General features: G+C 59.0%; 53 protein-coding genes and 1 pseudogene. 37 read left to right on the top strand and 17 right to left on the bottom strand.

From position 1 onward, the window contains the following. Window positions 1–250: 250 nt before the first annotated feature. Window positions 251–529 (bottom strand): annotated as a pseudogene (locus tag GOB81_RS12370) (HU family DNA-binding protein); the annotation flags it as partial. An 88-nt stretch (window positions 530–617) separates the two neighbouring features. Here GOB81_RS12370 and GOB81_RS12375 point away from each other — a divergent pair. Next, window positions 618–1,688, top strand: a complete 1,071-nt coding sequence (locus GOB81_RS12375) for a DUF7146 domain-containing protein (RefSeq protein WP_173570747.1) — start codon at window positions 618–620, stop codon at window positions 1,686–1,688. Between the two features lie 321 nt (window positions 1,689–2,009). Beyond that, window positions 2,010–2,945, top strand: a complete 936-nt coding sequence (locus GOB81_RS12380; protein WP_173570748.1) for a DUF2493 domain-containing protein — start codon at window positions 2,010–2,012, stop codon at window positions 2,943–2,945. Window positions 2,946–2,970: 25 nt separating this feature from the next. Here the strand turns inward: GOB81_RS12380 and GOB81_RS12385 are convergent, their stop codons facing one another. Further along, window positions 2,971–4,716: an oleate hydratase gene (locus tag GOB81_RS12385; RefSeq protein ID WP_173570749.1), complete on the bottom strand. Its 1,746-nt coding sequence runs from the start codon at window positions 4,714–4,716 to the stop codon at window positions 2,971–2,973. Window positions 4,717–5,046: 330 nt separating this feature from the next. Here GOB81_RS12385 and GOB81_RS12390 point away from each other — a divergent pair, with 330 nt between their 5' ends. The 13 genes from GOB81_RS12390 to GOB81_RS12450 all read left to right on the top strand — a co-directional run bounded on the left by GOB81_RS12390 (window position 5,047) and on the right by GOB81_RS12450 (window position 13,120). Next, entirely contained in the window at window positions 5,047–5,265 is a 219-nt protein-coding gene (locus GOB81_RS12390; protein WP_173570750.1) for a hypothetical protein, read from the top strand. Window positions 5,266–5,283: 18 nt separating this feature from the next. Continuing rightward, on the top strand, window positions 5,284–5,526 hold the full coding sequence (locus GOB81_RS12395) for a hypothetical protein (protein ID WP_338421360.1): 243 nt from the start codon (window positions 5,284–5,286) through the stop codon (window positions 5,524–5,526). 18 nt (window positions 5,527–5,544) lie between these two features. Further along, a complete protein-coding gene (locus GOB81_RS12400) occupies window positions 5,545–5,868 on the top strand; it encodes a DUF736 domain-containing protein (protein ID WP_173570751.1) in 324 nt (107 codons plus the stop codon). A 330-nt stretch (window positions 5,869–6,198) separates the two neighbouring features. Continuing rightward, window positions 6,199–6,336, top strand: coding sequence for a hypothetical protein (locus GOB81_RS12405; RefSeq protein WP_173570752.1), 138 nt, complete (start codon window positions 6,199–6,201; stop codon window positions 6,334–6,336). Window positions 6,337–6,667: 331 nt separating this feature from the next. Continuing rightward, the gene (locus tag GOB81_RS12410; protein ID WP_173570753.1) at window positions 6,668–6,931 is read left to right on the top strand and encodes a transcriptional regulator domain-containing protein; all 264 of its coding nucleotides are present in this window, start codon (window positions 6,668–6,670) and stop codon (window positions 6,929–6,931) included. A 76-nt stretch (window positions 6,932–7,007) separates the two neighbouring features. Further along, window positions 7,008–7,478, top strand: a complete 471-nt coding sequence (locus tag GOB81_RS12415; protein ID WP_173570754.1) for a DUF2285 domain-containing protein — start codon at window positions 7,008–7,010, stop codon at window positions 7,476–7,478. Between the two features lie 174 nt (window positions 7,479–7,652). Next, entirely contained in the window at window positions 7,653–7,928 is a 276-nt protein-coding gene (locus GOB81_RS12420; protein WP_173570755.1) for a helix-turn-helix transcriptional regulator, read from the top strand. Further along, complete coding sequence (locus tag GOB81_RS12425) at window positions 7,925–8,728, top strand: replication initiator protein A (RefSeq protein WP_173570756.1); 804 nt, start codon at window positions 7,925–7,927, stop codon at window positions 8,726–8,728. The genes GOB81_RS12420 and GOB81_RS12425 overlap by 4 nt, the downstream gene beginning before the upstream one ends. 346 nt (window positions 8,729–9,074) lie before the next feature. Continuing rightward, window positions 9,075–9,551 (top strand): DUF2840 domain-containing protein, encoded by a 477-nt coding sequence (locus GOB81_RS12430; RefSeq protein WP_173570757.1) that lies wholly within the window; start codon window positions 9,075–9,077, stop codon window positions 9,549–9,551. Continuing rightward, entirely contained in the window at window positions 9,548–10,105 is a 558-nt protein-coding gene (locus tag GOB81_RS12435) for a S26 family signal peptidase (protein WP_173570758.1), read from the top strand. Before GOB81_RS12430 ends, GOB81_RS12435 begins: the two co-directional genes overlap by 4 nt. Window position 10,106: 1 nt before the next feature. Further along, on the top strand, window positions 10,107–10,448 hold the full coding sequence (locus tag GOB81_RS12440) for a DUF736 domain-containing protein (protein ID WP_173570759.1): 342 nt from the start codon (window positions 10,107–10,109) through the stop codon (window positions 10,446–10,448). After that, the gene (locus GOB81_RS12445) at window positions 10,445–11,149 is read left to right on the top strand and encodes a lytic transglycosylase domain-containing protein (protein ID WP_242010246.1); all 705 of its coding nucleotides are present in this window, start codon (window positions 10,445–10,447) and stop codon (window positions 11,147–11,149) included. The genes GOB81_RS12440 and GOB81_RS12445 overlap by 4 nt, the downstream gene beginning before the upstream one ends. Window positions 11,150–11,377: 228 nt before the next feature. Next, on the top strand, window positions 11,378–13,120 hold the full coding sequence (locus GOB81_RS12450) for a relaxase/mobilization nuclease domain-containing protein (protein WP_173570817.1): 1,743 nt from the start codon (window positions 11,378–11,380) through the stop codon (window positions 13,118–13,120). Window positions 13,121–13,153: 33 nt separating this feature from the next. Here the strand turns inward: GOB81_RS12450 and GOB81_RS12455 are convergent, their stop codons facing one another. The 7 genes from GOB81_RS12455 to GOB81_RS12485 all read right to left on the bottom strand — a co-directional run bounded on the left by GOB81_RS12455 (window position 13,154) and on the right by GOB81_RS12485 (window position 20,610). Then, on the bottom strand, window positions 13,154–16,411 hold the full coding sequence (locus tag GOB81_RS12455) for an efflux RND transporter permease subunit (protein WP_173570760.1): 3,258 nt from the start codon (window positions 16,409–16,411) through the stop codon (window positions 13,154–13,156). Window positions 16,412–16,499: 88 nt separating this feature from the next. Continuing rightward, window positions 16,500–17,012: a Fur family transcriptional regulator gene (locus tag GOB81_RS12460; protein ID WP_173570761.1), complete on the bottom strand. Its 513-nt coding sequence runs from the start codon at window positions 17,010–17,012 to the stop codon at window positions 16,500–16,502. Window positions 17,013–17,056: 44 nt separating this feature from the next. After that, window positions 17,057–17,836, bottom strand: a complete 780-nt coding sequence (locus tag GOB81_RS12465) for an energy transducer TonB family protein (protein ID WP_173570818.1) — start codon at window positions 17,834–17,836, stop codon at window positions 17,057–17,059. A gap of 80 nt (window positions 17,837–17,916) precedes the next feature. Then, window positions 17,917–18,384, bottom strand: a complete 468-nt coding sequence (gene exbD, locus GOB81_RS12470) for a TonB system transport protein ExbD (protein ID WP_173570762.1) — start codon at window positions 18,382–18,384, stop codon at window positions 17,917–17,919. A 5-nt stretch (window positions 18,385–18,389) separates the two neighbouring features. Next, window positions 18,390–19,127, bottom strand: coding sequence for a tonB-system energizer ExbB (gene exbB / locus GOB81_RS12475; RefSeq protein WP_173570763.1), 738 nt, complete (start codon window positions 19,125–19,127; stop codon window positions 18,390–18,392). Continuing rightward, window positions 19,124–19,375: a hypothetical protein gene (locus tag GOB81_RS12480; protein ID WP_173570764.1), complete on the bottom strand. Its 252-nt coding sequence runs from the start codon at window positions 19,373–19,375 to the stop codon at window positions 19,124–19,126. The genes exbB and GOB81_RS12480 overlap by 4 nt, the downstream gene beginning before the upstream one ends. Further along, the gene (locus tag GOB81_RS12485; protein WP_173570765.1) at window positions 19,372–20,610 is read right to left on the bottom strand and encodes a PepSY-associated TM helix domain-containing protein; all 1,239 of its coding nucleotides are present in this window, start codon (window positions 20,608–20,610) and stop codon (window positions 19,372–19,374) included. Before GOB81_RS12485 ends, GOB81_RS12480 begins: the two co-directional genes overlap by 4 nt. 453 nt (window positions 20,611–21,063) lie before the next feature. Here GOB81_RS12485 and GOB81_RS12490 point away from each other — a divergent pair, with 453 nt between their 5' ends. The 3 genes from GOB81_RS12490 to GOB81_RS12500 all read left to right on the top strand — a co-directional run bounded on the left by GOB81_RS12490 (window position 21,064) and on the right by GOB81_RS12500 (window position 25,605). Beyond that, a complete protein-coding gene (locus GOB81_RS12490; RefSeq protein ID WP_242010247.1) occupies window positions 21,064–21,570 on the top strand; it encodes an RNA polymerase sigma factor in 507 nt (168 codons plus the stop codon). 151 nt (window positions 21,571–21,721) lie between these two features. Then, window positions 21,722–22,690 (top strand): FecR domain-containing protein, encoded by a 969-nt coding sequence (locus tag GOB81_RS12495; protein ID WP_173570766.1) that lies wholly within the window; start codon window positions 21,722–21,724, stop codon window positions 22,688–22,690. 404 nt (window positions 22,691–23,094) lie between these two features. Then, the gene (locus GOB81_RS12500; RefSeq protein ID WP_242010249.1) at window positions 23,095–25,605 is read left to right on the top strand and encodes a TonB-dependent siderophore receptor; all 2,511 of its coding nucleotides are present in this window, start codon (window positions 23,095–23,097) and stop codon (window positions 25,603–25,605) included. Between the two features lie 251 nt (window positions 25,606–25,856). Here GOB81_RS12500 and GOB81_RS12505 read toward each other — a convergent pair whose 3' ends face one another. Further along, window positions 25,857–26,759 (bottom strand): LysR family transcriptional regulator, encoded by a 903-nt coding sequence (locus tag GOB81_RS12505; RefSeq protein WP_173570768.1) that lies wholly within the window; start codon window positions 26,757–26,759, stop codon window positions 25,857–25,859. Between the two features lie 254 nt (window positions 26,760–27,013). Here GOB81_RS12505 and GOB81_RS12510 point away from each other — a divergent pair, with 254 nt between their 5' ends. The 12 genes from GOB81_RS12510 to GOB81_RS12565 all read left to right on the top strand — a co-directional run bounded on the left by GOB81_RS12510 (window position 27,014) and on the right by GOB81_RS12565 (window position 39,028). Continuing rightward, the gene (locus GOB81_RS12510) at window positions 27,014–29,014 is read left to right on the top strand and encodes a conjugal transfer protein TraG (protein ID WP_173570769.1); all 2,001 of its coding nucleotides are present in this window, start codon (window positions 27,014–27,016) and stop codon (window positions 29,012–29,014) included. Continuing rightward, a complete protein-coding gene (locus GOB81_RS12515) occupies window positions 29,011–29,430 on the top strand; it encodes a ribbon-helix-helix domain-containing protein (RefSeq protein WP_173570770.1) in 420 nt (139 codons plus the stop codon). Before GOB81_RS12510 ends, GOB81_RS12515 begins: the two co-directional genes overlap by 4 nt. Window positions 29,431–29,741: 311 nt before the next feature. Continuing rightward, a complete protein-coding gene (gene trbB, locus GOB81_RS12520) occupies window positions 29,742–30,698 on the top strand; it encodes a P-type conjugative transfer ATPase TrbB (RefSeq protein WP_173570820.1) in 957 nt (318 codons plus the stop codon). Further along, window positions 30,695–31,048 carry a TrbC/VirB2 family protein gene (locus tag GOB81_RS12525; RefSeq protein WP_173570771.1) on the top strand — a complete coding sequence of 118 codons (354 nt, stop codon included), beginning with the start codon at window positions 30,695–30,697 and terminating at the stop codon, window positions 31,046–31,048. Before trbB ends, GOB81_RS12525 begins: the two co-directional genes overlap by 4 nt. Continuing rightward, window positions 31,048–31,329, top strand: a complete 282-nt coding sequence (locus GOB81_RS12530; RefSeq protein ID WP_173570772.1) for a VirB3 family type IV secretion system protein — start codon at window positions 31,048–31,050, stop codon at window positions 31,327–31,329. The genes GOB81_RS12525 and GOB81_RS12530 overlap by 1 nt, the downstream gene beginning before the upstream one ends. 13 nt (window positions 31,330–31,342) lie before the next feature. Continuing rightward, the gene (gene trbE, locus GOB81_RS12535) at window positions 31,343–33,799 is read left to right on the top strand and encodes a conjugal transfer protein TrbE (RefSeq protein ID WP_173570773.1); all 2,457 of its coding nucleotides are present in this window, start codon (window positions 31,343–31,345) and stop codon (window positions 33,797–33,799) included. Further along, the gene (gene trbJ / locus GOB81_RS12540; RefSeq protein WP_242010250.1) at window positions 33,796–34,530 is read left to right on the top strand and encodes a P-type conjugative transfer protein TrbJ; all 735 of its coding nucleotides are present in this window, start codon (window positions 33,796–33,798) and stop codon (window positions 34,528–34,530) included. Before trbE ends, trbJ begins: the two co-directional genes overlap by 4 nt. A 5-nt stretch (window positions 34,531–34,535) precedes the next feature. Continuing rightward, window positions 34,536–35,891 carry a P-type conjugative transfer protein TrbL gene (trbL, locus tag GOB81_RS12545; RefSeq protein WP_173570775.1) on the top strand — a complete coding sequence of 452 codons (1,356 nt, stop codon included), beginning with the start codon at window positions 34,536–34,538 and terminating at the stop codon, window positions 35,889–35,891. 5 nt (window positions 35,892–35,896) lie between these two features. Next, entirely contained in the window at window positions 35,897–36,580 is a 684-nt protein-coding gene (trbF, locus tag GOB81_RS12550; protein WP_173570821.1) for a conjugal transfer protein TrbF, read from the top strand. After that, window positions 36,577–37,575, top strand: coding sequence for a P-type conjugative transfer protein TrbG (trbG, locus tag GOB81_RS12555; protein WP_173570776.1), 999 nt, complete (start codon window positions 36,577–36,579; stop codon window positions 37,573–37,575). Before trbF ends, trbG begins: the two co-directional genes overlap by 4 nt. Beyond that, window positions 37,572–38,759 carry a TrbI/VirB10 family protein gene (locus tag GOB81_RS12560; RefSeq protein ID WP_338421361.1) on the top strand — a complete coding sequence of 396 codons (1,188 nt, stop codon included), beginning with the start codon at window positions 37,572–37,574 and terminating at the stop codon, window positions 38,757–38,759. Before trbG ends, GOB81_RS12560 begins: the two co-directional genes overlap by 4 nt. Then, on the top strand, window positions 38,756–39,028 hold the full coding sequence (locus GOB81_RS12565) for a DUF2274 domain-containing protein (protein ID WP_173570777.1): 273 nt from the start codon (window positions 38,756–38,758) through the stop codon (window positions 39,026–39,028). The genes GOB81_RS12560 and GOB81_RS12565 overlap by 4 nt, the downstream gene beginning before the upstream one ends. A gap of 49 nt (window positions 39,029–39,077) precedes the next feature. Here GOB81_RS12565 and GOB81_RS12570 read toward each other — a convergent pair whose 3' ends face one another. From GOB81_RS12570 to GOB81_RS12580, 3 genes are all read right to left on the bottom strand, one after another. Further along, window positions 39,078–39,332 (bottom strand): type II toxin-antitoxin system ParD family antitoxin, encoded by a 255-nt coding sequence (locus tag GOB81_RS12570; protein ID WP_173570778.1) that lies wholly within the window; start codon window positions 39,330–39,332, stop codon window positions 39,078–39,080. A gap of 72 nt (window positions 39,333–39,404) precedes the next feature. Continuing rightward, window positions 39,405–40,481, bottom strand: coding sequence for a helix-turn-helix domain-containing protein (locus GOB81_RS12575; RefSeq protein WP_198912113.1), 1,077 nt, complete (start codon window positions 40,479–40,481; stop codon window positions 39,405–39,407). Beyond that, window positions 40,481–41,131: a hypothetical protein gene (locus GOB81_RS12580; protein ID WP_173570779.1), complete on the bottom strand. Its 651-nt coding sequence runs from the start codon at window positions 41,129–41,131 to the stop codon at window positions 40,481–40,483. The genes GOB81_RS12575 and GOB81_RS12580 overlap by 1 nt, the downstream gene beginning before the upstream one ends. Before the next feature lie 545 nt (window positions 41,132–41,676). On the opposite strand from GOB81_RS12580, the gene GOB81_RS12585 reads away from it, so the two are divergent. Further along, the gene (locus tag GOB81_RS12585) at window positions 41,677–42,243 is read left to right on the top strand and encodes a hypothetical protein (RefSeq protein ID WP_198912114.1); all 567 of its coding nucleotides are present in this window, start codon (window positions 41,677–41,679) and stop codon (window positions 42,241–42,243) included. Between the two features lie 164 nt (window positions 42,244–42,407). Further along, window positions 42,408–43,061 carry a hypothetical protein gene (locus GOB81_RS12590; protein WP_173570780.1) on the top strand — a complete coding sequence of 218 codons (654 nt, stop codon included), beginning with the start codon at window positions 42,408–42,410 and terminating at the stop codon, window positions 43,059–43,061. 132 nt (window positions 43,062–43,193) lie between these two features. On the opposite strand, the gene GOB81_RS12595 is transcribed toward GOB81_RS12590, so the two are convergent. Next, window positions 43,194–44,354: a site-specific integrase gene (locus GOB81_RS12595; RefSeq protein WP_173570781.1), complete on the bottom strand. Its 1,161-nt coding sequence runs from the start codon at window positions 44,352–44,354 to the stop codon at window positions 43,194–43,196. A 450-nt stretch (window positions 44,355–44,804) separates the two neighbouring features. Between GOB81_RS12595 and GOB81_RS12600 the strand changes: the two genes are divergently transcribed. From GOB81_RS12600 to GOB81_RS12610, 3 genes are all read left to right on the top strand, one after another. Beyond that, on the top strand, window positions 44,805–45,020 hold the full coding sequence (locus GOB81_RS12600; RefSeq protein ID WP_173570782.1) for a hypothetical protein: 216 nt from the start codon (window positions 44,805–44,807) through the stop codon (window positions 45,018–45,020). Window positions 45,021–45,152: 132 nt separating this feature from the next. Continuing rightward, window positions 45,153–46,082, top strand: a complete 930-nt coding sequence (locus tag GOB81_RS12605; protein ID WP_173570783.1) for a HamA C-terminal domain-containing protein — start codon at window positions 45,153–45,155, stop codon at window positions 46,080–46,082. Next, window positions 46,082–48,190: a DEAD/DEAH box helicase gene (locus tag GOB81_RS12610; protein ID WP_194299907.1), complete on the top strand. Its 2,109-nt coding sequence runs from the start codon at window positions 46,082–46,084 to the stop codon at window positions 48,188–48,190. Before GOB81_RS12605 ends, GOB81_RS12610 begins: the two co-directional genes overlap by 1 nt. 325 nt (window positions 48,191–48,515) lie before the next feature. Here the strand turns inward: GOB81_RS12610 and GOB81_RS12615 are convergent, their stop codons facing one another. Further along, entirely contained in the window at window positions 48,516–49,838 is a 1,323-nt protein-coding gene (locus GOB81_RS12615; RefSeq protein WP_198912115.1) for an HD domain-containing protein, read from the bottom strand. A 123-nt stretch (window positions 49,839–49,961) separates the two neighbouring features. Continuing rightward, complete coding sequence (locus tag GOB81_RS12620; protein ID WP_242010251.1) at window positions 49,962–51,512, bottom strand: B12-binding domain-containing radical SAM protein; 1,551 nt, start codon at window positions 51,510–51,512, stop codon at window positions 49,962–49,964. On the opposite strand from GOB81_RS12620, the gene tmk reads away from it, so the two are divergent. Continuing rightward, window positions 51,441–52,052 carry a dTMP kinase gene (tmk, locus tag GOB81_RS12625; protein ID WP_173570786.1) on the top strand — a complete coding sequence of 204 codons (612 nt, stop codon included), beginning with the start codon at window positions 51,441–51,443 and terminating at the stop codon, window positions 52,050–52,052. The two genes, GOB81_RS12620 and tmk, sit on opposite strands and share 72 nt — an antisense overlap. 69 nt (window positions 52,053–52,121) lie before the next feature. Further along, complete coding sequence (locus tag GOB81_RS12630) at window positions 52,122–54,860, top strand: tetratricopeptide repeat protein (RefSeq protein ID WP_173570787.1); 2,739 nt, start codon at window positions 52,122–52,124, stop codon at window positions 54,858–54,860. A gap of 335 nt (window positions 54,861–55,195) precedes the next feature. On the opposite strand, the gene GOB81_RS12635 is transcribed toward GOB81_RS12630, so the two are convergent. Then, entirely contained in the window at window positions 55,196–56,794 is a 1,599-nt protein-coding gene (locus tag GOB81_RS12635; RefSeq protein WP_173570788.1) for a 3'-5' exonuclease, read from the bottom strand. Window positions 56,795–57,290 lie beyond the last annotated feature (496 nt).

Here is a 57,290-nt window from a genome sequence, read left to right on the forward strand (position 1 = left end):
AACCGGAAACCACGAACATCATCGAGACCGTCCTGAACGAGGAAGGACGCAAGCCCGAGAGCGTGTTCGATTTCGTACAGGGCATCACCGCGCTGGCGCGCACGAAAACTAATCAGGACACGCGGCTGGATCTGGAAGGCAGGGCACGCAAACTGATGGAGAAAGCCGGATGAGCGCGCCGGTGATGAACAACAGGCATCATGGAGAAGGGGCGGCGGACGAGGTCCGCCGCCTTCTGCCTGTCGGCAGGTCAGTCGTTCAGGCTGTCTTTCAGGGCCTTGGCCGGTGTGAAGGCCAGCTTGCGCGAGGCCGCGATCTGGATGGTCGCACCCGTCGCCGGGTTGCGGCCTTCACGGGCGGCGACTTCTTTCACCTTGAACTTGCCGAAATTCGGCAGGGTGATTTCATCGCCAGCTTTCGCGGCGGCGGTCATGGCCTCGATCAGCGCGTCCAGCACCTTGCGGGTGTCGGTCTTGCTGGCCTCGGTGGTGGTGGCGATATGATCGACCAGATCGGCAATCTTCATGGTGGCACCTTCTTTATTGTTCGGGCCGGAACCCGCTGGTTCTGCGGTTACGGGGGAATCATGGCGGCATCAAGCCCGCCGGGAGGGTGCAATGACGGGACAGCAAGCCTGGAACGCCAGTGATTTGGCTCGCAGGCTGGCCGAGAACGCCGAGGCGGTCTGTCGCCATTACCTCTCGGCCGGTCGGCGGCATGGCAATTACTGGCTGGTCGGCGACGTCCAGAACACACCGGGACGGTCACTCTATGTGCGTCTGCATGGTGGCCCTGACGGGCGAGGCTGCGCAGGCAAGTGGACGGACGGGGCGACGGGGCAGCACGGCGACCTGCTCGACATCATTCGTGAAAGCCTCGGACTGCTGGATTTCCGCGACGTCGCTGATGAGGCGCGTAGCTTTCTGGCCCTGCCGCAGCCTGAACCTGACCGGGCGGCGGATCGCCTGCGAACGGCCCCGTCGCACCGACCCGAGACGGGAGGCAGCAGCACGGACGCCGCCCGCCGCCTGTGGGATGCCAGTCGACCCTTGTCCGGTGTCGCGGGTATCTACCTGCGGGGACGCGATCTGACGCGCTCTTCCCCTTTGGCCGCTCTGCGTTTCCACCCGGAGTGCTATTATCGCGCCGATGCCGACAGCCTGAACGAGACCTGGCCCGCGATGATCGCTGCTGTCACCGATGTCGAAGGTCGCGTGACCGGCGTGCATCGCACCTGGCTGGCGCGCGACGGACGTGGCAAGGCGCCTGTCGAAATGCCCCGTCGGGCGATGGGCGACCTGCTCGGCAACGCTGTGCGTTTTGGCACGATCAACGACGTGCTGGCGGCAGGCGAGGGGATCGAAACGGTGCTCTCGCTCCGGGAGGTCATGCCCGATCTGGCGCTGGCGGCCTGCCTGTCCTCGGCGCATCTCGCCGCCATGGCATTTTCGCCCACGCTGCGCCGTCTCTATGTGCTGCGCGATGACGATCTCGCCGGGGACCATGCGGTGACGACCCTGCTGGCCCGGACGCAGGAGGCTGGGATCGAATGCCTCGTGCTGTCACCCCATCTGGCGGATTTCAACGATGATCTCCGCACTCTTGGGCGTGGAGCGATGCGGGCGATCCTGCATCCCCAGCTTGCCCCGCAGGATGTGGCGCGGTTTCTGCAACCCGTCGCGCACTGAGGCGGGCCGGGAAGGGGGTGTGAGGGTCATCTTTTTTCCGGTGTGGCGCGGGGTTGTCCCGTTTCCGGATGGGGCGCGCCCGCCGCCTTTCCTGGAGGGGAGCGGGCGTCAGCCAGGCCGGGCCTGCAATGGCGGAGCCGGCTATTTTCCGCCGCGCGGGACTGCGTCCGCGCTTTGCATCGCGAAGCAAAATAGCCGTCTTCCTGCCATCCTCCACTGCGTTCCGGCCGCGCGATGCGCGGTTCCGGCCCGGCCTTCGTCTGCCGCTATCCGCCCCCGGAAAGGCCGCGAGGGGCGCGGCCGAGACCGGAGGACAGACCCATGACCCGTACACAGGACGATTTCGAACCCGCACACGCCGCATCGTCCACCGCCTATGTGCTGGCGGAACTCCAGCTTTACGGCCACCGTCCCTTTGAGGACGAGCCGGACCCGAAGCCCTTGCCCGATGCCACCCAGATGGGGGGCGCGGTCGCCGATATCTTCGATGCCCTGTCCGCTACGTTGACCGACACGCGGCTGGAGCCCGATCTCGAACCACTGCTCTGGTCCACAGTCAATGTCTTTCACCGCATGGTCGGGCAGGTGGAGCGCGATCTCGACCGCAACGAGGCGGCGCAGAAGCGCAGTCAGCAGGAGCAGGATGGCAGCGAGATCCGTTCGGTGGAACTGGAGCGCCTCATCGCCGAGGGCCTGACCCTGCTGGAGCGACGTAATGCTTACGAGATTTTTCGTGATCTTGCCTGCGAACAGTTCGAACGCCTCACCATGTCACCGTGGCGGCCGCGCTCCGGTTCTCTGGTCAGCCGAAGCACCCTGACGGCCTCCATGATCGACAGCCGCGATTTCCTTAATGCCCGCCGGAAGGCTGAGACTGAACTGCTGGTGCCTGCCGGCCCGAAAATCGTGGTCACGGGCGGTCTCGATTACGAGGACCACCATCTGATCTGGAACCGTCTCGACAAGGTGCGGGACAAGCATCCCGAAATGGTGCTGCTGCATGGTGGTTCGCCCAAGGGTGCGGAATTCATTGCTTCCCGCTGGGCTGATCATCGCGAGGTCGCGCAGATCGCCTTCAAGCCGGACTGGAACCGGCATGGCAAGGCCGCCCCGTTCCGGCGCAATGACGCCCTGCTGAAAGTTCTGCCCGTCGGTGTCATGGTATTTCCAGGATCGGGCATCCAGGACAATCTCGCCGACAAGGCAAAGCAGATGGGCATTCCGGTCTGGAGGTTCCGCAAGGAGCCAGGCGTTTGAGCGCCATGACCTTGCGCTGATTTCTTCAGATCAGCCCGTAACGCTCCAGCAGGTTATCCACTTCCGTTCCGTCCGTCAGATGACGCAGCAGCCCGGACGCTGGCACTTTCTTTCCGTCCCGCAATTCTGCCGCCGCCTGCAACAGCATCCGGACATCATAGACGCTGCCAAACACCTCCGGCACGGCGCGATCGACGTTGAGCAGCGTATAGACGGCCTCCATCGCCGTGCGGACCGAATACTCCGTCGTGAACACCGTATCGCGGGGCGTCTCGGCGAACTGGCCGAGAAAGGCAAGGTTGACGCTGCCATCGGGCACCACCTTCGGGCGGTCACCTGCCGAACGCGTCATGAACTGGGCTGTGATGAACGGCATCATGCAGGGGCGCGTGATGGCGCCTGTCGCTGCCATGTCGTCAATCTGATCCGCAGGCACGCCCATGTGGAACAGCCATTCCTGCGTGATCTCCTCGCCCGTGCAGTCCTGCATGGGCTTCTTCACGTAGTTGCCCGGCACATCGCTGAACAGACCGTACAACCACACCACCATCTGCTCTGCCGGCTGGCCCTTGAAGTGCGGCTGGCGGCTGACAACCCAGCTCATCAGCCAGGCGGAATCCTGAATGGTGATCGGTCCACCCGTCACCGTGCGACCGGAGAACGGATCACGCCCGGTGACCTTATGCACAAGATCGGGAATGCGCGCGCTCAACGTGGTGAGGGTCGCGGACTCCCAGCGGGATTTCGTCGTGTCACCGCAGAACACATCAGGCCGTCCGAAAGCCGGATCCTGCTCCGCGATGTTGCGCCACAACTGCCAGATACTTCCTTCCGCGATCGTCGTATCGATCGGCGCGGGTGTGTGATGATCGCCCCAGCGGGAGTTTTCCACCATGGAGCCATTGGTGACGAAAACCAGATCGTTCGTGCTGACGTCGATACCGCCCGGCCGCCCGTTTTCCAGCCAGTCGATGCGGCTTGCGACTTTCTTTCCCTCCAACGTATCGACGCGTACGTTGGTCACCTGCACACCATGCCGAAACACGACGCCCTGATCGGCAAGCCATGTCGCCAGCGGCTTGCTCAGCGATTCCTGCTGATTATATTTCGTGAATTTCAGCGTATGCAGATCCTTCAACCCGAGGATCTGATGCACGAAGCGAGCCAGATAACGCTTCATCTCGATTGCGCTGTGCCATGTCTCGAAGGCGAACATCGAGCGCCAGAACAGCCAGAAATTCGATTCCATGAAGTCATGGGAGAGGACATCGCTGATCGTCTTGCCGTCGAGTGTGTCTTCCTCCGCCAAAATAAGCGCAATGATCTCGTGCCGCGCCTTGCCCGTCAGTTTCAGCAGATCGCGGCCCGGCAAAGGCTGCCCATGTCCGCACATCGCCCGAACCGGACTGCTGCTGGGATCGACCCGATTGAGGCGATAGAACTCGTCGAGCACCGAGGCGTCTGGCACTTCCAGAGAGGGAATCGAACGATACAGATCCCACAGGCACTGGAACTGCTCTTCCATTTCCCGGCCACCACGGATCAGCCAGCCGGTCTCCGCATTGCCTGCACCATCCAGCGCGCCACCGTTGAGATCGGAGGCTTCGAGGATGGTGATGCGCGAAGGCGTCATCCGCGCGTCGCGGATCAGGAAGGCCGCGGCCGCCATGCCGCCCAGACCGCCGCCGACAATCCATGCCGAGCGGGAGTCGATCCCGACCGGTTTTTCGGGGCATACGAAGGCTTCGAAATTGCTGTGGGCGTATCTCATGACGCGTTGCTTCTTTCAGGGTCTGGTGCGGTCCGGTCGATCTGGCGAATGGAGAATCCTGCGACCATACGCTGCTCCATGACGATTATTGTCGTTGATATGCGTCAACTTCACGAAAACGACACGAAGGTGAGGGCACTCAGTCCAACGCTGAAACCCGCTCTTATGGATACTGGCTTTTCAGCCCCGAAAGACCCCACCCGGTGAGCCGGAGTGGAGGAACGATGGGGTGCTCAGTCCCCGTGACGCCCCGAGCGCTGAAGCGGAATGATGGGACGATGTAGCCCTCCTCATTGGTGGAACCGGACAGGATAGGGATGGGAGCCGGGAATGCCGGATCGGTGCATCAATGCAGAGCATCACCCTCACGGTGCGCTTTCTATCCCTCCCATGTTCCTACGTAACCGACTGACGGCATGCGGTGAGGGGCGTCGTGTGGGCTGGCGGATATCGACGGGCACACAGGATTATGGAGTGCGGATGTGCGGGGAGAACGGTTTCCGCCTCATCGACCGGCCCACCATGTGGAACAGGGAGTGTCAGCCGTAATGTCTCCGGGGGCTGACGGTGCCGGCACACCATGGCCTCTGGTTGATGGCGGATCTGGCCGGAAGACGGCTGCGCCTCGATCGGCCAGTCGCAACGGCGTCCCGGAACTTTCTTCCCCTGCCGGCTGCGCCGTCATTCCTCGCGAGGCAAGAAAGTGCCGGTCCTGCCGCCCTCCGCTGCGCTTCGGCCCCGAGGGGTGCTCTGCCGCTCGCCTCCGGCTGGTCGATCGCCATCGAGGCCACGGTGGTCGCGGCCCGATAACAGCATGGAGACACGACAATGGCTAACATCGGTTCCTTCAAGAAGGTGGGCGAAGGCTTCGAAGGCGAAATCGTCACCCTCGCACTCCAGACCCGCAATGTCCGGCTGGTGCCCGAAATCAACCGGGCCAACGACAATGCCCCGAATTATCGCGTCTATGTCGGACGCGTGGAAATCGGAGCCGCCTGGAGCAAGCGCTCCACCGAAGGCCGCAGCTACCTGAGCCTGAAGCTCGACGATCCGTCCTTCTCGGCCCCCATTTTCGCCAACCTGTTCACCGAAGAGGAGGACGACGGATACACCCTCATCTGGACGCGTCCCCGGAGCCGGAACGGGGACTGAACGTCCCACCGGGATAACCCCGTCCGGATTGCCGGGCGGGGTCTTTCGGGGCCTGGGCCATAAAGGAGCGCGGGCCTCGTTCCATGTTTCCGTGGGCCGGGAAGAGAGGACAGGGCTTTCCCTCAGCCTTCCCATCGTACCATGCGCGAGGCGAACCGCCTCAAGGACGCGCGGTCCCCCCCAATTTCCTCCGGCACACCCGTGCCGGGCGCACCGGACAAAATCGGCACCCCCGCGCGCCGGCAGGCCGGTCGCCTGCGGGGATCCCTGACCCGGTCCACCCGGCATGAGCCGTCCGTCCTGTCTTCGAGAAAGGAAAGGAGCAGGACGATGACCACGTTACACGACCAGATCCACGCGCTGCGCGCTGAACTGACCAGCTTTCATCTGAGCCGCCGCGAGCGGACGCAGATCGAGCGCGAACTCAAAGAGGCACTGGCACGACGCGACACCGAGGCTCCCGTCTGACGGGGGCTTCATTTTTCTGCATCGTCCTTTCGATCAGCCCATAGCATCATCGTCACCGCTTCGATCACAGATATGTCATCATGGATCGACGCGTGACCGCACTGCCCTTTTTTGCGATGCGACGCATCTTCGGTCGGAATTCCCTTCTATGTGCAGGCGTTTTTCCATGGTCCGCACCGTCGTGGCCGTCCGGATGAACGTGGGCATCGTTTCAGGCGGTGGAATACATATCGGTTCTGCATCGTACAGACGGGCCAGTGCCCTGTTTTGCGCACCTATGTCGATACCTCGCTATCCCGGTAGTTCTGTCCGTGAATGGGAGAATTCCGACATGGACCAGCATCCCGAGTGGCATGATCAACGGTTCCGCGAACATCTGCGCCTGCTTGATGGCCCCGGACTGGCGCAGGAGTTGCTTCGGCATATTCCCGAGTATATCGCGGAATATCACCATCTGCACCGCCAGCTTGAAACGCTGAAGGATCTCCGTATGCGCTACGAGCGGATCGGCGATTTCGCCCGGCACTGGGGGTTATCCTGTTCCGGCAGATCCGGACATCCCAGCCTGGGTTCAGCCTGCTCTCTGGAGTGCTGACGCCTATCCGGGCGTAACAATCCTTATCGAAGCGCCTGAAGGTTTTCACGTCCGGTCCATCCCCGATCGTCTTCTCATGGGATCACTGTCACCGGAACAGGGATCCGGCATCGTCGCATTCGTGTTGCACGACAGCGACGATTGTCAGCACCTGCAGATACGCAGCCCGGCGGCCCGATGTCGTGCAGCGGCACTGATCCCCCTGGATGGTGGTGAGGAAATCCGTATTGCAGAGCTGCGGCGTTTCCTGAAACGGCTTACAGGAACCAATGTTCCCCGCCTGCCACGAAAGCTTTCTCTCTCACGATACCGTGCGTGGCAGACCGCCGACGCCATCTGCGCTTATGCCGGACAAACAGCAGGGGCGTCCCAGCGCGAGATTGGCCGCGTTCTCGATCCGTCTGTGCGCAGTATGAACGCACGCCAGTGGGATACCTCTTCCCAGCGGTCCCGTGTGGGACGCCTGCTGAAAATGGCCCGGCGCATGACAGAAGGGCGGGAGTATTTCTCCCTGCTGCGACCGGTTCGTTTTCGTCTCAAAACATGATGCCAGTTTTGCGCGAAAGCACCCGATGCCCGCTTCGAATATCCGGAACGACACATAGCCCGATACAGGGACCGGACCGTGCGCTCCATAAGAAGGCGCGTTTTTCGTGCGTCCCCGACCCGACAATACCCGTCCACGCTGCGCCCTGTAACGCCCGAACCGACGGAGGCCAGCATGACGCCGCCATATCCGCGTCAGGACAGTTTTCTGCACGAGCAGCTGCTTACCACGCCACAGGCTGCCCACAAGCTCAATATCTCGCCGCGCACGCTTGAACGCTACAGGTGTCGTGGTGGCGGTCCCGTATTCCGCAAGATGGGTGGGCGCGTTCTCTACCATGTCGACGACATCAGGCACTGGATCGACAACGTCGCCTGCCGGTCCACGTCCGAGACATCGTACGAGATTGCCCGCGTGCTCGGCAGCCGGAGACAGGGGAGGCGCGCATGAACGCCCCTCCTTTACGCCAGGTGCTCTCGCCCTGCCTGCTGATCGATCTGATGTCCTGGCCGTTTTTCAGCCTGAGCAAGTCGCCCCGTCACGTGCCGGTCAGCTTTCGCATGGGGCGCGTCACCATGCAGGTTGCAGGGCAGGACGGCAGTCCTATGGCCACGATCTGGGATGCGGACATCCTGATCTGGGCTGTCTCGACACTGGTGGTGGCGCGGCGGCGGGGCCGTCCGGTGTCACCTCATGTCCGGGGCAGCATCCGCGAAGTCCTGCGCTTTCTCGGACGGGGGGAAACCGCTACCCGCTATGACCGGCTTCGGGCCGGGCTGGAGCGGCTGGCCGGTACGTGTGTCACAACGTCGCTGCGCCAGACCCGTGACGGCGTGCAGGGGTTTTCGTGGGTCGTCGCATGGCAGGAACGGCGCGGCGAACTCGACCTGATCCTGCCCCAGTGGCTGTGCGATGCCGTCATCCGGCGCGCAGTTCTGGACCTCGACCCGCGCTATTTTACCCTGACGGGTGGTTTCGAGCGCTGGCTGTATCTGCTGGTCCGGCGGCATGCCGGACGCCAGAAGGACGGCTGGGCTTTCGATCTGCGACACCTGCACGAGAAATCGGCCTCGCGCTCTCCCTATCCGCGCTTCCTCTTCGAGATCCGCCGCCTCGTCACCGCTGACAGCCTGCCCGGCTACCGGCTGCGACTGGAAGCCGGGACCACACCGGTGCTCCGTTTCTCCCCCGATACCGTCCCTGAATCTTATCCACAGGATGGTGTGGATAACCACGTGGAGGACTCGTGATGCCATTCGGCCTATCAGGAATCGAATCCCCGGCCTATCGGGAATGGGACTTCTTCATAAGTTATTACAATAAAACGGGAAAATATGACTCTCTAAGAGTACTAAATATTATAACTATTCAGTACTTGTACACTGCGCCAGGGCGCGCGCGTGAGTTCTCGATTACCACAAAAATCGCCCGCTTCGGGCCGACATCTGCCGACAGTTTTGCGATGGAAGCAGGGCGCTCCTGCGGGCAGCGTCATGCCGGACGCCGTTCTGTCGCCTGTTGGGTTGCGTCTGTCAGGGGCGCGAGTGCCGACAATCGTCAGGCTCCCGTTCCGCTCTTATGCGGAGGAGACCGCGCATGAACCATGCCCACCGTGAGGTGATGACGCCTCTCGAACTCACCTGGCTGGAGAAGCGTATCGAACAATGGCTGCGCTTTGGCCATCCTCTGGAAATGCAGCGTCTCGACCGTTATCGCCGCCGTCTGTATTTCGCCCCGGGCGCTGTCTTTGCATTGATGCGCTGGACGCAGACCGATGATGGCGCGGCGGCCTGCTGTATCGACATCGTGCGGGCGTCACAGGCCGGTGAACCACGCGAGCGGCTAGCCTTCGTTCCGACCGGTGCTGAACGGCTGCTGCATTGCGCCGGCTGGCCACAGGTCCGGACCGTTCTCCGCAGCATTGAAGCGCTGGAACGGCGCCGCATCAATCTGGTGCAGGTCGAACCGGATTACTGGCGACAGCTTGCACACAGCCTGCACGAAAAACATGCGAAGCCGCGCTCCATGAGTGCCTGTCATGACGCGTGGCGACACGGGAGGGCCGTATCATGACACGCAGGGGCTGGTTCTTTTCCACGGTTTTTTCCGCTCTGGGCATGGGCCTGTCGATGGCTTTCCATCCGGCGCCACGCTTGCTCTGGAACGCCACGGCCAGCGTGCCGGTGGGCCTCTATCGTCTGCAACCGGACAGCGCGGTGCATGTCGGAGATCTTGTGGCGCTGCGTCTGCCAGAGGCACAGGCACTCATGCTGGCACGTGGCGGCTACCTTCCGCGCGGCGTGCCGTTGCTCAAGCCCGTCGCGGCGGTAAGCGGGCAGACCGTTTGTCGCACCGTCACGCACGTCACGGTCGATGGCCACAACATCGGTGAGGCTCTGCGTGTCGATCATCGTGGTCGCCTCCTGCCTGTCTGGCGGGGATGCCATCAGCTCGGGAGCCGCGAGGTCTTCGTCATGAATGCTGCCGAGCCCCGCAGTCTGGATGGCCGGTATTTCGGCCCCCTCCCCGCCACCAGTGTGATCGGGCGCGCGACGCCACTCTGGCTACCGGGAGGTTTCCCGCGCGCTGCTGCGCCGTCTTCCTACTTCTTTTCCGGGGATCACTGACATGGCTCAGATCGGACTCTTTACGCGCACGGCAGAAGGTTTCTCGGGACGCCTGCGCACGCTCTCGCTGGATGCCGAACTGACGCTGGTGCGCATCGAGGCATCCGATGGCGGAAACGCACCCGATTATCGGATCCATCTCGGTGACAGCACCGATGGGCCGGAAGTCGGGGCAGCCTGGACGCGCACGGGCGAGCGGGCCGGCGAATATGTCGTCGTCGTGCTGGATGACCCGTCACTCACACACGCCATGCGCGCGACCCTGTTCCAGTCCGGTCGGGGTGGGCGTGTCTGGCAACTCGTATGGAGCCGCCCGACGAAACGTCAGGGAGCGCGGGAATGATGCGACCACCTGCACGTTTCCGACAACGGCACGGTGATGGAAGGGCGCTTGTCCGGCCTGTCCTTTTCTGCCTCTGGTCTGCGGGGATCGGGCTCGTGCTGGTGCTCGCGCCCTGTTCCTCACATGCGCAGCCGATTGATGGTTTGATCAGGGAGGCCGCACGGCAGGTCGCTTTGCCGCCTGAGTGGATCCACGGCGTGCTGCAGGTCGAAAGCGGCGGCGATCCTCATGCCATGTCCGCAAAGGGCGCCATGGGACTCATGCAGATCATGCCGGCGACATGGCAGGAACTGCGGCGTGATCTCAATCTCGGAGCCGATCCGTTTGATCCGCATGACAATGTTCTTGCCGGGGCGACCTACCTTCGTCTGCTGCATGACCGGTACGGTGATGCGGGGTTTCTCGCAGCCTATAATGCCGGCCCCGGACGCTATGAGGCCCATCTGTCAACAGGCCGCCCGCTGCCGCATGAGACACGGGATTATGTGGCGTCTGTCGTGCGGCTGCTGGATCGGCACATGTCCTTTGTAGACGCGTTGCAGGACGGCGACGTGTCCGATGCACGTGTTCAGCCCGAAGATACGCTGTTCGCAGGCCATGTCCGATGGCAGTCCTCCGTCGACCGCCTGCGTGTTTCGGATACGGCGTCCCTCACATCGAAGGCCTTGTTCGTGCCGGTCGCGGGAGAGCTGCTGCCATGAGAAAGCGCATGCGGGACCGGGTGATGCGACCTGTCGATCTTTCGGGGAAACGGGGATTTCGGGAGGAAAGAAGCCTTGGGAGCTTAGTGCAAGATAAAAGCCGCAAGGTGCGGCATGGTTGGGGTGGGCGGTTTTTCAGGGTTTTTTACAAGGTCATTTTGCTGGACCAAGGTGTCGGCCTGAGTGATCTTCGTGTTTTCAATGGGTTGGCACAAGGTGCGGGTCATCATGGCGCGGGATGATGATTTCCGGGTCCGGCCCGGTCGCATCCGCTCGACCCGTGCCCGTCAGGGACGGTCGTTCATCGGGCGTGTGCTGGCGGCGACCAGCCGCGCCGGAGGGATGGGGAAACCTGGGGGCGCCGGAGGAGGCCGCGGTCCCTCGACATTCGGACGCGGCCGCGGTGCCGCGATGCGCGCCAACCGGCTCCTGTCGCGACGGACGCGGCTTGCGGTCGTCAAGGCGAGGGTGGTCCGGCATGGGGGACGGACCTCGCTGCGTGCTCATCTGTCCTATCTCCAGCGTGAGGGGGTGACGCAGGACGGCGAGAAGGCCCGGCTGTTCGGGGCCGGGCGCGACCATGTGCCGCCGCGTGAATTTGCCGAGCGCTGTCAGGACGACCGGCATCATTTCCGGTTCATCGTCGGACCGGAGGACGCGACGGAAATGGCGGATCTGAAAACCTTCACGCGGGAACTGATGGCGCAGGCAGAACAGGACTTCGGCACACGTCTGGACTGGGTGGCGGTCAGTCATTGGAACACCGACAAACCCCATGTCCATGTCATCGTTCGTGGCAAGGATCAGGAGGGCGAGGATCTGGTCATCTCGCGGGATTATATCCGTGAAGGGCTTCGAGCCCGTGCCCAGAATCTCGTCACGCTTGAACTCGGGCCGCGTAACGAGAATGAAATCCGCAGAAGCGTGGAGCGGCAGGTCGAGGCGGAGCGCTGGACGCAGCTCGATCGGCAGTTGCAGCAGGACGCAGACGCGCGGGGAATCATCGACCTCGCGCCTTCTCCAGATCGTCAGCCCGACATTTTCGCGGTCATGAAGGTCGGACGCCTCCGCCGTCTTGAACGCATGGGACTGGCGCATGAAGTCGGAGGCGGACAGTGGCGGCTCGACGAGACCGCCGAGGCGACGCTGCGTGAGATGGGGCAACGCAACGATATCATCAAACGTATCCATCGCGGCCTGAGCGAACAGGGGATTGAACGGGCCTCGTCGTCATGGGTGCTGGCCGGGGAAGATCTGGCCGAGCCGGTGATCGGCCGGCTGGTCGCGCGCGGGCTTGATGACGAGCTGAAGGGGAGTGCCTATGCCATCATCGACGGGGTGGACGGGCGGACGCACCATGTCCATTTGCCGGCGCTGGAAGCGACCGGCGACGCGCCTTCCGGAGGTCTGGTCGAATTGCGCCGTTTTCAGGATGCCAGCGGGCGAGACAGGGCGACGCTCGCTGTCCGGTCGGATATCTCCGTCGAAGAGCAGGTGCAGGCACGGGGTGCAACCTGGCTGGATCGTCAGCTTGTCGCTCGTGATCCAGTAGCGCTGGGCGACGGCGGCTTTGGCGCAGAGGTGCGTGACGCGCTCCAGCGGCGGAATGACTACCTTGTCGATCAGGGACTGGCCCGTCGCGAGGGGGAGAAGGTCAACTATTCGCGCGGGATGATTGGCACTTTGCGCCAGAAGGAAATCGGCGAACTGGCCACGCGCCTGGAAGCGGAGCGGGGGCTTTCCCATCAGCCGTCCGGAGCGGGCGAATATGTGGCCGGAACCTATCGGCAGCGTTTCGCTCTGGCGTCCGGTCGCATGGCCATGATCGATGACGGGCTTGGTTTTCAGCTTGTGCCCTGGACACCGTCACTGGAAAAGCAGCGGGGGCGGGAGGTCTCGGGCATCGCGCGTGGTGACGGCGGCGTTGACTGGTCGTTCGGGAGGCGACGTGATCTTGGTCTGGAAATCTGAGGCAACGTGTTTTCAGGAATGGGAAGGCCCGATTCAGGTGATCCCGACCCGTCGCGTTTTCAGACGTCGCAGTCGGGCAGGTCCCTTTGCCACGAGCAGGTAGAGCGCCGGCGTTGTGAACATGGTCTGGGCCTGACTGACCAGCAGCCCACCGATGAGTGCGATGCCGAGCGGCTGGCGCAGTTCCATGCCGTAGCCGCCCATCAGCACGAGCGGCAGCGCGCCGAGGGCTGCGGCAAACGTGGTCATGAGGATGGGCCGCAGCCGCAGCAGACAGGCCTCGCGGATAGCGTCCTGTGGCGTCATCCCGCGTCGCCGCTCGGCATGAATGGCAAAGTCCACCAGCAGGATGGCGTTCTTGAGCGAAATGCCGGTGAGTAGCAGCATGGCGATCACGGCCATGCCCGAGAACGGCATCCCGAACAGGTCCAGTGCCATCACCGCCCCGATCCCCGCTGACGGAATGGTGGAGAGAATGGTCAGCGGATGCAGGGCGTTCTCGTAGAGCATCCCCAGTGTCAGATAGACGGCAAGCACAGCGCCAAGGATCAGGATCTCGCTGTCGTGGGTGCTCTTGCCCAGATCGCCCTCGTCGCTCTGCAACTCACCGCTGAGCGCATCCGGCAGATGCAGCTTTTGCCACTCCTGCTCGATGACCGCCTGTGCCTGCGACAGACTGACACCGGGCGCCAGTTCCAGTGCCAGAGAAGCGGAGCTGGCATAGCCCAGATGCGTCACCGCCACCGGATCAAGGCTGGGCGTGATCCGGGCCACCACCGAGAGCGGCACCAGCGTCTCCGCCCCGGTCGCTACCGCTGACCCGGTGGAGGCATTCGCGCCACCTGCCAGAGAATTGGCGATCTGGTTTCTGAACGCTGCCGCACTGGTCGACGTTGTGGTGCTGGCCGCCGCCGACGTCACGACCCGGATGGTGTTCGACGCCGAACTGCCGGACGCCGATCCTCCTGACGGGCTGATCCAGAACTGTTTCAGGATGTCCGGATCGCGCTGGAAGCGGTCCTCCACGGTCAGCACCACATTGTATTGCCCGTGCATCGTGTAGACGACCGAGGCCGTGGTCTGGCCCAGGGCGTCCGATAAAGTATTGCCAATCACCTGTGGCGTGACACCCACGCGAGCGGCGGTATCGCGATCAATAGTCAGCGTGACGCTCTGTCCGGGCGGATCAACGTCGGGGTCCACATCGGAAAATTCAGAATGGTGCCGCAGGGCTTTTGCCAGCGTTCGCGTGGCTGGCCCCAGCAGACGATCGTTCTCACTCCGGAGAATGTAGCTGACCCCGCTGCTGTTCGACCCCACCCGCATCATCAGGTTGCCCGGCGCCTGGGCGTGGTATTCGGCATGGATATCCTTGCCCATCCTGGCCGCCACACGCGCGGCAATCACACTGCCCGGATCCCGACCGGTCGACATATCCCGCAACGTGGCGAACACCATGCCGTGGCTGGAACCCTCGGAGGTGTCCAGATAGGCGACCACATGCGTGACGGCAGGATCAGCGAGCAGCACGCGGCTGAAGTGCTCCAGCCGGGCCTTGGTCTGGGCCAGCGAACTGCCATTACCCCGCGATCCGCCCGAGACAATGCCGATATCCTGACGCGGGAACACGATCTTGGGCATGCGGATGAACAGGACACCCGTCACAAGCAGAGTCAATGGAAGCAGCAGAGCGGTCCTGCCGGGGTGGCGCAGGCAACACTCTAACGTCCGGCGATAGACGCTGCCGCGCTGCTTCTCATGAAACAGAAGAGCAGCAGTTCCGGTTTCGAGCTGACCCGTCCATCGGTTTTCAGAAAACCGCATGCAGATCGCCGTCAGACAGGGTGTCGCCATACAGGACAGGATCAGCGAGACTGTCACGGCAATCCCGACGGTGCCCGCAAACTCGCGGAACAGCCGCCCCGTCAGACCCGAGGCCAGCCCGATCGGCAGGAACACCGCCAGCACGGACACCGTGATCGACAGCAGCGTGAACGCCACCTCACTGGCCCCGGCGATAGCGGCTTCGTCAATCGAAAGCCCACGTTCGCGCATGCGGATGATGTTCTCGATCACCACGATGGCGTCATCGACCACCAGTCCCGTGACCACCGTCAGCGCCATGAGCGAGAGATTATCCAGCCCGAACCCGGCCAGCTGCATCGGCCCGAGGCTGGCCATCAGGCAGCACGGCACGATGATGGCCGCCGCGATAGACGCCGTCCATGAGCGCAGGAACACTCCCACCACACCGAGAGCCAGCACACAGGAGGCCAGCAGGGTTATCAGGGTGTGATGCAGCGAGGACCGAATGACCGCCGAACCATCGCGCGCTACCGCAATATCAGCCCCCGGCGGCATCAGGCTGCGTAGTTGCGGCAGGCGTGCCTTCACCGCATCCACAATGCCGACCAGATTGGCGCCAGGCTGGGCACGCACCATCAGCGTCAGCGCCGGTTTCCCGTCAAAGAACGCAGCGGCATTCACGTCCTGCATGCTGTCGGTGACGGTGGCGACGTCACTCAGCCGGATCGGACGACTGTTCTTGTAGGCGATCACCATATCCCGATAGGAGGCAGCATGTTCCGCCTGATCATTGACGGACAACTGGTAACGCTGTCCGCCCGCATCAATGACGCCCTTGGGTGTATGGGCATTGGCCGAGGCCAGGGCGGCACGCAGATCCTCAAAGCCCATGCCGTATTTGAAGAACATCAGCGGATTCATCGCCACCCGCACCGCCGGGGCGGAACTCCCCAGCAGTTTGACATCCCCCACACCCTGCACCTGCAACAGCATTGGCCGCAGGGTGCTGTTCACCAGATCATACAATCGGGGCATGGACTGCAGGCCCGGCGTCACGGCCAGGATCAGCACCGGCGTCGCGTTGGGATTGGCACGGTGATATTGCGGGTCAGAACCGGGCGTGGTCGGCAGATCCCGACGAGAGGCCCTGATCGCAGATTCCACGTCACGCGCGGCCCCGTTCAGATCTCGCCCCAGTTCGAAGCCCAGAGAAATAGAAGTCTCGCCCCGCGTGGAGGTGGATTCCATCTGCGTCACCCCGGCAATATTGCCGAGATGCCGCTCCAGTGGGGCCGCCACGGTACGGGCCATCACTTCTGGCGAGCCACCCGCATTGGACGCAGAAACCGAGATCACCGGCAGATCGACATCGGGCAGATCGGAGACTGGCAGATGGGGCAACGCCATCAGGCCCGACAGCACGGCCGACACCAGCAGCAGCGTTGTCGCCACCGGGTGACGGACAAACCAGGCGATGAAGTTCAAGAGGAATGTCCCGTCCCTGCGGGAGGGCTCTGTCTATAAGACGAATGACGGACGCGTTTTTTCAACATCGAGAGGAAAAATGATGTCCTTACGCGCCCTGCTCGTCACTCTCTGGCGCCACCGTGATGGCCGCACTGCGGATGGCGAGGCCATATTCCGCCGCTGCCCGGTGCAGCAGGGCGGCAATTTCCGGAGAGCTGAACGGAATGTTCCGCCCCGTTGCGGCATTCACAAAGGTGATGGCGGACGACGTTTCCATCCGCTCGGGCGTCACACGGTAACGCCACACGCGGTCCGGACCGACAGCGCGGTGCAGGACATCCCGCTCGACCAGCAGATTGAGATTGCGCTGAATCGACCCCTGACTGGGCGCATGGGTTTTCATCATCGCCAGAAGCGCTTTCCAGATCTCCACCGCCGTCGCATCCGCCCCGGCTTCGAGGATGCCGTGCAGCAGCACACGGCGCAGATCGGTCATCTTCAGCCCGGACTTGCGGCAGCGCTCCTCCAGTTGCCGGACCTGTCTGTGGCTGGCGCCCATGCCCGGACGGATCTGATGAACGTCAGGTGGAGAACGGCGATGTTCGGAAAACGCAAGCATGGCAATGATCCTGTCACGATCAGAGAAAAGAAAGAGCGGAAACCTCAGTTTCCACCGGTGTGGATGTAAAACTCGACCGGCACGGTCAGGGTGATGGGATCGCCCGCCACGCTGTCCGGCGGGACGGGCAGCGGCTGGGCACGCCTTGGCAGGGCGATCGCTTCCTGATCGAGCAGCGGGTGGCCGGAACTGCTGGCCAGCGTGACCGACAGCACATGACCTTTGCGGTCCATGGAGAAGGTCACCGTCGGCACGCCTTCCTGACGATCCGCCATGGCGTCCGACGGGTAGCGCTTGAATTTTTCGAGCTGTGCCAGCAGCGCACCCTGCCAGGTGACCGGATCATGCGAGGCCTTTGACGAGGATGCGCCGGGGGCCGGAGCCGCCTGGGCTGGCGCGGGTGGCGCTTCCGAGGAAGGCGGCGCGGTCGTAGCCTCTGCGGGCGGCGTCTTGTCCGGGACCGGCTTTTTCAGGTTCGGAACGGCCTTATGTTTCTTGACGATCTTCGGCAGCTTTTCCGGTTTGGGCACCGGGACTGGCGGGTTCGGGGCGGGAGACGGGGGAGCCGTGATCTTGGGTGGATCGACCGGCGTCGGATCGGGGACGGACAGGGTCTGTTTCGGGCCGATGGGTGCGTCGGTAGGTGGCGTGGGCGTGGAGACCGGTTCGGGCGCCATATCGATGGCGATCGCGGCCGGTGGAGGTTCGGGGACCGCCAGGACCGGCGGAGGTAAGCGCATGATCCACCAGACTGCGCTACCACTGACTGCCAGCACGGCGAGAAAGGAGAGGCCCCAGCGCAGGGCCTCATCCCGTCGGGCCATGCGAAGCTGGCCCCGCTGCCAGTCCGCAAACGAGGGGGCTGCGTAATTTTCAGCCGTATCCGCGATGTCTGCCGTGCTGTTCACGGCGTTGGTCCGCCAGCAGGAACCGCAGAAGTTCCCGCTTCGCTGCCTTCCTCCTGGCCCTGCAGATTGACCAGCGCCACCTTGAGGTATCCGGCAGAACGGAGCTTATCCATCACCCCCATCAGCGTGCCGTAATCGACCGTTTTGTCGGCCCGCAGAAAGATGCGTTCGTCCCTGTTGCCCTTGCTGGCGGTCGCGAGGGCTCCGGCCAGACCGTCCATGGTCACATCGTCCTCGCCGAGCGCCAGGCCGTGATCGGCCTTCACCGTGAGGAACACCGGATCATCCGGACGCGGGGTCGGCTTCTCGGTCGAGGACGGAAGATCGACCGGCACGTTCACCGTGGTCAGCGGAGCCGTGACCATGAAGATCACCAGCAGGACCAGCATCACGTCGATGAACGGCGTGACATTGATCTCATGCGCTTCGTGCGGGCTCTCATCGGTATGGCGGATGCGGATCATGCCGCTTACTCCCCGGCAACCGAGCGGGCATCGCGCGATTTACCCAGCCGCACCACCTGTCCGCTGGCGGTCAGCGCTTGCATGCGGCCCAGGTCACGCGAGACCAGACGCATGACCAGCGCCGTCAGATCGGCGACCTGAGCACGACACGAGGCGGACTGGCGGGCCAGATGGTTGTAGATCACCACGGCCGGAATGGCGGCAACCAATCCAAGCGCCGTCGCGAGAAGCGCCTCGGCAATGCCGGGCGCCACGACGGCAAGGCTGGTCGCCTTGCTGGCTGCAATGCCGGTGAAAGACGTCATGATGCCCCACACGGTCCCGAACAATCCGATAAAGGGTGACGTCGCGCCAATCGTGGCCAGTACGCCCGTGCCGCGCATCAGGCGACGACCCTCGGCGGCTTCCAGACGCTCAAGGTGCAGCACGATGCGCTCCTTGAGGCCGTCCGTGTCGTCGGGAATGTCCTGCGAGCGTTTCCGTTCGGTCTCGGCCGCCATGACCAGCGTGTGGGCGACCCCGTTCTGGCGGGTGCCTTCCTCGCCAAGGTCGAGTGTGTTGGCGTTTTCCAGAGCCTTTTCGGCTTTCTGCAGTTTCAGGCGTACGCGGACCAGTTCGACCGATTTGGCAATAAAGATGGTCCAGGTCAGCAGACTGGCCACGGCCAGCAGGATCATCACGCAGCGGACCACGGGACCGGCATTGAGGAACATGTCCCAGGGAGAGAACGAAATCGGGGTCATGAGCGACCTCCTTTGACAGACGGTCGCGACCATGCCCGCAGGAGGCAGATCACCGTCACGATGAGGGGAAGGGAAAGCGAGGCCCAGGACAGGGCCAGCCAGATCCCGTGCTGGCCGAGCAGCGCCGACAGCAGGCCGAAAGTGGTGAGCAACCCCAGCGCGATCGGCCACGGCCAGACCGCAACCGTCGGACGTGATACTGAAACAGGAGGAGATGGCATGGGGATTTCGGGAGAAACGGCGTTCATCGGGTCGCCTCCGCCAGCGCGGGAAGCTCGTCCGCCTCGTCCGGATCGTAACCAAGAGCCCGCAACCGGGCATCCGTGGCGATTTTCCGCTTACCGGCCCACAGTACGAGGCCGCTGACCAGCACCCCGATCACCACGACATCAAGGAGCGCCCAGAGAATGCGCAGCGGCATGCCGCCGTAATCGCCGAAATGCAGGGGGCGCGAGATTTCGAGGAAGCGCAGATACCACGGCATGGGATACGCCCCGGTCAGGTCACCCGTGCGGGCATCGACCAGAACCGGGGTAAACAGATGGGCGCGCAGCGGTGTCGCGCCCCGTGTCCACAGCACGTAATGCACAGGGCTGCCGAACGGAGAGCCGGGGAAGGACAGGCCCGTCACCTCGTTGCCAGGTGCCGCTCTGGCCGCCGTGTCGAACGCTGCCTGCACGGAGGACAGATGATCCTGAGACGGCACCGGCAGGCTGGCGTAGGGCCTGAGGATCTGGCGCACGTCCGTCACGCGCCACAAACCGAAGAGCGGCGTCTGGAGTTCATTGACCAGCCCGGTAAAGCCCACCACCAGCGCCCAGACCAGTGTCGCAGCCCCCAGCAGATTGTGCAGATCGAGCCAGGTCAGGCGCACGGCGCGATCCCGCCGGACAGAGCCGAATGGCAGCCGTTTCATGAACCGGCCATAGAGGGCGACGCCTGAAACCAGCGAGGCGACAAAGACGCCGCCCATCGCGCCCATGAACAGCGCGCCCGGAAGTCCGGCAAACAGGTTCATATGCAGCCGCGTGCAGGTGCCCAGAATGATCCCGGTCCAGGTGCGCGGCTCTTTGGGCGCCGTGGCCGGGCGGGACTGCTCCAGCACTTTTGCCGTGCGGGCGTCGAACTTGATCCAGTGGCCAGAATGCCGGTCCGGATAGTTCTCGTCGTCCTTCAGCGCCTGCCAGCTTGGCGCCATCGACACCAGCACAGCGGGTTCGTCATCGTCCGGGCTCACCTGCGTGATGATCTGGCCCGGCCAGAGCGCCCCCGCCTTGCCCACGATCACGTCGAGACTGGCGTTAGGAGTGCCCGGCGGCAGCACCTCGTACGGCGGATCATCGTCGCCGACGAAAGTATCGAAGATCTGCTCGGAAAACAGCATCGGCAGGCCGGTCACGCACACGATCAGCAGGAACAGCGTGCAAATGAGGCTCGTCCATTTGTGGACGACGAACCAGCGGCGGAGGGTGCGCGTGGTCATGGAAGCAGCGGGGCTCCCGACGTCCCGGCATGACTATTCCGTGCGGGATGGGAATAACACTGACTCGCAACTCGTGGGCGGAAAAGTGGGCAACCGCACTGCATATGGACTCTCCCTGCGTGGCCGGAACACGCAACTGCCGACGGCGTCCGGAATGAACGCGGGGAGTTTCCCCTCTGATAGTAAGGATGCTTGGCGATCCCGTTTTTTCAGCAATAAAGACAATTTCTGACAGACACGTGATATGCGCTTTTTGAGGGACTTGCGTCTTACCCGCAGAAAACAGGCCTGCCTCTAGGGCGGAAGGTCTTGTCGTCTGTCTCGGCCGCTCTTTCCTGCAAGCGGCACGCGCCTGCAAAATCTTGCGGAACGCCGGACCTTGTGCCAGAAAAGTTGCGAATCCTTCTTAATTTCGCAATGCCGACATCGCGGTGGCACCGGGAACCAGCGTCTTTGAAGCCCAAACCTCTGTCTTCCGATCTGTATGAAGCGCACCGTTCGGGTCTCCTGTCCTACGCACGGCGGTTGTCAGGGGACAGTGTGCTGGCGGAAGACGTCGTACAGGACGCGTGGGTGCTATTCGCGCGGCAGCCTGCACACGCCATTTCGTCGCCCGGCAATTACCTCCGCACCATCGTTCGCAACCTGCTGATGACCCGTTTGCGCCGCGCCAAAATCGAGCGCATCAGCGATACGGATTTCGATGTCGTCACTGCGACCGTTGCCGACGATGCGGCCTCACCCGAAGAAACAGTGGCCGCGCGTGAAACCATGACGCGCGTGATCGACGCACTGGATGCGCTGCCAGCGCGGCAGGCCGATGCCATCCGCATGTATCATTTTGAAGGAATGAAATTGCGGGAAGTCGCCGCCATGCTCGGCGTGTCCATCCCGATGGTCCATGGCCTGATTACCGAGGGGCTGGCAATCTGCAACCGGATACGCAAGGAAGGGCAGTAGGCCTCGGTGCATTTGAATTATTTTATGAAAAACCGGGGATGCCGCGCATCTTATCGGTATGACTTTCCGATCCAGCTTGCCGCGCGTCCATCGGTTCATCTTTCCTGCCCCGGAACGAAGCCGTCAGGTACGCCCGGTTGGAGGACGCTGTGTGACTGAGTCCCGTAATCCCGATGAGGTGGCGGCGGGCTGGTATGTCTATCTTCGAGAAGAGCCGGATGACCCGGAACTGCGCCAGCAGTTCGAGGCGTGGTTGCACGAAAGTCCGCTGCACCGGCAGGCGTGGGCGGAGATCAACGAAACGCTGGGCGTTCTGGCCTCGGCACCTCCCGAGCGACGGGAACGGAACAGCGCACGCCGCTGGTGGGGTCGTCCTGCCAATGACCGGAGGGGCTCGCGAAGGATGCGGACGGTCGCATTCGCAGGGGCTGCCATGGCGGCCTGCGTGGCGGCTTTTGTGCTGGTGCCTGACCTGACCCTGCGTTTGCGGGCCGATCATTACACGCAGGCCGGGACAACGCAGGCCATTCGTCTGGCTGACGGCAGTGAGGTCATCCTTGCGCCACGGTCCGCTTTGACAGTGCATATGACGGCCCACGCGCGCCGGATCGATCTGCTGCGCGGTGAAGCCTGGTTTGTGGTGCATCATGACACCAGCAGACCGTTTTCCGTGGTTGCCGGACCTGTCACCACAACCGATATCGGCACCATGTTCGACGCCCGGACGGATGGCGAGGAAACGTCCGTGGCCGTGCGGGAAGGGGCCGTGCATGTGTTCGCACAGGGAGGCATCAGCCTTGATCGTGACCTTCATGCGGGGGAGCGGGTCGACGTGAAAGGCGGTCAGGTGACTGTCGACACCCAGTCGCCTGAAACCATGGGGCTATGGCGTGACGGCATGCTGGTGGCGCAGGGTAACACCATCGCCGAGATGGCGGCAGCTCTTCAGCCGTGGACACAGACACGTATCATCATTGCCCATGACACGCTGGCGGCGAGAAAGGTCAGTGGCTCCTATGATCTGCGGCATCCTGAAACCTCCCTGCAACTGATCGTGCATCCCTATGGCGGGAAGGTTGTGTCCGTTACACCGTGGTTTGCCCTTGTGACCGGACGGTGAAGGGAGTCTGGCTCCCTCGTCATGCAGCAGCCGTCACGAGAGACAGCCCGGCGTCGCACTCATTTTTGTAGAGCCATTATCGGTGGGAGACCCACTCTGAATTCTGACAACCGGTGTTCCGATATGTGACCCGCCTGCGTGAGGGGCGCGCGCATCGTCGGTCAATTGGAAAAGTTGCGCAGCGCGTCTGCCTGAAAACCTTTGTGAAACAGTCCTGTAGGCGGCGCTGATTCATAAATCGTAAAAAAAAGCAAAAATCTTCCTAAAAAACGAGCCTCCCGTGCATCTCACTACCATGACCTTCGGATGCAAATGACTTGCATTCAAAAATGCAGATGACAGGAAGAGCCACACCCATGCCTTCGCCACAGTTTCTGAGGAGACCTATCGCTGCATCCGTCCTGATGCTCGCCACCACGACCGCGTTGACCTCTTTTATCCCAACGGGTGCGCGGGCGCAGACAACACAGGCCCAGCCAAAATCCAGTTTCAGCATTTCCGCCGGTTCGCTGTCGGATGCGCTGGTGTCGTTCAGCGCACAGTCTCATATTCAGGTGACGTCCCAGACGCCGACACTGACTGGACACAAGACACCCGGACTGCACGGACAGTTTACGTCGAGCGAAGCGTTGGCGCGGCTTCTGCAGGGGAGTGGTTTGTCATATCAGCCTGTCGGAGAGAGGGCTTTTCAGATTATTCCGGCGTCTAAGGCAGCCAACATCACACTCGGTCCTGTCAAAGTTGGTGGGTTAGTTAATACGCATGAAGCCGCTATCGGAGCCGGGGTTGGCTATGTTGCTAAGTATTCGTCAGCTTCAACGAAAACAGATACTCCTTTAACAGAAATACCGAACTCGATTTACGTGATCACCAAGGATCAAATGGTCGATCAGCAATCCCAGACAGTTCAGGAAGTGCTTCGTTATATGCCCGGAATTTATAGCGAATCAACGGGCACTGCTTCTTGGGGTAGTGGATCGGTGAGGTCTCAAGGAGGAGGAGATTTTACTCAGAGAGGGTTTGCATCAACACAGTACGTCGATGGACTACTTTCCAATACTCAGGCCTCAGGTGAACCTGCTTTCCTTGATCGTGTGGAGGCACTGAATGGTCCGTCGTCGGTTATGTATGGTCAGAGTGGGGCTGGAGGGCTTATATCAATGCAATTAAAAAAACCTACTGACACTCCATTACATAACGTCACTCTCGGTTTTGGGAATTGGGGGCGCTACGAATCAACAATTGATTTGAGCGATAAAATAACAAAATCGGGTAATCTTAAGTATCGCATTGCTGCTATTGGCGTAACTCAAGGCACACAAACTGATCATATCGATTACCATCGAGTTGGCGTCCTTCCTTCAATTAAATGGGATATCGATAATAAGACAAGCCTTACGTTACTTGGAATGTATATGTATACGCCTGGAGATGGGAGCGGGAACTATTACCCGCTGTATGGTTCTCTTTTGTCCGGAAAAAATGGATATATTCCCCGGAGTAGATTTTTAGGTGATCCACAATATAATATCTCTGGGAACAAAGAAGCTAAATTTGAATATCAGTTTTTTCATAAATTCAATAAATACCTAGAATTTCAACAGAATTTTTCATACGATAATAGCCGTAGATTTTTCAACGATACATTTGGATCTGGTCTAGCCACTGATGGACAAACTTATTCGATATATGGTTGGAAAGGGAATTTGGGTGGAAATACATCTCAAATAGAAAAAACAGTTGCTCTTGATTCCCGACTGATCGCGAATTTTAATACCGGGCCTGTATCACAAACGCTTTTGATTGGTGTTGATTATCGTCATATTGATGAAGAATGGGGGCTTACCTATGATCGCAAAGCAATGACGATCAATATCTGGGATCCAATTGTATCGTCGCATCCAGATTATAGCGCGGGCAGTACAGATACTCTTGCATCGTATACTTATCCAAGTAAATTGGACCAGGTAGGAGTGTATTTTCAAGATCAAATAAAAATTAAAAAACTAACGATTACAGCTGGGGGCCGAGAAGATTGGTATGACTATGACTATCATTCGACATATTCACGTCAGTCTGTAACATTGGGCAATATCGCTTTGGAGCCTTTGGCCTCACCCATTAACCAAAATTCGCATGCTTTTACATGGCGAGCGGGCTTTACCTATAATCTTGATTTTGGTTTGACCCCATATTTTAGTTTTTCAAAATCGTTTAACCCACAGTATGGAAGCATATTAGCGGATGGGTCGGCTGCGCAACCGCTAACAGGTAATCAGTTAGAGGCTGGACTAAAATATATCATACCACATACAAATGTATTCTTAACCGCCGCTGCGTATCATATAAAAGAAAATCATGTTTTGGAAAGCTCTCCAGATGTCGTTGGTAAGGAAATAGATGGCGGTACTGCGACCTCCAAGGGGGTGGAGCTTTCCGCGCATGCAAATGTAACAAAAGATCTACGAATAACAGCATCTTATAGCTTTAATGATATGCGATATACAAGAAGTAATAATACCGTAAATAGGTATGATATATATGGTAATTCATTGGGAAAGGTTCCCTTGCAAGGGAAATATTTAAATGCATATCCACGCAACATGGTTAATATGTTTGTTGATTATACGCTTCCGCGCGATGTATTTCATGGATTAGGTGTGAATTTTGGGATACGATATATTGGATTTACATATGCTGACACAGCAAATTCTTTCAAGGTTCCGGCTCACACGCTTTTTGACGTGGGCGCACATTACGATTTCTCCAATATATTACCTTCCCTTTCTGGCCTGAAAATTTCTTTGGCGATGTCGAATCTGACCAACGAGCGGTACGTCGGGTCATGCAGTACAAATCAATGCTATTATGGACAAGCGCGGCGAGTATATGGAAATATCTCTTATAATTGGTAAAATTTTACCACCCGAAACTACGGCGAATTTCCCCTTTTAGATTCAATGGCTTGATTATCTTCCCCATGACAAACTCGTGGGGCAGAGCATCTGCAAGAAACGTGGGTTTAGCCCTGCAACATCCGTGGGGTATCCCATGTCAAATTCGTGGTGCAGGGGTATGCAGGTTTCGTGACCTCGCGCTGCAATATTCGCGATGTGATCGGCAAGATCCGGGGGCGTGGTCGCTCGTTCCTGCTGGTTGCCGTTTTTCAGGATATATCCGGATAACGCTCCCGAAGAAGATGAAGAAAGCGGGCGAGGGACGGATTGGGGTTGTCCTCCCGCCAGCACGCTACAAATTGGAGTGCGGCAGGCTGGCGGCCGTTGAGCACCTGCCGGTAGACAATATTGGTCAGACCATCTCCGGTCGCGCTTTCATAATCAATCATCACGCTGCCGTTCTCCGCCACGAACGGTTTGAGAAACTGGGTTTCCATATCGTGGCTCACGATGTTGGGTGAGCGTACGTCGACAGAGAGATGCTGACGGATGATATCCGTAATTTCCGGTCCGGGATCCTGGGTGCTGGTCAGGAAACGCTCATGCCGCAGCAGGCTCCATTCCAGTACGGGGAGTGCGGCGAGGCTATGGTCAGCCCGCAAGGCGGCAACGCAACGTTCCGACCACAACCGGAGCAGCGCGTCCCGCCATTCGAGGCCACCAGCAGTCACAATGGCGATGTCGATCTGTGCGGTCTCGACTTTCTGCAACAGGGATGCGCGACTTCCTCCCACGAATTTCCAGGGCACGCCCGGATGCCTGCGCTGGAAATCGCCGAGTGTCGCGCGGAGGTTTCCCGTCGAAACCGAGGTATAGTAGCCAATGGTCAACCGCCGCTCGGTCCGTTGCGGCCCGGTGCCGGGGCGATTGGTCAGCATGTCCACGTCCTGGACGATCTGCCGTGCGACCTGCAGGAAATCGATGCCATGAAGGGTGGGCCGTACACCTGCTCTTGTGCGGGTAAAGAGAGCGCATCCGATCACCTCCTCCAGTAATCGGATATCCTTCGAGATGGCGGCCGCCCGCACACCGGATGTGGCGGAAGCCTTGCGAAAGCTTTTGTGTTCAGCGGCCGTGAGAGCAGACCGCAGGTGGCGGATCTCGATCGTCATATAAAGTTAGATGCGCCTGCTATCTGAATTTTAAGAAGAAACCGGTGGTTCCTCGACGGGCGGCAGTCACAAGCGTGTTACAGATATTAACGGCCTCTGCGGAACATCGGCGAGGAACATCATTTTCCTGCAACCGGCATAGGGTTGCCGACATTTTTACGCCCCGTTGCGCCGGTTTGCGCACTCGCGACGTACACCATGGATTTCGGTCCTGATTGTCCTTTTCTTTCGATTGGAAACCGGGAGAAAAAGCGATGTCGGGTTCACGTATCCTCTGGGGACAGCTTCTCGTCGTGCTGGCGCTGGTTGTCCTGTCATGGTGGGTCGCCACCGAATGGGTTGCATGGAAACTGGAGTTTCAGCCCGAACTCGGCAGGCCGTGGTTCACTCTGTGCCACTATTGGCCCGTCTATGCGCCACCGCTCGTTTTCTGGTGGTGGTACGAGTTCGATGCTTATGCGCCGCAGGTTTTCGCGCGGGGCGGGTGGATTGCCGGATCAGGGGGTGTGCTGGCGTTTCTTGTCGCCGTGGCCATGTCGGTGCGTCGCGCCCGCGAGGTCAGGCGGGCTGCCACCTATGGCAGCGCGCGCTGGGCGAACGCGGAGGATCTGGAAAAATCCGGGCTGCTTGACCCCGACGGCGTCGTGCTCGGCTGTCACCGCAAGACCTATCTTCGGCATAACGGTCCCGAACATGTCCTGTGTTTTGCCCCCACACGGTCAGGTAAGGGTGTAGGTCTCGTCATTCCCACGCTCCTGACATGGCCGGGCTCGGTCATCGTGCATGACATCAAGGGCGAGAACTGGCGTGAGACGGCAGGGTTTCGGGGCACATTCAGTCGCGTCCTGCTGTTCGATCCGACCAATCCGCAGTCCGATGCCTACAATCCCCTGCTGGAAATCCGGCGCGGGGAATGGGAGGTGCGGGACGCCCAGAATATCGCCGACGTGCTGGTCGACCCCGAAGGTTCGCTGGAGCGCCGCAGTCATTGGGAAAAAACCAGTCACTCCCTGCTGGTCGGAGCGATCCTGCACGTTCTTTATGCGGAGCCCGATAAGACACTGTCCGGCGTTGGCAACCTTCTTTCCGACCCGAAGCGCCCGATTGAAACAACATTGCGGGCGATGATGTGCACGAAGCATCTGGGAAAGGAGGGACCGCATCCGGTTGTGGCCAGCGCCGCGCGCGAGCTGCTCAACAAATCTCCCAACGAGCGTTCCGGTGTTTTGTCCACGGCCATGTCTTTTCTCGGTCTGTATCGCGATCCGGTCGTGGCGAAAGTGACCTCGCGCTGCACATGGCGGATTTCCGATATCGTGCGCGACGGCAGGCCCACCTCGCTCTATCTCAGCGTGCCGCCCTCGGACATCAGCCGCACCAAGCCTCTGATCCGGCTTGTACTCAACCAGATCGGTCGTCGCCTCACGGAAGACCTGCTGGGGCAGAAGAAGAGCCATCGTCTTTTACTCATGCTGGACGAATTTCCAGCTCTTGGTCGTCTCGACTTCTTCGAAAGCGCGCTGGCCTTCATGGCGGGCTACGGCATCAAGGCCTTCCTGATCGCGCAAAGCCTCAACCAGATCGAGAAGGCATACGGGCAGAACAATTCGATCCTCGACAACTGCCATGTGCGTGTGTGTTTCGCGACCAACGATGAGCGGACCGCGCGCCGGGTATCGGATGCTCTCGGGACCGCGACCGAGGTGCGGGCGCAGAAGAACTATGCCGGACATCGCCTGTCACCCTGGCTGGGGCATCTGATGGTCTCGCGGCAGGAAAGTGCGCGCCCCCTTTTGACACCGGGCGAGATCATGCAGCTCCCACCGACCGAGGAAGTCGTCATGGCTGCGGGCACGCCGCCGGTGCGGGCGCGCAAGGCACGGTATTATACCGATCCACGCCTGCAGGAGCGTATCCTTCCGCCGCCGGCACCGCGTCCGGTTTCCGATGCCGCCCGCCCGGATGACTGGAGCGGACGGCCCGCGCCTGAGCAGATTCCACCTGAGGATGAGTCCGCTCAGGCGGACAGGGCGCAGGACGACCCTATGGGTGCGGGACAGAAGCAGGCGCACGAATTCGACGCCGCCCAGGCACAGAAGCGCTCCCGGACGAATGAGGAGCAGGAGAGGACGGAACCCGGTCCCGACCCGGATAATGCCTCTGTCCGCGCCAGGCGCGAATTCGAGGATTTGCAGAAAATGGCACGGCTGGCGGCCATGGACCGGGATGACGGCATGGAGCTGGAAGGACCATGAAACGCCCGCGCAGAAAGCAGCAGATCACGGTCTATCTCGACCCGTCTCTGGCCGAGATCCTGGGCGATCTGGCAACCCGTCGCCGACAATCGCAATCCATGCTGGTTGAGACAGCCCTTGCGGCCTTTCTGTCTCCCGAGGACGGAAAAGGGGAAGGCGCGTTGAACCGTCGGCTGGAGCGCCTTGACCGGCGCATGGGGCGCATGGAGCGCGATATCGGAATCAACGTTGAAACACTGGCGCTGTTCATCCGCTTCTGGTTGCTGACGACACCGCCATTGCCGGAGCCGACCGCAGCGGCTGCTCGTGCACAGGCCAGTGCGCGCTACGAGCAGTTCATCGAGACCCTGGCCCGGCACCTGAGCACCGGGCATCGCCTGCATCAGGATCTCGGTCGGGAAGAGCCGCCGTCCTGAAGGTTCAGAGCCGTTGCCCGTGAATCGGTTTTTCGGACGCGAGCGGCATATCCGGCGGCTCCTTAAAAACATGGTGTATGTCCGGAGCAGGATTGCCCGGGAAAAGGGAGAGTTGGCCGGGTCAAATCGACAATTCTACGCCCTGTTGCGCCCGGTTTCGCTGTCCAGAAAACGGATGTTGAAATCGGTCTGGATATGCCTCTCCTAATACATCCCGCTGGCAAGGACGCTTCGTCCTTTACCGAAATAATGCGGGCACCGTCATGTCTCCTCTTTCTTCATCGACGCCGGGCAGAACACGTGGCATCTCGATGCTGCGCACGGCGATGGGGCCGGCGATTGCCGCCCACCTGGCTGATCCGGCCGTCATTGAAGTCATGCTCAACCCGGACGGGCGGCTGTGGATCGACCGTCTGTCCGAGGGGCTCGCCGATACAGGCCAGCACGTCACACCGGCCGATGCCGAGCGGATCGTGCGGCTGGTCGCGCACCATGTCGGCGCGGAGGTGCATGAGGGTTCACCCCGCGTTTCGGCCGAACTGCCAACCGGTGAGCGTTTCGAGGGATTGCTGCCACCGGTTGTGACCGCCCCCAGCTTTGCGATCCGTAAACCCGCCGTCGCGATCTTCACGCTTGAGGATTATGTCGCCGCCGGGATCATGACCACCGGGCAGGCGGATTATCTCCGGCAGGCCATTTCCACCCGGAAAAACATTCTCGTCGCCGGTGGCACCTCGACCGGCAAGACCACGCTGGTCAATGCGCTTCTGGCCGAGGTCGCGAAAACTAATGATCGCGTCGTGCTGATCGAGGACACGCGCGAGCTGCAATGCGCGGCCCCGAACCTCATTTCGCTGCGCACCCGCGATGGTATTGTCACCCTGTCAGAACTGGTCCGTTCGGCCCTGCGCCTGCGGCCGGACCGTATTCCGATTGGCGAGGTGCGTGGCCCCGAAGCCCTCGACCTGCTCAAGGCCTGGGGCACCGGGCACCCGGGCGGCGTGGGCACGCTGCATGCCGGCACCGCGATCGGTGCCCTGCGCCGCATGGAGCAGCTGATCCAGGAAGTCGTGGTCACAGTCCCACGAGCCCTGATCGCGGAAACCATCGACGTGATTGCCGTGCTGTCGGGCCGGGGAACACAGCGCCGATTGTCCGAACTGGCCGAAATCGACGGGCTCGATCCCGGTACGGGTGATTATCGCGTCCGTCCGGTCGCCTCTTCCAATCCAGAAACATCCTTGTTCACCAAAGGAGAGTCATCATGATGCAGACTGTTTCCGTGCGCGCCGACGCGCGTGTCGATCTCCTGTTCCGGCTGCGCCTGTTTGGTGCCGCCGCACTCCTGCCGCTGTTCTTCGCGTCGTCCGCCTGGGCCTCGGGATCGAGTATGCCGTGGGAGACACCGCTCAACGAGATCCTGGAATCCGTGCAGGGACCGGTGGCGAAGATCATCTCGGTGATCATCATCACCGTGACTGGCCTGACCCTGGCGTTTGGCGAAACGAGCGGAGGGTTCAGAAAACTGATCCAGATCGTCTTTGGGCTGTCCATCGCTTTTGCCGCATCGAGCTTCTTCCTGTCGTTCTTCTCCTTCTCGGGCGGGGCACTGATCTGATGGCTCTGTTCGATCCCGAGGCCGAAGCTGTGCCGGGGTTTTACGTCCCGGTGCATCGCTCGCTCACCGATCCGATCCTGCTGGGCGGGGCGCCACGGGCCGTGGCCATCGCCAACGGCACGCTGGCCGCCGCTATAGCCCTGGGCCTGCGTCTGTGGCTGATCGGCGCCGCGTTCTGGATGGTCGGGCATGGCCTCGCGGTGTGGGGTGCGAAACGCGATCCGTTCTTCATCGAGGTGGGACGGCGGCATCTCCGCTATCCCGCCTGGCTGCGCGCGTGAGGAGGGCAGGGCGATGATGTCCCTTGGTGAATATCGCAGCCGGGCGGCCGTCCTGTCGGACTTCCTGCCCTGGGCGGCACTGGTGGAAAAGGGCGTCGTCCTGAACAAGGACGGCAGTTTCCAGCGTACTGCCAGAATACGCGGACCCGACCTCGACAGCGCCACACCCGCCGAACTGGTCGGGGTGACCGGACGGCTCAACAATGCCCTGCGCCGTCTGGGCTCCGGCTGGGCGGTGTTCGTCGAGGCGCAGCGCGTGCCAGCCACGATCTACCCCGAGAGCGACTTTCCCGACCCGGCCAGCCAGATGGTCGATCTCGAACGTCGCGAACAGTTCGAGGACGAAGGCGCGCATTTCGAGAGCCGGTATTTTCTCACCCTCGTCTGGCTGCCGCCTGCGGAATCCTCCGGTCGTGCCGAGCGCTTTCTCTATGAGGGCATGGAGCGCGATGGTCCCGATCCGCATGGCGTGCTGCGCGGGTTCATCGACCGCACCGACCGGCTTCTGTCCCTGCTCGACGGATTCATGCCCGAGGCCGCATGGCTCAATGACGCGCAGACGCTCACCTATCTGCATTCCACCATTTCCACCCGGAACCAGCGCGTGCGGGTGCCGGAAATCCCGATGCATCTCGATGCCCTGCTGGTGGACCAGCCGCTGTCGGGAGGGCTGGAGCCGAAACTCGGCGATGCGTTCCTCAAAACCCTGACCATCACGGGTTTCCCCAGCCGGACTTTTCCCGGAATTCTGGATGATCTGAACCGGCTGGCCATCCCGTATCGGTGGTCCACCCGTGCCATTCTTCTGGACAAGACGGATGCGACGAAAGTGCTCACCCGTATCAGGCGGCAATGGTTCGCCAAACGCAAGAGTATTGCCGCCATCGTGCGTGAAGTTATGACCAATGAGGCGTCGGTCCTGGTGGACAATGATGCCGCGAACAAGGCGGCGGACGCGGATCTCGCGCTCCAGTCCCTTGGCTCGGACGATGTGGGTCAGGCTTATATCACCGCGACCGTGACGGTCTGGGACGGCAGCGCCAGCATCGCGGCGGAAAAACTCCGGCTGGTGGAAAAGATCATCCAGGGCCGGGACTTTACCTGCATGACGGAAAGCCTCAACGCCGTGGAAGCGTGGCTCGGCTCGTTACCCGGCCACGTTTACGCCAATGTGCGCCAGCCGCCGGTCTCGACGCTGAACCTGGCCCATATGGTTCCGCTGTCTGCCATCTGGGCCGGACCGGAGCAGGACAGCCATTTCCGTGCGGCCCCGCTGTTTTACGGCAAGACGGCAGGGGCCACACCGTTCCGGTTCTGCCTGCATGTCGGCGACGTCGGTCACACGCTGATCGCGGGACCGACGGGGGCGGGCAAATCCGTGCTGCTGGCACTGATGGTGCTGCAGTTCCAGCGCTATGAGGGTGCGCAGGTCTTTGCCTTTGATTTCGGTGGCTCGCTGCGCGCGGCCACCCTGGCCATGGGCGGGGACTGGCACGATCTTGGGGGCGGCCTGACGGATGAGCAGGGTAGTGGGGAAGACGGTGGTCCAGTAACCAGCGGCGGCGTTTCCCTCCAGCCTCTGGCCACCATTGATGAGTCCGCCGAACGGGCCTGGGCGGCCGAATGGCTGGCGCAGATCCTTGTCCGCGAAGGCGTCAGCATTTCCCCTGAGGTCAAATCTCACCTCTGGTCAGCCCTGAACTCCCTTGCCTCGTCACCGGTTCACGAACGCACCCTGTCCGGACTGGTGGCATTGCTCCAGTCCAATGCCCTCAAACAGGCACTGGCGCCGTATTGTCTCGGCGGTCCCTATGGCCGTCTGCTGGACGCGGATGCGGAGCGTCTCGGTGACGCGGATGTCGTGGTGTTCGAGACCGAGGGGCTGATCGGTTCCGGTGCAGCGTCCGCCGTGCTCTCCTATCTGTTCCATCGCATTGAGGAGCGTCTGGACGGGCGGCCCTCAATGCTGGTCATCGATGAGGGCTGGCTGGTTCTGGACGATGGAGATTTTGCCGGACAACTGCGTGAGTGGCTCAAGACGCTTCGCAAGAAGAACGCATCCGTCGTGTTTGCCACCCAGTCGTTGTCGGACATCGCGAATAGCAAAATCGCGCCGGCCGTGGTGGAAAGCTGCCCGACCCGGATCTTCCTGCCCAACGAGCGCGCCATCGAGCCGCAGATCGCGTCGATCTACCGTGATTTCGGGCTGAACGAGCGCCAGATTTCCATCATCGCGCGCGCCGCGTCCAAACGGGAATATTACTGCCAGACCCAGCGCGGCAACCGCCTGTTCGAACTCGGGCTCGGTCCGGTGGCGCTGGCCCTGTGCGCGGCATCGGGCAAGGACGATCACAAACTGATCGATGCTGTCCTGGCCGAGCATGGTCAGGAAGGGTTCCTGCCGGCCTGGTTCGAGGCGCGCGGCGTCACATGGGCGGCGGATCTCCTGCGCGAGGGAGGTCTGTCATGAGGCGCTTTCCGATCGTTCTTGGAATGGCAGGGCTATTCCTGATCTCCATCGTTCCGGCCCACGCGCAATGGGCCGTCTTCGACAGCGCCAATTTCGGCGAGAACGTGCTTCAGGCCGCACGGGCGTTACAGCAGATCGATAACCAGATCACGTCGCTCGCCAATCAGGCGCAGATGCTGGTCAACCAGGCGAAGAACCTCGCGACCCTGCCGCTCTCCACCCTGACGACACTGCAATCGACGATTGCCCAGACGACATCCTTGCTGAACCAGGCGCAGAACATCGCCTACAGCGTGACGGCGGTCGAGCAGCAGTATCAGCAGGCGTACACGTCGATCTCGTCGTCCATGTCCGACAGCGCCCTGTTCAGTCAGGCGCAGACCCGCTGGCAGAACGCAGTGGGCGGGTTCGAGGACGCGCTGAAAATGCAGGCCCAGGCCGTGGGGAATATCAGCAGCGACAGCGCGTCCATGTCCCAGCTCGTCTCGGCCAGCCAGAGTTCGGCGGGCGCATTACAGGCCGCACAGGCGGGCAATCAGCTTCTGGCTCTCCAGTCCCGTCAGCTCTCGGACGTCATTGCCGTCCTCTCCGCCAATGGGCGCGCCACCCAGCTCCAGCAGGCACGGGAGGCTGCGGCAGAGGCAGAAGGTCAGGCGCAATACCAGCATTTTTCGCAGCATGATAGCTACACGCCCACCGCGATCACCATGTTCGGCAGCAGCGGGAACTGACGGTCATGTCCACAAATGATGTCGGCGTCATCGACACTTTTCTGAACACCTTCACCTCAACGATTGATTCCGGGTTTGGTCTGGTGAAGGGGAACGTGATCTCGCTGGCGGGAACGCTCTCGGTGCTGGATATCGTGCTGGCGGGATTGTTCTGGGCCTGGGCGGCGGACGAGGACATCATCCAGCGTCTGGTGAAGAAGACGCTGTATATCGGGTTCTTCTCGTTCCTGATCAACAATTTCGACAGCCTGTCCAAAACGGTGTTCGACAGTTTCGCCGCCCTCGGCCTCAAGGCCGGGGGCGGGACGCTCGCACTGGCCGATTTCCTGCGACCTGGGCGTCTGGCCTCCACCGGGTTCGAGGCCGCACAGCCGCTTCTTGACGCGGTGCACAATCTTCTCGGGCCGGTCGCCTTCTTTACGAATTTCGTGCAGATCCTCGTGCTCTGCCTGTCGTGGCTGATCGTGCTGGCGGCGTTCTTCATTCTGGCCGTGCAGCTGTTCGTGGCGCTGATCGAGTTCAAGCTGACCACGCTCGCCGGTTTTATCCTGATCCCGTTTGCCCTGTTCAACCGCACGGCCTTTCTGGCCGAGAAGGTGATGGGCAATGTCGTGTCGTCTGGCGTGAAGATCATGGTGCTGGCCGTGATCAGCGGGATTGCGGCCACCCTGTTCGCGCAGTTCACCACGTCCTATGGCGACACCCAGCCGACCATCGGGCAGGCGCTGTCCGTTGTTCTCGCGTCCCTCGCCATTGTGGGTCTGGCCATTTATGGCGGCAGCCTTGCCAACGGTCTGATTGCCGGTGCGCCGCAACTGGGGGCTGGTGCTGCTGTCGGCACCGGCATGGCGGTGGGTGGCATGGGGGCTGCGGCCGTAGCCGGTGTGGGTGCCGCTGTTTCCGGTGGTGGTGCCGCACTGGCGGCCACGGCCGCAGCGGCACGGGGAGGAGCCGCTGTCGCGGGTGCGGCGTCCACCGCCTACACGCTGGGCTCCGCCGGGGCCGGCGGCATGAGTGGCGTCGCATCCGGTATTGGCGGCATGGGCCGCGCGGCGGGTTCCGCTGCCGCAGGGGCGGTGAAGAGCAAAGCGGCTGGTGCGGCCAGCGCGATGAAGGACAGTTTTTCCTCGGGCAGCAAGGCGGCGTTCACCGCGACCGGTGGTCGCACAACGGGCGAGGGTGCTGCCGGGAGTGGAGCATCTGCCGGTGACGCCTCCTCGTCCAGCAGTGAACCACCGCGCTGGGCGCGCAGCATGAAGCGCCGTCAGGCCGCGACCCATGCCGCCGAGGCCGCCCATGTCATCCGCTCCGCTGATGGCGGCGGCGGATCCTCCTCGATCGATCTTTCGGAGAAAGAATGATGGCGATGTTCCGTCGCTCCACGGTGCGCTACGGCACGACGCCGGCGCCGGTCACCCCCTATCAGAAAGCGGCCCAGCTCTGGGACGAGCGGATCGGGTCCGCCCGTGTGCAGGCCCGCAACTGGCGGTTCATGGCGTTTGGTTCGCTGGTCCTCTCCGCCGGTCTGGGGATCGGGCTGATCTGGCAGTCCGCGCGCGGCACGATTGTTCCCTGGGTGGTGCAGGTCGATCATCTGGGCGAGGCGCAGGTCGTGGCCCCCGCGACCGCAGGATACCGCCCCGCCGATCCGCAGATTGCCTGGTATCTGGCCCAATTCGTGCAGGACGTCCGGTCCCTGTCCTCTGATGCCGTGGTGGTCCGGCAGGACTGGCTGCGCGCCTATGATTTCACCACCACATCCGGCGCGCAGGCGCTCAACGATTATGCCCGCCTGAACGATCCGTTCTCGCGCATCGGGCACGAGCAGGTGGAGGTCGATGTCTCCTCGGTGATCCGGGCGTCGACCGCCAGCTTCCGGGTGGCGTGGACCGAGCGCCATTACCGCGACGGCGCCTTTGCAGGCACGGAGCGCTGGACCGCCATCGTCCCGGTCGTGCTGCGCACGCCCCGCGATGCCGATCATCTGCGGAAAAATCCGCTCGGCATTTACGTCTCAGCCATCAACTGGTCGAAGGAGCTTGGACAATGAGGCGTGCCCTTCTCTGCTCTATACCGCTACTGACCGTTCTCTCTGGCTGCACATCGCGTTATCATCCGCCGGCCATCCGCTATGATGATGCCGCTCAGGCAACCCGGCTGCCTGATCCGCCGAAACCGGTGCAGGTGGTCGAAGTCCCGAAACCGCTTCCCTTGCCGGGGCAGCTCAAACCGTTGCCATCGCGGCGTTCATACCATGCGGCGCCAGATGCAACTGACCCGACGGTTCGCGTCACGCAGGCCAATCTCGCCGCACGTATCCAGCCGACCCGCGCGGGGTTCATCAACGCCGTGCAGGTTTATCCCTACAGTCCGGGCGCGCTCTATCAGGTCTACACCTCGCCTGGCGAGATCACCGACATCATGCTCCAGCAGGGCGAGAAGCTGGTCGGCACCGGTCCCGTTGCCGCCGGTGATACCGTGCGCTGGATTGTCGGCGATACCGAAAGTGGGGCAGGGGCCACAAAGCGCATCCATATCCTGGTCAAGCCGACCCGCCCGGATCTGACCACCAATCTGATCGTCAACACCGACCGCCGGACCTATCTGGCGGAGCTGCGTTCCACGCCTGCCACCTATATGGCGTCCGTGTCGTGGGAGTATCCCGAGGACGACCTGATTGCCCTGCACCGGCAGGACAGCGACGCCGATGACGCCATGCCCGTCGATGTCGGGTTGAAGCTGAACGCCCTGAATTTCCGCTATGCCGTGCAGCCGGTGAAAGGCGGGACACCGCCCTGGATGCCGCTGCGGGCGTTCGATGACGGGCACAAGGTCTACATCGCCTTTCCGTCCGGCATCGGGCAGGGGGAACTGCCGCCCCTGTTCGTGCTGGGGCCGGACGGTGGCCCGGAACTGGTCAATTACCGGGTCCGGCAGAACTGGATGATCGTCGACCGGCTGTTTGCCGCCGCCGAGTTGCGGCTGGGGGACAAGAACTCCGAGCAGCGCGTGCGGATTGTGCGCACAGACGGGCGGCGGTCGTGACAGCGGCCGAACAGGGAACTGGAGGCGAGGGCGCCGCAGTAGCATCGGCGCCGTCTGTCTCGCCAGCCGATCTGCGTCTGCGCGCAGCGCCGCCGCGCGTGATGCGTCTGTCCCGTCCTGTCATCTGGGGACTGGGTGGAGCCGCCATGCTGGGGGTCGGTATTGCGCTGGGGTACGCCTTGCAAAACTCCTCACGACAGACCCAGCCGAACGCATCACAGGACACGGATGTCCGTCCTTCGGCTGATGGTCTTGACGGTTTGCCCAGGGATTACACAGGTGTGCCGAAACTCGGACCGGCCCTGCCGGGTGATCTCGGGCCATCCATCCTGAAAGCGCAGCGGGAAGGGAAGGCGGGACCGGTTTCCGGTATGGGCGATCACCGGGCCGAGCAGGAAGTCGAAGCAGCCATTTCCAGCAAGCTGTTTGTTCAGGTGCGGGAAGGGGAACGTCAGGGCGGTCCGGCGACGGCACCGGCAGCGGGCGTGAATCCGTCAGAATCGCATAGCACGACGAATGATCCACAGGCGACGAACCGGGCCTTTCTGGCAGGAGAGCCGGATCGCGTGACAGTCAGCCCAGATCGTCTGGCGCTTCCGGTTTCTCCGTACGTGATCCAGGCTGGCACGGTCATTGCTGGTGCCCTGAACACGAAAATCAGTTCCGATCTGCCCGGCCAGCTCATCGGGCATGTGACCCAGAACGTCTACGATAGCCCAACGGGGCGCTATCTCCTGATCCCGCAGGGCAGCACACTGTTTGGAAGTTACAACAGCAGCGTTTCGTTCGGACAGGAGCGCACCCAGATCATCTGGACACGTCTGATCCGGTCGGGCGGTGACAGCGTTGTTCTTGGCCGCCTGCCGGGAGCAGATGCGATCGGTCAGACCGGTCTGCAGGATCAGGTCGATCATCATTGGGGTCAGCTGTTCAGGGCGGCACTGGTGACCACGCTGCTCAGTGTTGGTTCCGAGGCAGGGACTTCGTGGGGTGAGAATAACCTGTTTCAGGCCGTCCGCAGTGGAGCGTCCAATGGGTTCAGTATGGTCGGTAACCGGCTGATCGACCGAAGCCTGAACGTGCAGCCAACGCTCACCGACCGGCCGGGATTGCCTTTCACGGTTGTCGTCAGCCGGGACATGGTCCTCAGCCCCGTATTATCGAAGGGAACAGATAGCCCATGACGAAACTGCGCATTGCCGCCATTCCTGACAGCCGCCCGGTCAAGCTTACGGTCGAGTTTCCGGCCGAAATATACCGGGATCTGACGCTGTATGCCGAACTCCTGTCTTCCGAGGCGGTCAACAGTCGGGAAGGGGCGTCCGACCCGGCTCGCCTCGTGCCGCTCATGGTGGGACGGTTCATGGAGACGGACCGGGCGTTCCAGAAGCAGCGTCGTGTCCGGTTGCTGCTTTCTGTGCAGAAGACCCGAAACGCGGGCAGCAGTCAGTGAGCCAAATATGGCCTGTCGCAGATGTCCTCGTCGGCGAATTATGATTGTCCTAAATGTTGGTCGCCGTCGTTCCTGCCGCAGCACGGGCCTCATCAAGGGTTTGCTCCATATCCCGCGTACTGACACCACTGCAGAGCCCGGCTGTAATATGGGCCTGAATCTGTTTATGCATGGCTTGCTCATCCTGATCCCGTTGGATCAGGTCGCGAATATACTCACTCGTATTGCTATAGCGTCCCGTCCGAACCTGTTCTTCCACCCATTCCTTCATGGGATCGGGCAGGGAAATGGTGATCATCGCCATGTTTAAGATCCCCCTGACTTCCGTCAGCTAAAAGCGGAGACAAATCTCGCGCCTTGCTCCGACGTTATCTGTTCAAACAAGGGAAAGCTTTACATTAGAATTTTTGCTGGGAGGGTGATCTGAAGAAGCAGTTAGACCGAAGAGCAGATTTTCAAGCTCTCCGTGCGGTATGTTCAGCTCTTTCGCAATATCTGCACGTGTAAGCTTTTGTCCCCAAAGATCTTCAAGGACCATTTTCCAGAGCGTTGATGTCTCACGAGCCATGCTATCCGGCTCACTATTTTTGAAAGCTGATCGGAGTTGGATGTTGAACGTTCTGTATTGCCAGTCAGTGATTAGACCGATTTTGTGAAGTCGGTAGGTGAGTGCTGCTGCGGATACGCCCCAACGTTTCTTGCCGTGAAGGATTTGCTTAAGCGAGTGCGCGCGCGGCATTTCCGAGATTACGTCGGCGAGTGGCATAAGGAACGAACTGGCGAATGCATTTGCCTCAGCTTCAGCCTGAAGTCCCTGATTTGATCCACCATGTTTGTGCAGTACTAAGTGACCAAGCTCGTGGGCAGCATCAAAGCGACTGCGTTCCGTTGTCTTAAAGGTATTAAGGAATATAAATGGCTCGTCGTTCCTCCAGCATGAAAACGCATCAACATTTTTCGTGTTTTCTGCAAGCGAGAATACACGAATACCTTTCGATTCAAGGAGTTTGATCAGATTCGATATTGGCTTTTCACCAAGACTCCAAGTTTGACGCAAAGCGCGTGCAGCGGTTGCCGGATCACGTTCGGGACTGGCATCAACAAAATTTGCCTTGGGTAGGGTGTACTTTGAATGCAGCCAGTCGGATACCAGATAAGCGATGCCGCCCGCAGCGATAGCCGCATTGCGTTCCCTCTGAGTGACTGACGAGAGGCTTCGGAAACTGACCGCCTCGGCAGGAAGTGTGTCGAAGTCATTTCCGTAGAAAAATTCAGGAGGATACTCTAAAGCGTCCGCAATGCGGCGGATCGTTGTTTCCTGAGGTAATTGCTTACCCGTTTTGATCTGTGACAGGCTGACTACCGTCACGTCTGCGAGTTCAGCGAGCGCGCGCGCAGTAAACCGCCGCCGGTCCATTGCCAGTTCCAAGCGAGCAGGATTGAATTGCATCATTACTTTCGTGCGATCGAGAAATCGTAGACGTCTTCATCTTCGGGCAGGATAGCTCCTGGGTTACGCGTCTTCCAGTCGCCACTTTTAACGATGAAGATACGCTCAAGAAATCCTTTGAAATTTCTTTCTTCGATTGCCGCCGGAAGAGACAGTTCCGCTCGAACATCATCTTCATCGTCATCACGGACCGATACGCAGAGGAACCACATGCTGGAATTGAGAGCGGTGATTTTTTCGGGGGCTACCTCAGGCAGATCTTCCTCCTGAAAAAGAATGCCCTGACTTCTCTCGATTGCTGACTTGGCCGCTGGGCCTTTTCCATTAATCGCTTTAGGACCACGAATACCTACGCACGCTTGGTCGACCGTCTGGTAGACAATACGTATGCCAGATTCTGCGTGAAGCACAGATTCAACGCCGCCTTTTCTGTCAATAGTCCACCCTTTTGGCAGGAAGAGAAAGCGCAGATGGCGAACACCAGCAAGATATGCTTGGGTTCCTGCGGCTGTGCGTGCGTCAACAGAGACAACGTCGTTCCATGCGGCAACCACGGCCTCGATAACAGGAATTATCTCTTCAGCAGTGATACCGAACCTGGAAAGACGGTCAACGATCTCGTTTGGCTCACGGTAAATGCGGGTGGCATGCATGAATGGCCTCTTTAATTTTTCTCATCTCTTTTGTGCCCGATAAAATTAAAGTCCGCAAGAGGTGATGGTCGATGAGTTTTCTGGCTGAGTAGCAACGCATATCCCGCATAAATTATGCGGGCAGGTGGCATACGCTTGAGCTGTGAGCTGATTAGCAAGCCTATCATCGTGTTCATTTCAGATATCGGAGGTGATATTTTTTGATCTGGATGCTTCTTAGTGACCCCTTTTTAAACCCAGGAGAACCGGGAGCACAGTGGAGCACCGTAGCACAGGAACACATGAGCACGCGCGACCCATGATAGTACGTTGCTTTTGAAAGGTATTTACTAATTTTATGCGTGATATAACGCATTTCATCGAATTGAAATTCGATATTTAACTCATTTAACGTAACTGTATGCGGCATTCATCTGCTTCAGTAATGCCATCTAGCGAGCTCAATCTATCATTGTGGCGACCCAATTTATGGAGGAATGTTCGCTCAACGCAAAGGCTGGACGGAACTGACGATGGCAAATGGTAGGCAAGCAACGGCGAAGCGAATGAAGATGGCCGAACGGGCGCGGCAGCAGATGGCGTTGCATTTCCCTGGGGTGCCGGACGTATTCCTGTGGCATCGGAAAACGAATGATGGTTTTACCACCGTTCCTCGGACTTTACCGATTGTCATGCAGGCGATCGACGTCCAGTCCAAAGGAAGTCCTGCCGGGCACACGTTGTTCTGTCTTTGGGCTAGGTCTCCTGATACTCCCTTTGTAACTGTTGAGAATCCTGCGACGTTCGCGGCGGAGGCTGGTTTCCAAGGAGAACGAGCGGTTGATACGTGGCGTAGACGCATGAAGCGATTGCGGGAATTATGGATGATACAATCCAAGCCTGGGCCATCAGGTGAATTCCACTATGTGCTGTTGCCTAACCCTAATACATCTGTTGAGTGGATGCGTAATCAGGGGTTGGTACAAGACGGCCTTTACGCGCGATTTATCGATCGCCTGATGGAAGTGGGAGGATTTGGTGAAATCGAAGCGTGTCGGGATTATTGGGCTGCAGAGTTGGCGGCCCAGGCGATCGAAACGCCGCCAGCCTCGACGGTGAGTGATGCTGCGTGATAAAACGAGAAAAGCCCGCCAGAAGCGAGCTTTTCCCTTGATATCGTACGACGATGAGGGTGGTGTTACCCCGCGACCTCACGCGCCTTTGGGCTCTAAGTACGCCCATTCCAACGCGCAAGTCAACGACAAAAGCAGGCCTGCATCGGGCGAGGACGACTGAATTGCCATTCACACATGCTCAGATTCATAGCCTCCCCAGGGTTTTGTCGGCTCCTCGATTTGCGACCTACCTGGCGGAGAAAGACGGTGACAAGGAGGCTGCGCTGGAATTGTACCTCTGGAATTTGAAGCTTTCTGCCGCCTTCTTTGTCCCGCTTCAAATATGTGAAGTGAGCATTCGCAATTCAGTCGTTTCAGCCATTGAATTGACCTATGGGGCTAACTGGCCGTGGGAAAAAGGTTTCGAAATCAGTCTGCGCAACCCTCCTCACGGATATAGTCCGAGACGAAATCTTATAGAGCTTCGTAAGCTGCCAACTTCGGGAAAGATTGTCGCGGAATTGAAGTTTGTGTTTTGGGAGAAGGTAATGACTCGCGGTCATGACGGCGCCATATGGAACGCTCACTTCCGATCCGCTTTCCCGCACGCTGATCCCCGGAAGACCATTCAGGAACTCCGGGCGGAGTGCCATGATAGTCTTTTTAAAATCCGTGATCTTCGCAATCGTATTGCGCATCATGAGCCAATTTTCAGGCGATCTATTCAACAGGAATATGACCGCATCCATAAACTTGTCGCATGGGTGGACGTCACGGCGGCTACATGGCTCGACACAGTGCAGAGCGTACTATCCTTGAATGCGCAACGACCATAAAACTTGAATATGGAATGTTGCAGAACATAAAAAAAGAAAACTATTTAAAGGTGCATGTAGTTTTCCTGTCTTGTGAATTGTCATGATTTAACGGCGCGCATGAAGTCATCGAGGTATGGGGTTCTGGGAAGTTTATGCCTTGGCCTGTGCAAGAAGCGCGGACGATATCCTCTCCGATACCTTATCTGTCGAAAGTTTGACGTTTTCTCGTTTCAAATGTGCGTAGCGGGCTGTTGTCTTGATGTCGCTATGCCCGAGCATGCGACCGATCATCGTGAGATCCGCGCCCATCTCCAATGCGTCTGAAGCGAACGAGTGGCGTAGATCGTGGATGCGAACGCTACCCAGTCCGGCGGTCTTGCGAATACGTCGCCACGGCCTCTGCAAATCGGTCAGATAGCTGCCTTGCTTGTACCCTGTAATGACATATGGGTTGTCGTCGAGGCGAGGTATCGATTTCAGAATTTCTACGGCCGCATGACCTATCTGGACGATTTTGGCGCCCGTCTTGCTGTCCGGGAGACGTAGCTCGGCCTGGTCGAGAAAAACATGCGCCCACTGCAATGTCTGGATTTCACGCAGGCGGCAGCCGGTCAGAGTGAGAAGCCGGATGGCAAAGGCCGCTTCGGGCATATCCGTTGCGTTATCGAGGCTGTTCCCGAGACGGGCATATTCCTCTCCGGTCAGAAATCTTTCACGTTTTTCCTCCTTATAGCGCCGCACGCCACGGCATGGATTGATGCCGTCCTGGCGGATGCCCCATAGGTCGGCGAGACTAAACATTTTTGACAGGACGCCGAGGGTACGATTGGCCTGATAAGGTATATTGCGGAAGTCTCCGTGGAATTCCGCAATATCGGCGCGCGAGATGTCTGCCATACGCCAGGCCCCGAATTTGGGGACGATGAACAGTTCCACTGATCGCCTGTATTCAGCCTGTGTCGTGGGTTTCAGGTGGACACAGACATATTCGTCCAGAAAGCGCATGGCGAAGTCTTTGGCGGTTATCGCCTTGCGTTCGTCTGCGCGTTTATCGGCGGGATTTTCTCCGCTATGGACCCGTGCGAGAACCTTGATCGCTTCTTCGCGGGCGAGATCGGCTGTCCAGGGACTCCCATGCTGGCCGATCGTGTATCGTCGCATCCGACCGCCGGAACGGTAGTGGATGACGTAGACCTTGCGTCCCGAGGGCCAGACACGAACGGCAAACGCCGGGATGTTGTCGTCCCACAGGAAATAGTCTTTCGCCGCAGGCGCTGCGGCAGACACGGTTTTCTTGCCGATTTTGGCCATTCTTGCCTCCGCTGCAGGAAACACATAGGAAACAGATGAGTGGGTATCCGGGCGTAACCGGGACAAGAACTGCGTAGCGTGTAGAGAAAATTCCTCAAGTAAAATCAGTGGGTTTGCGTGGTCAGGCGTCGTTTTGTCGGCCGGGGCGTGGTGGTGCGTAGGCTAATAAATCTTTCTCATAACCTGAAGGTCATAGGTTCAAATCCTATCCCCGCAACCAGAAACACATCTAAAACCCCGCTAAGTCACTGACTTGGCGGGTTTTTTTTGCAGCCCACACCACACGCCTATCAAATTCCCCATCATTTCAAGCGTTTAACGTCGGTAGGTTCAAATCGGGGTCCATGACACCCGCAGCCAACTGCTTCGTACGCAGGCGTAAATGGGCGAGTTCCGGCGTACCGGGGCGGAGGAGAAAAGGGTAGGGGCGCAGGCTGAGGGCACCGGGATATGCGGCTCGCTACCGCGTTCGTCGACCAACCACGCCAGCTTCGGCGCATCGCCGTAGGCGGTGTCGGCGGCCAGATTTTAAGCGGGGCCTCACCAACGTCGGTAGTCTTGACCTATGCCGTGTTCCGTTTTTGTTCTTTTTTGACGCATACCCTCGACCACTCGGGCGACATTCGTGACAAGAACTATCCTGATCGCTGTACCCAGCAAGCTTGACACTCGGTTCTTTTCTTGGGAATCCAAAAGAGGGCAGTGGGAAGAAGGCATTTTTTTCATGCAGAGAGCGGGCGAGTTTTTGGGATTACGATCCATAGCCTGCTTTCAGTCTTGGCAAAGGCGGCATGCCGCATGATCAATATTGCCTTCGAGACGCTTATCGATGAGTCACTATCGAAGATCACGAATGTCACCCAGTTGAAGATTCTGCTAAACAAGCGCGTCCTGAGCTTGGTGAACGACTTCGAGGATGGAAAATGGCTCAGCAGCCGATTTCAAAGTTATCTTTGGGACAACATCGCTCAAACTGCTCTCTCTGAGAGGGAGCGATTGGCACTGGCTGATCAGAGCCATTCGGGCTTGGTGGCAGCAGCCCGAAATCTTAGGCTTACTGACAAGGATGGGGTCGGCCAGGGGAGTGAAATCGCTGAGGTTTTTCTCTATGGAATCATGAAAAATCATTACAAAGCGCTGCCGGTCGTACCCAAGATATTCTACAAACAGAATGTACAGGACAATGCCAAGGGTGCCGATAGCGTCCATATCGTGGTCAGCGAAGATGGCCAGGACTTCACTCTGTGGTTCGGCGAAGCGAAATTTTATAATTCCATTGCTGATGCACGCTTGGACGCGGTGGTAAATTCAGTTTACGCAAGCCTAAACACAGGCAAGTTAAAAAAAGAAAACGCCATCATCACCAATGTGTCCGATCTTGACCAACTGATTTTGGCTGAGGCGCTGCGGACAAAAATCAAGGCGGCACTAAGCAGCCAGGTGTCGATCGATCATCTAAAACCGAAGATCCACGTTCCGATCCTCATTATTCATCAATGTGCCGAGACGGCGAAATGTGGTGAACTTTCCGAGGCGTATCGGAAGGCGATCTGCGCTTATCACAAAGAGAGAGCTGAGGCCTACTTCTCGAAGCAGATATCCGAGTCTTCCAAGGTCCATAAATATGGCGACATTCAATTCCATCTGATTCTTTTCCCGGTTCCAGATAAGAAGGCAATTGTCGACACCTTCTTGGGAGCAGTCTCTTTCTACAAGGGGGCGGCGTGATGGAGCTGTTTGCGGCATGCTCCCAGGTCAATGACCTCATCGAAGGCGGTAATGACCTAGCCGCGCGCAATATGCTGATAAAGCTGTTAGGCGATCTAGATCGTAGCAAAACGCCATATCCTCAGGTCTTGAATCAACTGGTTCGATCTGCGGGGCTCTTCCCGTATCTGCAGCTTGAGAATGCGTCATGGGATCAGAAATTCGTACATGAGGCGTTCGCTGTGGATGTCGGCAACCGAACCGCGACATTGCATCGTGAGCAGTCCACGGTTTTGTCGAAGCTTCTCGGCGGCAAAAGTGTTGCTGTGAGTGCACCAACGAGTTTCGGAAAGAGCTTCATAATAGACGCATTTATCGCGGCCAAGCGACCAGACACGGTAGTGATCATTGTCCCCACGATTGCGTTGATGGATGAAACTCGCCGTCGCGTGTACAAAAAATTCTCGCGCGATTATGGCATTATCACTGCCCCTGACGTTCCTCTCGAAGCACGGAATATTCTGATCTTCCCGCAGGAGCGAGCATTCGGCTACATCAATAAACTCAAAAAAATCGATCTTTTGGTCATTGATGAGTTCTACAAGGCAAGTATCGTCCACGACAAGGAGCGGGCTCCGTCACTCATCAAGGCTATTGTCCAGTTATCTCGCCGGGCTGAACAGCGCTATTATCTGGCCCCGAACATCAAAAAGCTGGCAGATAACGTCTTCACACGCGACATGGAGTTTCTGGAACTTCTCGATTTTAACACCGTATTCCTTGAGAAACATGAGGTTTACAAAGAAATCGGGGCCGATGCGCAAAAGAAATCCGAGGCACTTCTGTCAATTATATCGCCGCGAAATGAGAAGTCTCTCGTCTATGCCGGAACATACGCAGAGATCAAGAGGATTGCCGATCTCGTTGTGGACCGAATGAGCAAAGTCGACCGAGTTCATACGAACCATTTTGCTCGGTGGCTTCGTGAGAATTATCAAGAGAGCTGGGTATTGGCCGACCTCGTGGAGCGCGGCGTCGGCATGCACAATGGACGGATGCATAGGTGTCTCAGCCAGCTTCAAGTCGTGCTTTTCGAGCATGAGAAAGGCTTCGACAGCATCGTTTCAACATCTTCGATCATTGAGGGCGTGAACACATCTGCGCAAAACGTCGTAATATGGAAGAGTAAACTCGGGCGGAATAACCTGACAGATTTCACATACAAGAACATAATTGGCCGAGGTGGCCGCATGTTCAAGCATTTTGTAGGCCATATCTACCTTTTGGACTCACCACCAAAGGATGAAGATACGCAGCTTAAGATCGAGTTTCCTGACACGGTCCTCGGTGGTCTAGACGAAACCCAAGACCGCGAAAGTTTGAATGAGCGCCAGATCGAAAAGATTATCGAGTATAAGCTTCAGATGTCCGATATTGTTGGAGTTGAAAACTTCGCGCGGATCAAGAGAGATAACCTACTGCAAGATAGCGACGCAGATTTCTTGCTGCAGATCGCCGGCGATATGAAAAATAATCCCGAAGATTGGAAGGGGTTCGGCTATCTAAACTCGAGCAATCCTTCTGACTGGGATCGGATGCTCTACAAAGTAATTGCTCTTAAGCCTTCTGGATGGGATGCCCCTTTCAAGCGGGTGGTAGCGGTGGTTAAGGCCCTAGCGTCGAACTGGACAACCGATATACCGACGATGTTACGGCAACTCTCTGGCTCTGGAATTGATATCGAAGGCTTTTTCCAGTTGGAGAGGACGATCACGTTCAAGCTCTCGGCTCTTCTGAGCGACATCAATGAGCTTCATAAAATGATCGTCAACTCATCTGTCGATATCGGCGGCTTCATTGGCAAGGTTAGTCACGCATTTTTGCCACCAGCAGTACACAATCTGGAAGAATATGGCCTTCCGCGGATGATCTCACGTAAGCTGCACATGGCACATTTTATAGACTTTTCACATGCGGATCTCGACCTCAAGAGCGCGTTGAACCTTTTTCGCCGCAACGGGCTCGAAGTAGCTCTCAGGGTCGAAACTTTGACGGCGTTTGACCGCTACATCCTTCGGTTTTTCTTCAACGGTATCACACCGGACGATGTCGCTTCGATATCGGAATGATGACTCTTGCACGCGGGCCGAGGATAACCATTTAGATGACGGGAGTGGCGATCGTCGAGACGGAGCCGACCCACTCGAAATCGCCGCCAACGCAACGCCCCTTACACTCGATTAGATATGGCAGGGGATCCTAGCCCAGTCGATAAACGTCTTCAATGCGCTGTCGCGGTCCTCGCAGCCCAGCGCTTCCGACCGTCCAAATCCTATGGGCTAGCTCGAGCAAGTTTAGGCCCACCATCAACCTGCTGACGGTCATGCTGTAAGTGAACTCGGCGTGGCGTTTGGGGTGTGAGACCGAGCGGTGTTCCGCCCAGTCTCCAGTGGATCAGCCGTGGACACCATTCTTCAACTGTTCGTCCAGCTTGACCTTCACTCTGTCACGAATTGCCGACTCCAGCCGGGTGCCAAGCCCATCCTTGGCATCGTCATAGAAGATGCGATGGATGCTGAAGCGTGCTGCGCTGGCGACGATCGGCGAGATCGAGGCGATATCCATTATCTTGCCTCCGACCTCGACGTTGATTTGCTGAGGATGACCGCCTTCGGTGGTGCTCGGCTTGTAAAGATGTCGGGGATACGTGTCGTAGTAGCAAGCCTCCGCCCAAATATCCTTTTTCTCCCGCAGATCGTTTACGACCTGCACGCAAACCTCGTTGAGTATTTCCATCCGTCGTCCAGCGTTGAGCTCCTTTATCACCGTATTGTCGGCAGCGACCTCCTCTGTAAGCTTCCAGACGTCGTGCATTGGATAGAAATTTCGGGAAGCGATACGATTGGCAACCGTCTTAATATTGGGGTCGTTGGCTTCCTGGAAGAGATGTAGAGTTCCCCAGAATAAGCTGTCGTCCAACAAAAGCGCGTTTTCAAGATTGTCCGGGTTTTGAAAGAAGCGAACCAGAGCATGGTTATGCGTCAGACCGGCCCGCTGTTCGTCTCCGGCGGCGATGTGTTCAAAGACCCGGCTCATCAACAGCGAAAACATGTATTCGACGCCCCGGGTCCGCTTATGCAGATAGAGGGTCGGATACAACTGAAACAGCGTGACGGTGAACTGTTCGAGCGAGATGTAGGCCTTGCTATTCACGTAAAGGAAGCGGCCGTTAGGGCCGTCCCCGACTTGGAAATTCCGCATGAGCCAGTCGAGGTCGATGCTGACCGAGGAGACGCCGGAGAAGTAAGGGTCACGCTTCGCGTAATCCAGTCGATCCGCATCGAGCTGGCCCGACACCAGTGATGTGTATATGCACTGCTTGTCATTCTTAGCGATCATGTTCGCCACCATCTCGGGGAAATCCGCACCGCCCATGTTCTCGAGCATGCGACCAATAGATGTATTCTTGATGATCCGGGGGCTGATCTTCTCGTGGTTCACCGCAGCCGTGAGCGGGCTGTCCTCCGGCTCACCATTGCGCGTTACGTATAGTTTTATTGCGTTTTCGAACGCATGGCTGAACATTCCGTGGCCGATGTCGTGCAGAAGAGCCGCAGCTAGACATGCGTGGCCTTTTTCCGACCATTCGCCATTTCTGACTTCAGGCTCGACGACCGATAGTAAGCGCTTGGCTACCGCATAAACACCTAATGAATGACCAAATCGGGAATGGGTGGCGGACGGGAATACATAGTCAGCGAAACCTAGCTGCTTCACGCGGCGTAGCCGCTGAAAATAAGGATCCGACAGCACGGCCTTGAGCTGAAGTTAGGCCTCTCCTTCGAACTCGATCGAACCGTGGATCGGATCTTTGATCATCTTGATAGTCATTGGTTATCCTTAGTCTTGAAATGCGGTATCGAATTTGTTGGAAGGCATGACCTCGGGTGTCGACGTGTCTCTGACGGAAAAAGGCAGCAAGGACGGATCGGAAGCCGACACGTCGCGGTCAAAATCCTCACGATCGTAATCGCGCGGGTAATAAGAGAAGCTCTTCAGCGCGAAATATGCATCTTGGTCCATGAAATGGCGGGTAAGGGCAAGGCTTGCCGCCTCCGCTTCTTCCGCGGGGAAGTCCGGGCTCAGATGCATAGCGGTGATGCCAGACGTGGCCGCAGCACGTTTATCGATTGGCCGGGCGCCGAGCCTGCACCACTCTTGGATTAAAACGTCGGCCGTCTTGGGCGGCCCGTAAGCGAGCACTGGGCCGACTGAAACCCCTGCGATCGCATCGCGGCGGCCTTCGAGCCAAGCGGTCGTCTCTTCGAGGGTTTCGCGGGTTTCACCGGCATAGAGTAGAACGTTGACCTTGGCTTTCACGCCGTTATCGCGGCAAGCAGTCAAGAGATCGGAAGCGGCGGAGAGGTAGCGGCTGGGATTGCAAGCCTTCTTCATCGCCAGGATTTGGCGCGGAGAGGCGGTCTCTAGCCCGAGGTCGATGACCCGCAGCCCCGCTCGAGCGAGGTGCTTAAGGGTTTGGGGAGTCATTACGTCGACCCGAGTTTCGGTGCGCCATGAGATATCAAGGCCGCGGCGGTGCATCTCATCTGCGAAACCTGCCGCCCAACGGGCATTCGGCAGGAACATTGAGGACTGCAGGTAAGGGCGGATTTCCTCGCCTTCATATTGCTCGCGAACAAGAGCCATCGATGTTGCCAACGCAGCGCCCTCGCCGAGTTTTTCCACCTGGATGTCACGCTCTTCGCAGAACACGCAGCCCATGCCGCAGCCGCGCGACGCCTCAATGCTTGGCTGATACTTACGAAAGCCGTCCACTAGGCGATGGTTGAGCGTGAAACCCGGCGTCGGTTCCGCGATGCGAGAGAGCACAGGGCGTTCCGTCAGAAGCTGCTCGATGACGCTTTCGCTGAGGCCAGGAGCAACTGCGTCGGCTTCCGGCAACAGACCACGAAACCAATTCGGGTCTGGGCCGACAACCCAACGGCCTCCGACTACGATCCGGCAGTAAGGGTCAAAAGCTTTGGCGAGTTTGCAAAACGTCTGGGCCCAAGGCAGGGCGTAAAAGCTAGGAATCGAAACCATCAGCGGGTAGATCGACGGAAATCGACCGGACTCCTGCAACTGTCGGAATACGTCCTCGGGAGAACGATGCTCCCCGTGGAGCAGAGAGACATCATGGCCCGCTAGCTCGAGTTTGGTAGCCAAAGACAGCGCGCCATAATTCAGGTACAACTGCCGCCGAGCCAATGCATGGTCCCGCTTTTTGGGCGAGAGCATGCCAGCGGATATGAACGCAACCGTGCTGGAGCGCTTCATGGTATTCATAGCCTTACATTCATAGAACAGGGAAGTGCGTACGTGCCGTTTGTCAGTATTGAGGGGATCGATGGTAGCGGAAAGACCGAGCAGGTCCGATTGTTGGTCGAACATCTTAGGGCCACCGGCCGAACAGTGCTACAGACAAAGGAACCGGATGGCGGGCAGCTGGGCGCGGAGATCAGAGTGATCCTGACGCGTGGACAACGTTGTCTTTCGCCGACGGAGCAGCTCTTGCTGGTAAGCGCGGCTAGGTTCGATCATGTACGTAGTGTGATTCGGCCAGCCCTCCTTGCCGGGCATTGGGTGGTATCCGATCGCTTTATCGATTCGACTTACGCGTTTCAGGTCGCGGTGTCAGATATCGATATCGAGGAGATGTTCCGATCCGTTCGTGACATCGTGGTTGGAGCGACCATGCCAGACATCACGATTGTTCTGGACCTGCCTGTCGATGTCGCTCAAACTCGACTGAGTTGCAGAAACGACGCCGCGCTTGATCCGGCGGAGGCGGATAGGGACTTCTTCGCTATCCGGAATGGGCTTCTCGCTGCAGCCCGCTTGGATACGGAACGCTGTCGAATCGTCGACGGGAACCGGCCGGTGGCGCGCGTCGCTCACGACATCTGGCAGTTGATTGAACCATTGCTATGATAGTCGGTGCAGCTGTAGAATTCAGGTCAGCTTGAATTTGCGACATCCCTTAATGCCGGAGCCTTCATCGTGAACCCGCAGACCCGCAGTCTGCTTATCCAGCGCGTGATTGATTCACTAGCGGTTTTGGGGCCGGGCTCGATATTTGAGCGCTTTGCCGTTGTCCTCGTGGAGCAACTGCTCGACGTCACGCTCATACAGCGGGGATCGTCGGTTGGTGGCAGCCCTGTTGGTGGTGCATTGGACGCCACGACCGAGGACGGCACCGTCGTCGTCGAGGCTTCGATCCAGAAGGGTTATTTGTCCGGGGCGATGAGCAAGCCGTGGGGAGACCTCAATCACGCCCTTGAGTTGGCGCCGTGCGCAGAAGATATCTACCTCCTGAGTTCCCAACGCGCGGAAACGGGCGCGATCGAGCGGATGGTGAACGAGGCGCTCCAGCATGTGCGTATGGGCGAACGTCGCCTCCACGTGATGGACAGCCGGTCCATCGCCGAAACCATTATCGATACATTGATGTTGCGGGACGACACGATCGACGCGCTGGCTCAACATCTTTTCGTTTTGGATGAGATTCGCGACGATCATCCCGCATCACTGCGAGCACCCCCTCTTAACGCGCTGTATGTCGCGAATGAGAACGTCGACATGGAATTGGACCGGCGTTTGGCCACTGACGTATGTGTCGAGATATGCGGTATCGGTGGCATAGGAAAGTCGCAAGCTGCTGCCGCGTGCCTCAAGCGGCACGAGAATCAGTTCGAATATCGCTTTTGGGTGAGTGGCCGCGATATTGACGGGATCGAGCAGCTTTCCTCGGTTCCAGTTCGACGCGGCGGTGCAGAACGTAACGTCAGCGCGCTCCTGCGTAAGAATAAGACCTTCCTTGTACTCGACGACGCTAGGGGAACTCTCGCTGTCGACCAACTTGCCACATTGTGCGGGCCGGACTCTCGTATTCTGATCACTAGGCAAACTGCCTCTCCCGGAGCCTTTCCAATGCCGACGATGGAGGAACGAAAGGCACGGGAGTTGTTGGGTAAGGACGTCCTCACCCAGCCAACAGATAGAGCGTTTCGAAAAATATGGCGCACGATTGGCGGGCATCCGCTCAGTCTTGTGATGCTGAACATGGCTGCCCGTGAGAATGAGCCTTGGGACGAACTGGCTGGGGACTGCGCTAACGTGGCAAAGCTGTCGGATGGCGAGGTTCGGCTTGCCGATCGTATCCTGGGTCGTCTGCGATCTGTTTTGATGGAAGAGCTTTGCCTTTTCCTATGGGCAGGTCAAAGCCACTGCGATCGTGCCTTCTTCAAGTATGTCGTCGGTACATTGCGCCTCAAGGCATTCGAGCGCCATGGACTCATGGCACCGGAAAGTTTTTCATCGATCCGAATACACGACATCGTCTTCGCCGCGCTGCAATCGCAGAACTGGCTTACGGTTGAAAAGTCTCGGGAAATCGATCGGCGTCTCGAGAACTTTATTCTACGACACATTCGCGACGACGGGCACGGCTTGCAAATGATTGCCTCCCAGCTTCGCAGGAAAATAGCCAAGAATGTCGAGAGAGGGGATCGCCGTCCTGCTTTCTTGTACGCATTGGCCATGATTTGGGTAGGCAGTGCGGCTCAGATCGACATGCTTCCCGATCCTGTGGATGAAGCAAAGCGCCTCGGTTCCCTGAGCGCTCTAGATCACGAGGTCGAAATTCTGGTCGTGCTGGAGACGATCGAGGCAAAAAATCGCTATCTAAGACAGAGATTTGGTTCACGTTCGGCGAAGGAATGGGCGTCGAACATTCTTCCCGCCTACGATCATCTCGCAGGAATGTCCGATCTCAGTCCGCGCCAGCGCGCCGAGATCAAGCATCATCTCGCGAAGACACTTCGTTTTGTCGGACGTAGTGACAAGGCCAAGCAGCTATTTGAGGAAATTGTCGCCGAATACCCCTTGAATGACGCCAAATTGCAACTCATCCGGTCGCTAGGCCGCACAGCCTTAGATCACGACAAAGCACGTGCATATGCGATGGATATAATTGCAGCGAAACAGGGTGACGGGGGCGTCTCATCCTCATTACTTATGGCGTTGGGTGACACCCTGAACGGCGCGAGGCAGACTTGGGCGGGCGACCTTATCGATAAGCATGAGGAATTGTTCTTGTCAGAAGCGTTATATGCCGCCTCGGTCGGCGTGCCCCAAGGCTACCATTCGGTCGCGAGCTTCGTACGCGCGTTGGTCTGGCACGCGCCCGAGCGAGTTGGGACCGTCCTGAAACGTTTGCCTGACCCGACACCTCTGATGCTTGATGACGATCAAAGTCGCGGCAGCTATGCGGAGATCATGTTCCATGCGGCGAGTGTTGAACAAGAGCAGAGCCGTCTCGCAAGTGCGCTCGAAGCCTATGAAGCCTTGAAGGCACCGGACAGCTACCAACGGCGTAAATGGGGGGAAACGCTCTTCAAGCTCGGTCGCTATATCGAGGCAGAAACCGTACTCGAAAAAATTAATGACGAAAGCGGATATATCTGGCTCACGCACAATCTGTCGCAGGTGAAACTTGCACTAGGCAAGCTAGAGCCGGCACTTGACCTCATTAAACAGTCTGTTGCGGGGGCAGTGGGCGCGAACCTCAAGTATCGCAGCAGCTTCTTGCTACAGAGCGCAAGGGTAAAGATTGCACTCAACGGTGATCCGGCGACTGATATTGCCGAAGGGTGCAGCTATACTAAAAATCCGAAGCTTCTCGAGCAGTTTGGGCTGCTTTTGACAGAACTGGGCAATGTTGACGGGAGAAGTGGTTAGTGGTGTCTGGAATGGCCACAGGTGGGGTGGCGTTTGGTCTCCCACCGTCAGCTTGCCACACGTCGTTGGAATGAAAAAGACTACTGGGGCGTGCTGCTCCGGTAGCCGATCATTCGCAACGTCAATATGCTATATATAAAAGATAAAGCTATAGATTGAGTCATCAGTCGGAGACACATCACTCCTATCGGGCATCAAAGTAAGTTTTAGTGGCGTGCCGTCATGTTCTGGTTTTGTATTCTGAGCCTAGCCAGACGAACCACATTCAGAGCATTTTATGCCATCTAAGGTCTCATTTTAGCTCGACATCGATTTGTCACGACAGATGATCCTTCCTAAGAAAGACGTCTCTTCAGAACGACGCGGTACCGATAGGGCTCAATCTCCTCTATAACTACGATGTCTCCGGCTTGTGCACTTTCCTGCTCGAAGAATTTACGAATCCACCCCCTTTTGCGAAAAAACCGCTTGGTGCCGTCAAGGTCGGTTGTGACTACCGCATCATCTCCCCAGTCGACGGCAATCTCACGCAAGGCAGCAGAGGCACGGTTTGATCCACCAATCACGTCGGCGGGGAATTTGTCGAAGAAGCTATTCAGGTAGATGTGGTTATTGTCGATATTACCCTGAGTGAGTTCGGTCGTGCCGATGTGGTGAGAAAGGTGCTTGTGCGGGGCGGGAGTTTGAGACGTCTGGGCGATCACCGTCCTGAGCACCTTAGTTCCCAAGTTCCCGCGGTCCTCTCTCAGGTCTAAATCTCCTGAATTAACGCTCTGTATCTGTTTTGCCTGCGTCGGCCGTTGCACAAAGGCAGGTCGAACTTCCTCGGCTCGCAAGACCACCTCTGCTGCTGCGCGAGCATCCTCACCTGCATGATGATGCTCGAACACGAGGCCGAGATGCTGCTTGAGGCTTGCCAAGCCATGACCGTCATTGCCCTTCAGTTCCGGCCAAGCAGCGCGGGCGACGTGAACGCTGTCACGCCAGTTCCACTCGGGAACAGGCTGTCCGCATTTCCCACAGGCGGCCGCAATCGCACTGCGATCAAAACTTGAGTGCTGATAGACAGTCGCACCTTTCAGCGCATCCCTCAGGACAGGCAGCACGTCAGAAAAAGTTGGAGCGCCTCGCACCATGCGCGCACTGATCCCGTGCAGATAGGTGAACACCCACCGGTCCACTTTCGGATCGACATAGGTAGCCCAAATTTCGATAGAATTATCGGGACGCACGCAAGCAATGCCGATTTGGCAGATGCTGCCGCGATCGTGGGTCGCAGTCTCGACGTCCAGCGCAAAGAAGCGGAATGGTCCTCTCGGAAACGGTGTGACATGGATCTGTCCGGCAGTCGCTGTCGTCAAGATAGGGGCTGCCACACGATCGGTCACCGTTGCAAGAAAACGCTCGCGCTGTCGTTCGATGGCATCACGCTCACGTGTCCCCCACCGAAGGCGGGACAGCGTAGCTTCCACCAAGTGAACCGGCTCATCGTAAGGCAGCATTCCACGCCGGTTCCAAGAAATAGCATGACTAGGTGCCAAAGAAAGCACCTCAGCCTCCAGCGCGGCGATGTCCAGCGTGTCGGGCAACTGCAGCCATACTGCGCGGCAATGATCGACGATAAATTCGTTGCGCAGCGTCTTGGCAATATCGCCATCGGTCTTTGTGATCGGATTCTTGCGATCGCGCCACATCCGGCCGGTGTTGTACATCTGCGAGAAGTAGTGGCTCATCCCTTCGGAACCGGTGCGATGGCGCCGGTGGATCCGCTCATAGAGGGTCTGATCAGTCGAACTTGTCGATCCAATATAACGAAGATCGCCATGGTGATCGACGAGGCCGTATAGGCCACGCGAATCACGTGGGGCCTGAAAGGTTGAGCACGGTGTCGTTTCAAGAAGATAAGAGAGCAGTTCCTCGGCAGTGAAACGCATCAACAATCCCTCATCACATTGACGCTAACTGGCAGCGGTCGATGCGTTTCCAATCGTACCTCAAGACGATTCTCCAAATCCCCGCATTGTTCGGGCGGCGCCAGCATTGAGTAACCACTCTATGCAATGCAGAGAGAGCTTTGTCGAAAGAGGAATGCGCAACATCTTTGTCCGATCATAAACTGTTTACCGTGTGCAAAATCCGGATGAAAGAAAATTACATCTGCGGCAACGAGCACAATACTACATCATTCGAGAATTCGGGGTGGGCATCCCCGGTGTCGCTTCGTCGGGTTCCGTGATCGAATCTCTTGGATCCGTGGAGCCAAGGATGGCGACCGGCCGTCCTTACGCCTTCCATCATTATTATAGTCTCGATTCAACCATTTCGCGACGAATTACGTCGGATACGCAGCCCAAATCCGTGCCAAACAAGAGTTTTTCGCCTGCTCGGTGTGCCAATAGTTCTGGTGAACGTGTGGTTTGCGAGACTTTT

This window comes from Acetobacter conturbans, assembly GCF_011516755.1.
Classification (GTDB): Bacteria; Pseudomonadota; Alphaproteobacteria; order Acetobacterales; family Acetobacteraceae; genus Acetobacter; species Acetobacter conturbans.

What these genes read in the sequence shown, in the direction of transcription:
- GOB81_RS12375 (WP_173570747.1), top strand. Translation starts at nt 618, where the DNA reads ATGACGGGACAGCAAGCCTGGAACGCCAGTGATTTGGCTCGCAGGCTG.
- GOB81_RS12380 (WP_173570748.1), top strand. Translation starts at nt 2,010, where the DNA reads ATGACCCGTACACAGGACGATTTCGAACCCGCACACGCCGCATCGTCC.
- GOB81_RS12385 (WP_173570749.1), bottom strand. Translation starts at nt 4,716, where the DNA reads ATGAGATACGCCCACAGCAATTTCGAAGCCTTCGTATGCCCCGAAAAA.
- GOB81_RS12390 (WP_173570750.1), top strand. Translation starts at nt 5,047, where the DNA reads ATGCCGGATCGGTGCATCAATGCAGAGCATCACCCTCACGGTGCGCTT.
- GOB81_RS12400 (WP_173570751.1), top strand. Translation starts at nt 5,545, where the DNA reads ATGGCTAACATCGGTTCCTTCAAGAAGGTGGGCGAAGGCTTCGAAGGC.
- GOB81_RS12405 (WP_173570752.1), top strand. Translation starts at nt 6,199, where the DNA reads ATGACCACGTTACACGACCAGATCCACGCGCTGCGCGCTGAACTGACC.
- GOB81_RS12410 (WP_173570753.1), top strand. Translation starts at nt 6,668, where the DNA reads ATGGACCAGCATCCCGAGTGGCATGATCAACGGTTCCGCGAACATCTG.
- GOB81_RS12415 (WP_173570754.1), top strand. Translation starts at nt 7,008, where the DNA reads ATGGGATCACTGTCACCGGAACAGGGATCCGGCATCGTCGCATTCGTG.
- GOB81_RS12420 (WP_173570755.1), top strand. Translation starts at nt 7,653, where the DNA reads ATGACGCCGCCATATCCGCGTCAGGACAGTTTTCTGCACGAGCAGCTG.
- GOB81_RS12425 (WP_173570756.1), top strand. Translation starts at nt 7,925, where the DNA reads ATGAACGCCCCTCCTTTACGCCAGGTGCTCTCGCCCTGCCTGCTGATC.
- GOB81_RS12430 (WP_173570757.1), top strand. Translation starts at nt 9,075, where the DNA reads ATGAACCATGCCCACCGTGAGGTGATGACGCCTCTCGAACTCACCTGG.
- GOB81_RS12435 (WP_173570758.1), top strand. Translation starts at nt 9,548, where the DNA reads ATGACACGCAGGGGCTGGTTCTTTTCCACGGTTTTTTCCGCTCTGGGC.
- GOB81_RS12440 (WP_173570759.1), top strand. Translation starts at nt 10,107, where the DNA reads ATGGCTCAGATCGGACTCTTTACGCGCACGGCAGAAGGTTTCTCGGGA.
- GOB81_RS12445 (WP_242010246.1), top strand. Translation starts at nt 10,445, where the DNA reads ATGATGCGACCACCTGCACGTTTCCGACAACGGCACGGTGATGGAAGG.
- GOB81_RS12450 (WP_173570817.1), top strand. Translation starts at nt 11,378, where the DNA reads ATGGCGCGGGATGATGATTTCCGGGTCCGGCCCGGTCGCATCCGCTCG.
- GOB81_RS12460 (WP_173570761.1), bottom strand. Translation starts at nt 17,012, where the DNA reads ATGCTTGCGTTTTCCGAACATCGCCGTTCTCCACCTGACGTTCATCAG.
- GOB81_RS12465 (WP_173570818.1), bottom strand. Translation starts at nt 17,836, where the DNA reads ATGGCCCGACGGGATGAGGCCCTGCGCTGGGGCCTCTCCTTTCTCGCC.
- exbD (WP_173570762.1), bottom strand. Translation starts at nt 18,384, where the DNA reads ATGATCCGCATCCGCCATACCGATGAGAGCCCGCACGAAGCGCATGAG.
- exbB (WP_173570763.1), bottom strand. Translation starts at nt 19,127, where the DNA reads ATGACCCCGATTTCGTTCTCTCCCTGGGACATGTTCCTCAATGCCGGT.
- GOB81_RS12480 (WP_173570764.1), bottom strand. Translation starts at nt 19,375, where the DNA reads ATGAACGCCGTTTCTCCCGAAATCCCCATGCCATCTCCTCCTGTTTCA.
- GOB81_RS12485 (WP_173570765.1), bottom strand. Translation starts at nt 20,610, where the DNA reads ATGACCACGCGCACCCTCCGCCGCTGGTTCGTCGTCCACAAATGGACG.
- GOB81_RS12500 (WP_242010249.1), top strand. Translation starts at nt 23,095, where the DNA reads ATGCTCGCCACCACGACCGCGTTGACCTCTTTTATCCCAACGGGTGCG.
- GOB81_RS12505 (WP_173570768.1), bottom strand. Translation starts at nt 26,759, where the DNA reads ATGACGATCGAGATCCGCCACCTGCGGTCTGCTCTCACGGCCGCTGAA.
- GOB81_RS12510 (WP_173570769.1), top strand. Translation starts at nt 27,014, where the DNA reads ATGTCGGGTTCACGTATCCTCTGGGGACAGCTTCTCGTCGTGCTGGCG.
- GOB81_RS12515 (WP_173570770.1), top strand. Translation starts at nt 29,011, where the DNA reads ATGAAACGCCCGCGCAGAAAGCAGCAGATCACGGTCTATCTCGACCCG.
- trbB (WP_173570820.1), top strand. Translation starts at nt 29,742, where the DNA reads ATGCTGCGCACGGCGATGGGGCCGGCGATTGCCGCCCACCTGGCTGAT.
- GOB81_RS12525 (WP_173570771.1), top strand. Translation starts at nt 30,695, where the DNA reads ATGATGCAGACTGTTTCCGTGCGCGCCGACGCGCGTGTCGATCTCCTG.
- GOB81_RS12530 (WP_173570772.1), top strand. Translation starts at nt 31,048, where the DNA reads ATGGCTCTGTTCGATCCCGAGGCCGAAGCTGTGCCGGGGTTTTACGTC.
- trbE (WP_173570773.1), top strand. Translation starts at nt 31,343, where the DNA reads ATGATGTCCCTTGGTGAATATCGCAGCCGGGCGGCCGTCCTGTCGGAC.
- trbJ (WP_242010250.1), top strand. Translation starts at nt 33,796, where the DNA reads ATGAGGCGCTTTCCGATCGTTCTTGGAATGGCAGGGCTATTCCTGATC.
- trbL (WP_173570775.1), top strand. Translation starts at nt 34,536, where the DNA reads ATGTCCACAAATGATGTCGGCGTCATCGACACTTTTCTGAACACCTTC.
- trbF (WP_173570821.1), top strand. Translation starts at nt 35,897, where the DNA reads ATGTTCCGTCGCTCCACGGTGCGCTACGGCACGACGCCGGCGCCGGTC.
- trbG (WP_173570776.1), top strand. Translation starts at nt 36,577, where the DNA reads ATGAGGCGTGCCCTTCTCTGCTCTATACCGCTACTGACCGTTCTCTCT.
- GOB81_RS12565 (WP_173570777.1), top strand. Translation starts at nt 38,756, where the DNA reads ATGACGAAACTGCGCATTGCCGCCATTCCTGACAGCCGCCCGGTCAAG.
- GOB81_RS12570 (WP_173570778.1), bottom strand. Translation starts at nt 39,332, where the DNA reads ATGGCGATGATCACCATTTCCCTGCCCGATCCCATGAAGGAATGGGTG.
- GOB81_RS12575 (WP_198912113.1), bottom strand. Translation starts at nt 40,481, where the DNA reads ATGATGCAATTCAATCCTGCTCGCTTGGAACTGGCAATGGACCGGCGG.
- GOB81_RS12580 (WP_173570779.1), bottom strand. Translation starts at nt 41,131, where the DNA reads ATGCATGCCACCCGCATTTACCGTGAGCCAAACGAGATCGTTGACCGT.
- GOB81_RS12585 (WP_198912114.1), top strand. Translation starts at nt 41,677, where the DNA reads ATGAAGATGGCCGAACGGGCGCGGCAGCAGATGGCGTTGCATTTCCCT.
- GOB81_RS12595 (WP_173570781.1), bottom strand. Translation starts at nt 44,354, where the DNA reads ATGGCCAAAATCGGCAAGAAAACCGTGTCTGCCGCAGCGCCTGCGGCG.
- GOB81_RS12600 (WP_173570782.1), top strand. Translation starts at nt 44,805, where the DNA reads ATGCGGCTCGCTACCGCGTTCGTCGACCAACCACGCCAGCTTCGGCGC.
- GOB81_RS12605 (WP_173570783.1), top strand. Translation starts at nt 45,153, where the DNA reads ATGATCAATATTGCCTTCGAGACGCTTATCGATGAGTCACTATCGAAG.
- GOB81_RS12610 (WP_194299907.1), top strand. Translation starts at nt 46,082, where the DNA reads ATGGAGCTGTTTGCGGCATGCTCCCAGGTCAATGACCTCATCGAAGGC.
- GOB81_RS12620 (WP_242010251.1), bottom strand. Translation starts at nt 51,512, where the DNA reads ATGTTCGACCAACAATCGGACCTGCTCGGTCTTTCCGCTACCATCGAT.
- GOB81_RS12635 (WP_173570788.1), bottom strand. Translation starts at nt 56,794, where the DNA reads ATGCGTTTCACTGCCGAGGAACTGCTCTCTTATCTTCTTGAAACGACA.